The sequence below is a fragment of the Agrococcus sp. UYP10 genome (genome assembly GCF_040547205.1).
Lineage (GTDB): Bacteria > Actinomycetota > Actinomycetes > Actinomycetales > Microbacteriaceae > Agrococcus > Agrococcus jenensis.
In genome coordinates, this window is the sequence record NZ_JBEPPG010000001.1 from 673,992 (window position 1) to 728,959 (window position 54,968).

Sequence of the window (54,968 nt, forward strand, 5' to 3'; positions counted from 1 at the left end):
GAAGACGACGCGCTCGTAGGCCCAGCGCATCGGCCAGTCGACCTTCCAGACGAGCTTGCCGGAGCGGAACTCGCGCAGCAGCACCGTCTCTCGGTGCCCGCACTGGCACGCGTACGTCATCTCGGTCGAGTCGTCGTCGTACGCCTCGATCGTCGTGAGGTCGGTGCCGCACACGGTGCAGTAGGGCTTGTACGGGTAGTACTCGGCGCCCGCCGAGCCGTCGTCCTCGGCCGCGGCGCCGGACCCGGCGTCGAGCGCGGCCTGCAGCGCCTCGTCCTCGTCCTTCGCGGCGGGGAGCGTGCGGTACTGCTCGAGGATCGCGTCGATCTCGCGGCGGTGGCGCATCGCGTGCAGGATCTGCTCGGTGTAGGCGCCCGCGGCGTACTGCTCGGTCTGGCTGATGCCGCGGTAGCGCACGCCCGCCTCGGCGAACGACGCCTCGGCCTGCGCGCGGAAGTGGGCGGCCCAGGAGTCCGCCGTGCTGCCGGGAGGGGCGGGCACGCTCGTGAGCGGCTTGCCGATGTGCTCCGCCCACGACGCGTCGACGCCATCGATGCCTGCCGGCACCTTGCGAAAGCGGTCGTAGTCGTCCCACGAGATGAGGTGCTCGGCGTCGACACCGCGGCGCAGCAGCTCGTCGGCGACGAGGTGCGGGCTCATGACCTCGCGGAAGTTGCCGAGGTGGATCGGCCCAGATGGCGAGATGCCGGATGCCGCGACCGGCCGGGTGCCGCGGCGCTCAGCCTCGGCGATGACCTCGTCGGCGAGGCGGGAGACCCAGTCGGCGCGCTCGTGCTCGATGGCGGGCTCGGGCGATGGCTGCTGGGACTCGGTCACGACCATCGATCCTACCGAGCCGGGGCGGCGCCGCCGCGGTCAGCCGATCGTGCCCGCGCGGTCAGCCGATCGTGCCCGCGCGGTCAGCCGATCGTGAACGTGGCGTTGTCGATCAGCCGGACCGTGCCGACGCGCGCGGCGACGAGCACCTGCACGGGGCCGCGGTGGTGCTCGGATGCCCCGGTGAAGGTGCGCGGGTCGACCACGGCGAGGTAGTCGAGTCGCACGCCGGAGTCGTCCTGCATGACGCCCTGCGCGGCGGCGAGCATCGCCTCGACGCCGCGGTCGGATGCCGCGCCCGCCGCCTCGAGCGCGCGCGAGAGCGCGAGCGCATCCGCCCGCTCCCCCGCCTGCAGGAAGCGGTTGCGGCTCGAGAGCGCGAGGCCGTCGGGCTCGCGCACGGTCGGCACGCCGAGCACCTCGACCGGCACGTTCAGGTCGCGCACCATGCGCCGCACGAGGAAGAGCTGCTGCGCGTCCTTCTCGCCGAAGACGGCGACGTCGGGCTGCACGATGGCGAGCAGCTTCGCGACCACGGTGAGCATGCCGTCGAAGTGACCGGGCCGGCTGCGGCCCTCGAGCACCGTGCCGAGGTGGCCGGCGGTGACGACGGTGGACGAGCGGCCGCCGTCCGGGTACATCTCCTCGACGGTCGGCATGAAGACCGCGGTGACGCCGAGCTCCGCGAGCCGATCGGTGTCGGCCTCCGGGGTGCGGGGGTAGCGGGCGAGGTCCTCGTGCGGCCCGAACTGCATCGGGTTGACGAACACCGACGCGATCACGAGGTCGGCGTGCTCGCGGGCCTCGCGCATGAGCTCCACGTGCCCGTCGTGGAGCGCGCCCATCGTCGGCACGAGCGCGATGCGCCTGCCCTCGGCGCGGGCGGCGCGGACGAGCGCGCGAGCGGCGTCGATGGTCGTCAGGGTCTGGATGGCGTCGGGCACCACGCAAGCCTAGGCGCGCCCATCCCCCGTCCATCTCAACGTCGCCGGTGGTCGCGCATCCGCCATGCGGCCTTCCGCGACCACCGGCGACGTTGAGATCAGGGCTGGAGGGGCGGGTCGGGGTAGCGGGCGAGCGCCGACTCGACGGCCGAGCGGACGACGCCGCCGAGCACGCGCGCCGGCCGCTCGATGCCGATCTCATGGAGCTGCCGCATCGCCTGCGCGACCAGCCCGTCGGCGAAGCCGGCCGCGACGCCGACGGCCTCGGCGTAGGCGGGCCGGTCGGCCTCGTCGACGACGATCGGCTCGGCGCCCATCTCGACCGCGAGTGCCTGCCCGATCGGCAGCACGGGGCCGGGCGCGGTCACGGCGACGGTGGCGTCGAGCAGGCGAGAGAGGTCGAGCGACGTGCCGGTGAAGGTCATCGCAGGGTGCAGCGCGATGGGGATCGCGCCGCGGGCGACCGCGGGCTGCAGCACCGCGACCCCGTGCTCGGCCGCCGTGTGGACCACGAGCTGGCCAGGCTGCCACGCGCCGGTCGCCGCGAGCCCCGCGACGAGGCCCGGCAGCTCGGCGGTGGGCACGGCGAGCAGCACGAGCTCGGCCCGCTCGACGATCGTCGGCGCGTCGAGCAGCTCGACGCCCGGCAGCACGGCCTCCGCGCGCTCGATCGCGTCCTCGCCGGTGGCGTCGATGCCGACGATCGCGTGGCCCGCGCCCGCGAGGGCCGCGCCGAGCACGGGGCCGACGCGGCCGGCGCCGATGATGCCGACGCCGAGCCTGCCGGGCTTCACGACTCGTCCCGCGGCCGCTGCCAGCGCGGGTCGGGGTGCTGCTGCGGGGACTGGGGCGGCTGGGTCGGGGGCTGCGGCACCGAGGTCGGCGGCGCCGGCTGCTGCTGCGGCGGCTGCTGCTGCGACGGCCACGGCTGCTGCTGCGGTTGCGGCGGCTGCTGCTGCGGTTGCGGCGGCTGCGGCTGCTGCGACGACTGCGGCTGCGCGGGCCACGGCTGCGGCGGCGCCGCGTGCTGGCCCGGCGGGCGCTGCTGCGTCCACTGCTGGCCGGGCCCGGCGGGCGGCCCCGCGGGCACCCACTGCTGCGGCGCGCGCGGCGGGCTCTGCTGCGCGTGCTGCGGGTGCTGCGGGTGCTGCCATGCGGGCTGCTGCTGCGGGGGCTGCTGCTGCGACTGCTGCCACGGCTGCTGCGGCGGCGGCGACGGCCACTGCTGCTGCACCTGCTGCCACGGCGCCGCGACCGGCGGGCTCGGCGGCGACATCAGGCCGTCCTGCACCGCGGGCGCGGTCTCGAGCACGGCGTTGCGCGAGAGCGACGCGGCCCACGACTCCGACGCATCCCGGTCGATCGCGACCTTCACGGTGCGCATCGCGTGGTCGAAGAGGATGCGGGCGTCGCCCTGGTCGATCGCGCCGATGCCGGGCGAGAGCACGGTGTCGGGGACGTGGAACTGCACGCGGCCGAGACGCGCGAGGCCGTAGATCGGCCCCTGCTGCAGCGCGACCGACTGCACGCGGGCCTGCGGCACGAGCTGCAGCGAGCGCCAGATGCGACCGGTCCGCAGCAGGAACGCCGCGTCGTGGACGTGGAAGCCGTTGCGGCGCACCGAGAACCAGCGGAACGCCCGAGCCCGCGGCGGGCTCACGACGAACGCGTCGGGCGCCTGCCCGAAGAGGCCCGCGTCGACGAGCGGCGAGTGCGCGAGCTCTGGCAGCACGAGCCCGACGACCGTGCGCACGTCGCGCAGGTCGCCGACCGGCAGCAGGTAGCTCGCCATCTGGCTGCTCTGCCCGCCCTGGCCGGAGCCGTCGGGCTTCGACTTGCCGGCGCGCGTGAACGTCACCTGCCACCACCCGAACGGCCGCCACAGCAGCGGCTGCTTCACCTGCAGCGCGAAGATGCGCCCCGGCGGCAGGATCTCGGTCGTCGTCGAGGCGAGGCCGTAGGCGAGCCGGATGCCGTCGGGCGTCGCCGCGATCGAGTAGCGCAGCTTCGAGCCGAGCGAGCGCATGCCGGCGGCGAAGAAGGCGATCGCGCCGGGCAGCAGCGCGAACACGGCCCAGAACTGCTGGAAGCCGATGATGAGCACGAGCGTGCCGATCGCGTAGGCGACCGCCCAGACGATCCAGCCGTCGAGCAGCGACGAGGCGACGATGCGGCCCAGCGGGATGCGCACGAGCGAGTGGGGCGCGAGGTGCGCGATCTCGGCGTCGGGCCTCAGGAACTCGTTGACGACGCCGCCCGCGGTGCCGGCGCGCTCGGTCGCCATGCGCTGGGCGTCGGCGGCGGACCGCCCGGAGGCGCGGTCCATGACCTCGTAGCGCAGCGCATCCGCGACCGACGAGCTCAGGTAGTTGAGGTCGACGTTGGCGTCGTTGCCCGCCTGCTGCACCTCGAACTTGCACGCGCCGAGCAGCCGCGCGAACCAGGGCTTCTGGATGTTGATCGCCTGGATGCGCGCGAGCGGCGCGCGGCGGTGCCGCTTGACGAGGATGCCCTGCTGCACCTCGACCGCGTCGCCGGTGATGCGGAAGCGGTGCACGCGCCAGCTCAGCCAGAAGACGAGGATGCCGAGCAGCACGAGCCCGACGGTGCCGAGCGCGACCCACAGCAGCTGGTCGATGATGAAGTCGCCGAACGGGTCCTGCTCGAACTCGTTCCACTCCTCGGGCACGACGATGCCGATGAGCCGGTCGCGGAAGGTCGAGACGATGATGCCGAGGACGATGATGAGGGCGAGGCCGCCGCGCAGCAGCGGCGTCGCCGGGTGCAGCCGGTGCCACTCGCCATCGACGAGCTCGATCGCCTTCGCGCGCGCGTCGCCCGCGGCGGGCTGCTGCTGCTGCTGCGGAGCCGCCTCCTGCTGCGGAGCCCCCTGAGGCTGCGGCCAAGGCTGCTGCTGCGGCCACTGCTGCGTCGGCTGCTGCTGCGCCGGCCACCGCTCCCCCGGTGCCTGCGGCGGGCGGGGCGCGTCGGTCACAGACCGGCCCGTCGGGACTCGGAGACGGCCACGAGGTGGTCGCGCAGCTCCTCCGCCGTCGAGCCCGGCATGCCAGGGATCGTGATGGCGCTCGACGCGGCGGCCGTGACGAACTTGAGCGACTTGAGGCCGAACATCCGCTCGATCGGGCCCTGCGTGATGTCGACGATCTGCATGCGGCCGTAGGGGACGGCGACGAAGCGGCGGAACAGCATGCCCCGGCGCACGAGCAGGTCGTCGTCGCGCTGCAGGTAGCCGATCGTGCGGGTGCGGAGGAACGACCAGACGACGCCGACGATCGCCAGGACCGCCGCGCCGATGAGCGGCAGCCACGCCCACAGCGGCATGTCGCCGTCGTGCAGGAGCCAGAGCGGGACGGTGACGCCGACGCCGACGATGACCCAGCCGATCACGGACCCGATCGACTCGACCACCGCGTAGCGCATGCTGATGCGCTGCCAGGCGCCGGTGACGTCGAGGCGTTCTGCCACGGGGTTCCTCCACTGCTCTCCGGCGATCGCCGGCGGCCCTCGGCGGCCGGCCTCCAGGCTAGCCCGAGGGCGCTGAACGGGCCGTCTGCGATACTGCCCTCGTGACTTCGGAGACCCAGCCGCGACGACGGCATGCAGGCCGATGGATCGCCGTGTCGATCGTCGGCGTCATCGTGCTGGCGCTGCTCGCGGCCATCGGGTGGTACTTTCTGCGCATCAATCCCTCGGTGCAGCAGGTCGAGACGATCGAGACCGCGTTCCCCGAGGAGTCGCTGCGCCCGACCCAGCAGGCGACCGAGTCCGGCTCCCCCATCAACGTCCTGCTGCTCGGCAGCGATGCGCGCGCCTCGGACGGCTCGCTGCTGACGAGCCTCGGCGACCGCGCCGACACGATCATGGTCGCCCACATCCCGCCGGACCGAGAGACGGTGCAGATCATGTCGATCATGCGCGACTCGTGGGTCGAGATCCCGGGCCACGGCACCCAGAAGGTCAACGCCGCGCTCTCGCTCGGGGGTGTGCCGCTCATGGTGCAGACCGTCGAGGGCATCATCGACCAGCGCATCGACCACGTCGCGGTCATCGACTTCGAGGGCTTCAAGGGGCTCACGGAGGCGCTCGGCGGCGTGACGCTGCAGAACGACATCGCCTTCAGCGACCGCGGCTACGACTTCCCCGCGGGCGAGATCACCGTCTCCGGCGACGAGGCGCTCGCCTACGTGCGCGCCCGGTACCCCTTCTCCGACGGCGACTACCAGCGCTCGCACAACCAGCGCGCGCTGCTGCGCGGCGCGATCGAGCAGATGATGACGCGCGAGAACCTCACGAACCCGGAGCGGATGGCGAACCTGCTCGCCACCGTGACGCCGCACCTCGCGACGTCCGACACCTTCTCGCTGCCGGTCGCGCTCGGCCTCGGGCCGCAGCTCGCGCAGCTCGACTCGACGCGCATCCAGAGCTTCACGATGCCGACGCTCGGCACAGGCATGGAGGGCGACCAGTCGGTCGTCTACGTCAACTGGGAGGGCGTCGAGGAGATCCGCGAGGCCTTCGACCAGGACTCGATGTCGACGTTCGAGCCCGCCGCGGAACGCTGAGCCCGGGGTTCGACTAGGCCGGCTCCGGCGCGGAGCCCGTGACGGCGGCGTCATCCTCGTCGTCGGGCGGCAGCACGCACCAGTGCTCGGCGAGCAGGCCGGCGCCGAGCTCGATCGCAGCGCCGACGGCGATCACGGTCACCGCGAGCACCGCGTCCCCGGCGACCACCGCGCGGGTCGCGAAGAAGGCGAGCGCACCGAGCGCGGCGCCCGTGAGCAGCGCGCCGACGACGGCGTTGGCCTTCGCGAAGCCGAGCACGCTCGTGGCGTGCCGGTAGTCGACGCGCCGCTTGCCGCGCGCGGCCTGGCGCACCGGCCAGGCGAGCAGCAGCAGCACGCCACCGAGCAGCGCCAGCGCGATGCCGAGCGTCACGGTCGGCACGACCGCCGGGCGGCCGCTCATGACGAGCATCGCCTCGACCATCCACGCGAGGGCCGCCGCGACGACCGCGCTGAGGATGAGCGCGGTCGCGGAGGTGCGCCTCACGCGAGCCGCCAGACGTCGCCGTCGGCGTACTCGGCGAGCTCGGCGATCGGGCCGTGGGCGGGCAGCGCCGCGGCCGGCTCGACCTCGAGCCACGGCTGCAGCACGAACTGCCGCTCGTGCGCGCGCGGGTGCGGCAGCGTCAGCTCGTCGGTGTCGAGCTCGAGCGCGCCGATCGCGACGATGTCGATGTCGATCGTGCGGCTGCCGTAGCGCTCCTCGCGCACGCGGCCGAGCGCATCCTCGACCGCCCGGATCGCGTCGAGCAGCTCGAGCGGCTCGAGCGTCGTGCCGACGATCACGACGATGTTGGCGTAGTCGGGCGAGAGCCCCTCGCCGTCGGGGTGCCACGACGGCGACTCCCACGTGCTCGAGCGGTCGAGCACCCGGATGCCGTCGATCGCGTCGAGCGCGCGCACGGCGCGGTCGATGGTGGCCACGCGGTCACCGAGGTTGGCCCCGAGCGACAGCACGGCTCGCCGCTCGAGCGAGAGCCTCAACGGATGCCCCCGCCGCGCCGCAGCCGCGCCCGCTGCACGGTCACCGCGACGTCGCCGAACGGCACGGCGATGGGCGCGCTCGGCTTGTGCACGGTCACGACCGCGTGCCCGACGCGGCGGTCCTCGAGGCAGACGTGCGCGATGCGGTCGGCGAGCGTCTCGATGAGGTCGACCGGGTCGCGCTCGATCGCCGCCACGATCCGCTCGGCGAGCTCGCCGTAGTGCACGGTGCGCGCGACGTCGTCGGTCGCGACGGCCTCGCGCACGTCGAGGCCGAGCGACACGTCGACGACGAACTCCTGCCCGTCCCTGCGCTCCTCGGGCAGCACGCCGTGGTGCCCGGTCGCTCGGATGCCCCGGAGGTCGATCGTGCCGTGCAGCCGCTCGACGTCGTCGAGCACGACGTCCCAGTCGGGGCCGTCGGCGCGTCGGACGGCATCGAGCGACCGCACGGCGGAGACCGTCGAGGCGACGTCGTGGACGCGCACGGAGCCGGCGCCGCGCTGGGCGGCGAGCAGCGAGGTCGCGGCGGTCGCCGCATCGCGCTCCGAGGCGGGCGCGCCCTCGGGCACGAGGTCGCCGAGGAACCGCTTGCGGCTCGTGCCGACGAGCAGGGGCAGCCCGAGCTCGACGAGGTGGTGCAGCCCGGCGAGCAGTCGCCAGTTGTCGGCCGCCCCCTTCGAGAAGCCGAAGCCCGGGTCGAGGATGATGCGCTCGCGCGCGATGCCCGCGTCGACCGCCGCGTCGATCCGTCGCTCGAGGTGCTCGACGACCTCGCGCACGACGTCGTCGTAGTGGGTGTCCTGCGTCACGTCGATGCCGCGGGAGTGCATGAGCACGATGCGCGCGCCGCCCTCCGCGACCGTGCGCAGCATGTCGGGGTCGTGCTCGCCGGCCGTCACGTCGTTGATGATCTCGGCGCCTGCGGCCATCGCGGCGCGCGCGGTCGTCGCGTGGATGGTGTCGACCGAGACGCGGATGCCCTCCCGCACGAGCTCCGTCACGACCGGCAGGATGCGGCGCTGCTCCTCGTCGGGATCGATGGGCGAGGCGCCAGGACGGGTCGACTCGCCGCCGATGTCGATGACGCCGGCACCCTGCGCCCGCATGCGCCGCGCGTGGGCGATCGCCGCACCCGCGTCGATGTAGCGGCCGCCGTCGCTGAACGAGTCGGGGGTGACGTTGAGGATGCCCCAGACCTCGGTGCGCTGCGTCGCCACCGCTACCGCCGCTCCCCGATGAGCGCCATGATCTCGGCGCGCTCGATCGGCTCGGCGAGGGTGCCGCGGCTCGCGATCGTCACGGTCGACGACTTGGCCTGCCGCGCGCCGCGCGCGGCCACGCATCCGTGCGCGGCCTCGACGACGACGAGCACGCCGCGCGGCTCGAGGCCCGCGACGAGCGCATCGGCGATCTCGTCGGTGAGCCGCTCCTGGATCTGCGGTCGCGACGCGATCGTCTCGACGACGCGCGGGATGCGGCCGAGGCCGACGATGCGGTCGCTCGGCAGGTACGCCACGTGGGCGACGCCCGTGAACGGCAGCAGGTGGTGCTCGCACATCGAGCGGAACTCGATGTCGCGCAGCAGCACGAGCTCGCCCGACTCTCCCGCGAGGTCGCCGGAGTCGAGGTGCGCGGAGGCGTCGACGCCGACGCCCGCGAAGTAGTCCGCGTAGGCCTCGGCGACCCGCCGCGGCGTCTCTGCGAGCCCGGGCCGCGCGGGGTCGTCGCCGATCGCCGCGAGCAGCTCGCGGACCGCCGCGGCGATGCGCTCCCCGTCGACCGCCATCAGACCTCGGCGACGGTCTCGGTGTCGGGCTCGACGGCCTCGTCGACGTGCTGCGAGACGGGCAGCTCGATCGGCGGGCGGTCGCTCACCGGTCGATCGGGGTGCGAGAGCCACTGCGGGCGCTCGGGCAGCTTCTCGACGTCCGCGAAGATCTCTGCGAGCCGCAGGTGGTCGAGCGTCTCGCGCTCGAGCAGCTCGCCTGCGAGGCGGTCGAGCACGTCGCGGTTGCGGTTGAGCACCTGCCACGCCTCGTCGTGCGCCTGCTCGATGATCGCCCGCACCTCGCGGTCGACCGCCTCGGAGAGCGTCGGCGAGTAGTCGCGGCTGCCGCCCATGTCGCGCCCGAAGAACTGCTCGCCCTGCGCGGATCCCAGCTTGACCGCGCCGACCGCTGCCGTCATGCCGTATTCGGTGACCATCTTGCGGGCGATGCCGGTGGCCTTCTCGATGTCGTTGCTCGCGCCCGTGGTGGGATCGTGGAACACGATCTCCTCGGCCACGCGGCCGCCCATCGCGTACGTGAGCTGGTCGAGCAGCTCGTTGCGCGTGACGGAGTAGCGGTCGTTCACCGGGAGCACCATCGTGTAGCCGAGGGCGCGCCCGCGCGGCAGGATCGTGACCTTCGTGACGGGGTCGGAGTGCCGCATCGCCGCCGCCGCGAGCGCGTGGCCGCCCTCGTGGTAGGCGGTGATGAGCCGCTCCTTGTCGTTCATCACGCGCGTCCGGCGCTGCGGGCCGGCCATCACGCGGTCGACGGCCTCGTCGAGCGACTCGTCGGTGATCTGCGTCGCGTTGTTGCGGGCGGTGAGCAGCGCGGCCTCGTTCAGCACGTTGGCGAGGTCGGCGCCGGTGAAACCCGGCGTCTTGCGGGCGAGCACGCTCAGGTCGACGCCCGGCGCGATGGGCTTGCCCTTCGCGTGGACCGTCAGGATCGTCTCGCGACCCTTCATGTCGGGGGCGTCGACGCCGATCTGCCGGTCGAAGCGGCCCGGGCGCAGCAGCGCGGGGTCGAGGATGTCGGGGCGGTTCGTCGCGGCGATGAGGATGACGTTCGTCTTCACGTCGAAGCCGTCCATCTCGACGAGCAGCTGGTTGAGCGTCTGCTCGCGCTCGTCGTGACCGCCGCCGAGGCCCGCACCGCGGTGCCGGCCGACGGCGTCGATCTCGTCGACGAAGATGATCGCGGGCGCGTTCTGCTTGGCCTGCTCGAACAGGTCGCGCACGCGGCTCGCGCCGACGCCGACGAACATCTCGACGAAGTCCGAGCCCGAGATCGAGTAGAAGGGCACGCCCGCCTCGCCCGCGACCGCGCGGGCGAGCAGCGTCTTGCCGGTGCCGGGGGCGCCGTAGAGCAGCACGCCCTTCGGGATGCGCGCGCCGACCGCCTGGAACTTCGTCGGGTCCTGCAGGAACTCCTTGATCTCGCCGAGCTCCTCGACCGCCTCGTCGGCGCCCGCGACATCCGCGAACTTGACCTGCGGCATGTCCTTCGTGATCAGCTTCGCCTTCGACTTGCCGAACTGCATGACGCCCTTGTTGCCGCCGGAGAGGCGCGTCATGAAGAAGTAGAAGAGCGCGCCGAGCAGCAGCACCGGCAGCAGGATCCCGAGCAGCGACAGCAGCCAGTTGCCCTGCGGCACCTCGTCGATGTAGCCCTCGGCGGGGTCGGCGGCCGCGATGGCCTCGACGACCGCGGGACCGCGGGGCGCGACGTAGTAGAACTGCACCTGCGCGCCGAGCTCGGCGTCGGGCTCCGTGAGGATCAGGTCCACGCGCTGCTCGCCGTCGACGATGCGCGCCTGCTGCACGCGGCCGTCCTGGATCATCTGCATGCCGACATCCGTCTGCACCGGACGGAACTGCGGCGTCATGAAGAAGCTGAACGCGACTCCGACGATGAGGAGTGCGAGGACGATCCACGGGATCGGCCCACGCAGGAACTTCTTGAAGCTCATGACGTCCTTCTGGGTCGGGAGGGCACCAGGCTATCCCCGGCGGTGAGCGGCCTCGCCGCCTGTTCGCTCAGGGCGCGGACGGCTCGAGCAGCTCGAGCGACATGACGATCGCGCGGATGGTCGCGTACTCCTCGCCGCCGAGGTACTCCTCCGCGGCCGCGACGGAGTCGACCGCCCACGGGGCACCGACGCCCGTGCCGGTGACGTTGACCTCCGAGCCGAAGCTGATGAGGCCGACGGGCGTCTCGATGACGTTCACGATCGGGCAGCGCGGCGTCTGCGCGTCTGCGGCGGGGCGGAGGCCGACGCTGACCACCCACTGCTCCCCCAGCTGCAGGGCGGCCGCGCCGAAGGCGATGCCGGATGCGCCGGTGAGGGTGACCTCCTGGCGGTCGAGCACCGCGGTGCGCCAGCCGACGGGCGTGCCGGAGCCGTCGACGCAGCTGCCGTCGCCGGCCGAGACGCCCTCGGCGTAGCCGAGCTGCCGCTGGCCGTCGGCGCGCAGGATGTCGAGCCCGCCCGCGGCCTCCGCGACCGACCAGTCGGCGGGGATGCGGAACGTGGCGGCGCCGCTCGGCACCGGGACCTGCTGCCAGCCGCTCGTGTCGACGCCGGCGATCTCGGCGGGCAGGGCCGACGTGACGGTCGGCGTCGGCGTGGCCGGCACGGTGGGCGGCGGGGCGGTGATGCCCGGAGGGATGGTCGGCTGGGGGTCAGGCGACGGCGTGCCGGAGCATCCGACGAGGACCGAGGCAGCGATCGCGAGGGCGATCGGGGCGAGCAGCCGGGCGGGGGACGTCATGGCTCCATCATCCCAAACCGTGGGGGACGCTCGGCTGTGAGCGCGCCGGTGCGAGCGGCGCGGCGATCACGCCGAGGCAGCGTCATGGCGCCGCGTCCAGCAGCGGCGCGTCGGTGAGCTCGAGCGACTGCAGCACGCCGATGATGGCGTCGTGCTCGGCGCTCCCGAGCCACGCGCGAGCGGACTGCTCGTCGGGGAAGTCGATCGTGGGGTCGGGGATGCCGTCCTCGCGCTCGGCGTCGCCGACCACGTCGAGCAGCACCACGCGGCTGCCGCTCCAGAGCACGTCGGTGAGGTCGGAGCAGCCGTCCTGCGTGACGGGCAGGGTGGTGACGACACCCATCACGACCGACCACTCGCCGGGCTCCCCTGCCGCGTCGAACTGCGCAGCCTCGCCGAGCTCGGCGAGCGCGAAGGTCGGCCCGATCGGTTCGCCCTCTGCTGCACGCGCGGCGACGAGCTCCTCGGAGAACGGCGTGATCTCGGTCCGCTCTGCGTCTGCCGACACCTCGCGGCAGTCGACGGAGTCGTTGCCGGGGCGCTCGCGGTACCAGAGCATGCGGTCGCCGTCCTCGTCGAGCACGACGAGCTCGTTGAGCCAGCTGGGGCCGTTATCGTACATCTCGGACGCCTCGTGCATCGCGCTGCGGTCGTCGACCGACCAGCCCTCCGGCAGCGAGAACCGCACCGCGCCGTCCTGCGCCTCGAACACCCGCGACGCCGCCCCGGCGGCGGCGCTCGGCGTCGGGGACGCCGAGGCGGTCGGGGCCGCGGTGGCGGATGCGCTGGGCGGCGGGCCGTCGGGCGCGACCGTCGGCTCCGTCCCCGGCTGGGCGCATGACGCGAGCGTCAGCGCCGCCAGGACGGCGACGGACGCTCGGACGGCGGCGGTGGTGCTGGTCATCGTGACTCCTCGGGCTCATCGGGCGCGGCGGCCCCTCGAACCGACATGTCCGATCGTCGCCCACGCGTCACATCCGGGCGGTCACGATCCGATCACGATCGTGCCCGACGGGTCCTGCCCGGCCGTCAGTTGTAGACGTGCGGCGCGAGCACGCCGATGCCGCGGAGGTTGCGGTACTTCTCGGCGTAGTCGAGGCCGTAGCCGATGACGAACTCGTTGGGGATGTCGAAGCCGCAGTACTTCACCTCGACCTGCACCTTGAGCGCGTCGGGCTTCCGCAGCATCGTGCAGATCTCGACCGACGCGGCGCCGCGCGACTCGAGGTTGGCCTTGAGCCACGAGAGCGTCAGGCCCGAGTCGATGATGTCCTCGACGATCAGCACGTGCCGGCCGGTGAGGTCGGTGTCGAGGTCCTTGAGGATGCGGACGACGCCCGACGAGACGGTGCCGGAGCCGTACGACGAGACGGCCATCCAGTCCATCTCGATGTGGCGGCGGAGCGTGCGCGAGAGGTCGGCCATCACCATGACCGCGCCGCGCAGCACGCCGACGAGCAGCAGGTCGAGGCCCTCGTAGTCCTCCTCGATCTGGCGGGCGAGCTCCTCGAGCTTGGCGTGCAGCTCGTCCTCGGTGATGAGGGTCTTGGCGAGGTCGCCCTCGACGTGCGTGAAGTCCATCTGCGCTCCTGGCGGTCGGCGTCGGCGGTGCGACCAACCTACCGGCCGGTCGCACCGCGCTCGCGCGTCAGACCCGGGCTTCGAACGACAGCAGGATCTGCTTGAGCGTCGCGTACTCCTCCGTCTCGAGGTAGGCGCGCGCGTCCTCGATCGAGTCGACGATCCAGATGGCGGCGTCGCCCATGCCGCTCAGCTGCGACTCCGTGGCGAAGGTCATGATGCCGCCGGGCTCGCCCTCCGGTGCCGGACCGGTGGTGATGAAGTAGAACGGGCAGCCGAGCGGCTCCTGCAGCCACTCCTCGGCGGTGATGCCCATCCCGAAGATCCAGCGCCCGTCCTCGAGCTCGACCGCGACCGCCCCGAACGCGACCGCCTCGGCATCGGCCGAGCCGTCGCCGAGGGTGAGTGGAGCCGTGTCGAGCAGCTCGCTGTCCGGCAGCATCGGCGTCGAGACGCCATCGCTGCCCTCGACGGTGCAGATCCCGCCGACGTCGCCCGGCGCCTGCGAGAAGGTGAGCTGCGGCTGCCCGTCGGGTCGCCGCACGGTGACGCCGTCGATCGGCTCGCCATCCTGCTCCGCGAAGGTCACGTCGGCGCTCCAGTCGGCGGGGATGCGGAACTGTGCGCGTCCGGACTCCGGCTGGATGAGCTGCCAGTCCGCCATCGGGTCGGCGCTCGCCGTCGGCGCAGCCGTGGCGGTCGGCGTCGCGGCCGGGGCATCGGTCGCGGTGGGCGCCGCGCTCGGCTCGGTCGCGGGTGCGGCGCAGCCGGCGAGCAGCGCACCGAGCGCGAGCACGGCTGCCGCTCCTCGGAGTCGGGCGTCGTGCATGGGAGTCCTCTCGTGATGGCTGAAGCGCGCCCTCATGGGAGCGCCGGGGCAGGGATGCCGGTCAGGTCGAGCGTCGCGACGATCTCGAGCAGCGCCGTGACGTCGTCGCTCTCGAGCCACGCGACGGCCGCCGCCTCGCTCGCGAACTCGCCGCGGACGCCGAACGACACGGTGCGCTCCCCGTCGATGACGGTCGATGCCGGTGCGCTCTCGCCCGCCGGCGACGTGGCCAGCCCGGCGTGCGCGGTGAAGGTGGTGCCGTCGCCCGTCGTCCACCACGCGCTCGCGAAGTGCTCGAGGTACGTGCGGTTCGTGTCGCCCGCTGCCGCGAGCTCGTCGGCGTCGAGCGTCTCGACGGGCGTCGACCGCACGACGCCGAAGTCGGCGGCCGCACCCACGTCGTCCTACGGGCCGTCGTAGTAGCTGGCGGTCACGGTCCCGGTCTCGTTGCGCACGGCGATGGCGTTGACCCAGTGCTGCTCGCCGTCGTACGCGACCTCCTCCCCGCCGACCTCCGCCGTCCATCCGGGCGGGATGCGGAACGTCGCCGTGCCGTTGGGCGTCGCGATCTCCTGCCAGTCGGCGCTCGGATCGGTCGACGAGGGCGTCGGCGTGGGCGTCGGCGCGGGGCTCGCCGTGGGCGTCGGCTCGGCGCTTGCCGTAGGCGTGGCCGTGGCCGTGGGCGTCGCCGCGGGCGTCTCCCCCGGACCCCCGGCCGTCGGGGCGCAGCCCGCGACCAGCAGCGCGATCGTGGTCAGGGCTGCTGCGGCCGCACCGCGGCGGCTCATCGTGCGGCCTCGAGCCGGAGCGACCGGAGCACGTCGACCAGCGCGGCGTACTCCTCGGTCTCGGCGTACGCGGCTCCGGCGTCGAACGAGTCGACCTGCCAGAGCCCTCCGCCCATCGACGCCGAGGGCGTGCCGAGCGTGACCCAGGGGTACCCCTCCGGCACGGCGACGTCGTCGTAGGTGAGGCACGGCATGCGATCTCCTTCTGGCCGTTCGGTGCTGTAGCCGACGTGGAACGAGAAGTCCCCCTCGGCCGGCTGCACGGTCGCTGCGTAGAGGTACGCCGGAGGTCCGTCGTCGAGGCTCTCGCCCGTCACGTCGACCTCCTCGACCAGGTGGATCCGCGCGGGCACGAACGCGGTGCCGTCGCCGTCCCAGTCGTCGCATGCCCCGCCGCGGTCGCCTCCGTTGCCGATGGCGAGGAGCGCCATCTCGTGCTGCAGCGAGTTGCGGACCCAGATCCACTCCACGTCGCCCACGTCGCTCGCCACGGCCCCGCCCTCGACCGTCCAGGTCGGGGGGATGCTGACCGAGGCCATGCCGCTCTCCGTCGAGAAGCGGTGCCACGTCGCCTCGGGCGCAGCGGTCGGCGAGGCGGCAGCGGTCGGGGACGCGGACGCCGGCGCGGACGAAGCGGGCGGTGCGGTCGTCGCCGCCGGCGCTCCGCCGGCGCAGGCGACGAGCAGCAGCGGTGCGACGAGGAGCGGCAGGACGGCGGCCCGTCGTGCGCCGGTCACTGGTGCACCTCGAGCGAGCGCACGATCGTCCAGGCGGCGGCGAGCCGGTCCTGATCGACCAGCTCCAGCGCCCGGCCGGCCGAGGAGAAGCCGGCGAAGGATGGCGGTGACGACAGGCTGGGGCCCGGGCTGCCGGTGCCGAAGGCGACGGATGCGATGCCGTTGGCACCGCTCGTCACGTCCACCGACGAGTCGGTGCAGCCCTCTGCGTCCGGCCGGCCGTCGGTCAGCGAGATCGACATCGATCCGCTCACGCCGAGCGCGTCGAAGCGCACCTGGGTCGAGAGCTGCCCAGGCGTGTCGATCGCGAGCTCCACCGGCTCCTCGTGCAGGACGCGCGCGTCGATCCCGGGGCCGTCGCATCGGAGCGTCCACGGCTCCGCGTCGAGGTGGAGGCCGAGCAGGTGTTCCCCGTCGTCGGTGTAGACGTGCGCGTAGCCCGCCGGCTCCGCCGTGCCGGGAGCGAACGCGTGCACGCCGCGCACCTCCCAGGTGGGCGGGAGCCGGAACGACGCCTCGCCGCCGGGCATCGTGAACGTCTGCCAGTCCGTGGTGTCGACCGCCGTCGGCCCCGACCAGGCAGGAGGCTCGGGTGCCGGCGGGGCGACCGTCACGCCCGGTGCCTCGGAGGGCGCATCCCGCTCGTCGGCCGAGGAGGCGCTGGGCGTGAGGGTCGACGACGCCGCGGTGGCGCTGGGTGCCTCGGTCGTGGGCGTCCCGGTCGTGGCCGAGGGGGCCTCGGTCGGTTCCGCCGCGGGAGCGGCGCAGCCCGCCAGCAGCGCGGTGAGGGCGAGTGCGGCGGTGACCGCGCGCAGCCGTGGGGTGATCATCGTGATCCTCTCGTGACGAAGATGCAGGTGTCGTGCAACCCGACATGTCCGCCCCGACGGCGAGGTCACCCGCGCGAGGTCACGGTTCGATCACGAAGCACTCCACTGCATCGAACCGCACCGCGGCAGCCGGCAGGTGGCCGTCGGCTGGACGGCGCATCACGATCGTGCAACGACCTCGAACGACGCGAGCACATCGCGGATGGCGCGGTACTCGTCGGTCTCCGCATACGCGCGCGCCGCGTCGAAGCTGTCGAACACCGGCGCCGCGAGCCCGGCGTCGTCGACGATCTCGAAGACCAGGTAGTCGTATCCCGTGTCGTAGAGAGCGATGATCCCCGGCTCGCACGCGGCATGCGGATCGTTCTGCGAGATGCCGGCTGCGAAGATCACCCCGCTCGCGCCCTCGTAGGCGACCGCGACGCGCGCGGCGCCCGCGGAGGCCACAGCACCGCCCATCGGTGCCGCGTCGAGCACCTCGGTGGCGGGCCTCGTGCACGGCGTGTAATCGGTGGCGTACTGGCCGCCGCTCGCGACCGCCTCGAACCGGAGCATCGGGGTGCCCGCGCTGTCGCGCACCAGCCCGCGGTGGTCGGTCCACGCCGGGTTGCCCTCGACGACCTCGGTCGTGATGTCGACGGTCCAGCCCGGCGGCATGCGCCAGCTGCTCCGCCCGTCCGGCGCCTCGTAGCGCTGCCACCCGGGGCTCGCCGTCGCGACCGGGGGCGCCGGCGTCGCGGTCGCGGGAGGCGCCGGCACCGCGGTCGGTGTCGGCGTCGCGGTCGGAACGGGGGTCGGCGCTGGGGTCGGCATTGGGGCATCGCCGGTCGCCGACGGCGCGGGCGGCGCGGAGTCGGCCGGCGCGGGCCCCGGCGCGCAGCCCGCGAGCACGAGCAGCGGCAGCAGCAGCGCGGCAGCGCGGAGCGCCCGTGCGGTGCGGTCGCGAGGGGGACGCATCAGGTGGCTCCTCCGGTCAGCGGACGCGGCGCGTCCGTCGAACCTGACATGTCCGGCAGCGCGCGACGGTCACACCGCGCCACGAGGCAGCGCTCAGGCCGCGACGAAGACGAGCCGACGCCCGTCGCGCGTCACGCGGATGCCCGGCAGGTGGATCGGCCCCTGGCCGTGCCAGTCGGTCACGAGGCGCGACACCTCGAGGGTCTGCTGCCGCGAGAGCGCGACGTGGAACTCGCTCTGCACGGCGAGGCGGATGATCCGCTGGCGCAGCGCGGGCGGGTTGGCGCCCAGCCCGCCCACGTCGAGCGAGAGACCGCCCTCGGCGTGCTCGACGAGGTCGAGGATCTGCTCCTGCGCGAAGTGCGCGAGCGCCTCGGCGTCCTCGCGGAGCGTGTCGGCGGTGCGCGTCAGCGCGAGCGCGACGCCGCCGCCGAGCACCTCGTCGAGCATCGGCAGCACCCGGTGCCGCACGCGCACGCGCAGGAAGCGGTCGTCGTCGTTGTGCGGATCGCTCCACGCGTCGAGGCCCTGGTCGCGGCAGGACTGGTGCGTGGTCGCGCGCCGCACCTGCAGCAGCGGCCGACGGAGGAAGCCGATGCGCGGGTGCATGCCCCAGAGGCTCTCGGAGCCCGACCCGCGCGCGAGCCCGATGAGCACGGTCTCCGCCTGGTCGTCGAGCGTGTGGCCGAGGAGCACGGCGGCGGCGCCCTCCTCCTTGCGCGCCTGCAGCAGCGCGGCGTAGCGGGCCTGCCGGGCGGCCGCCTCGGGGCTGCCGTCGGTCGCGACCTGCACGGGCATCACGCGCACCGGGTCGAGGCCGAGCTCGCGTGCCTGGCCCGCCGCGCGCTCGGCGATGTCGGCGCTGCCGGGCTGCAGGCCGTGGTCGACGATCACGGCGCCGGCCCGGACTCCGGACCGGGCGGCCTCGAAGGCGGTGGCCGATGCGAGGGCGAGCGAATCGGGTCCGCCGGACAGGGCGACGAGCACGAGCGCGCCCTCCGGCAGGTCGGCGATCGACTCGCGCACGGCCCGGCGGACGTCGGCGACGGCAGGCGTCAGCCGCGGTCGACGGTCGCTTTCGGGCATGAAGTAACCTTATGCCGATTCCGCACCACCACGAGAAGGAGCCGCTCTTGGCCGCCTACGACGTCGTCATCGAGATCCCCAAGGGGAGCCGCAACAAGTTCGAGGTGGACCACGAGACGGGTCGCGTGTACCTCGACCGCGTGCTCTTCACGACCTTCGTCTACCCGACGGACTACGGCTTCTTCGAGGGCACCCTCGGCCTCGACGGCGACCCGGTCGACGCGCTCGTGCTGCTCGAGTACTCGGTGCCCCCGGGTGTCTTCGTGCGCGTGCGCCCCGTCGGCCAGCTCAACATGGAGGACGACGGCGGCATCGACACGAAGGTCATCTGCGTGCTCGAGAAGGACCCGCGCTGGGTGCACATCCAGGACATCACGGATGTGCCGCAGCAGACGCGCGACGAGATCGAGCACTTCTTCCTGCACTACAAGGACCTCGAGCCGAACAAGTGGGCCAAGCTCGGCGAGTGGGAGGGCGTGGAGGCCGCGGAGGCGACCGTCCAGGCCGGCTACGCCGCCTTCGACGCCGCTCACGGCGACCAGTCCGGCGAGAGCGTCGAGAAGCCCGAGGGCGGCCGCGACGTCACCGCCTGAGACGAGACGCGAAGAGGGGCGCACCGCGAGGTGCGCCCCTCTTCGCATGTCTGCGTCGCTCGGGCCGGCGGCTCAGCGCAGGTAGACGCCCCGCGCGTTGAGGAACGGCTCGGGATTGACGAGCGAGCCGTTCACGCGGATCTGGAAGTGCAGGTGGCACCCGGTCGAGTGGCCCGTCGAGCCCTCGTAGCCGACGACCTGGCCGGCGCGGACGCTCTGGCCCGGGTAGACGACCGCCGGGGCGATCATGTGGGCGAACTCGCTCTGTACGCCCCCGCCGTGGCTGATGTAGAGGATGTTCGCGCCGTAGATGTCGCGGCCGCGCAGCGCGACCGTGCCGTTCGCCGGCGCGTAGATCGGCGTGCCGCAGCCGGCGACGATGTCGACGCCCGCGTGCAGCTTGCGGCCGAGCACGCCCAGCGGGTCGTTGCGCCAGCCGTAGGCCGAGCTGAAGCGGCCGTAGTGCGGCGTCTGCCAGCCGCTGGATGCGGGCGGCGCGACCGGCACGGACCCGCCGCCACCGCTGCCGCCGCCGCTGCTGCCACCGCCGCCGTTGCCCTGGTTGGCCGCCGCCGCGGCGGCTGCCGCCGCTGCCGCTGCTGCTGCCTGGCGCTGCTGCTCGGCGATCCAGCGCTGGCGCTCCGCCTCACGCGCGGCGGCCTCGGCGGCGAGGCGGATGCGCTCCTGCTCGGCCAGGTAGGCCTGCCAGCGCTGGCCGGCCTGGTAGTCGTCCTCGGTCGCGCGCCGGTTCTCGACGAGCACGGCGAGCTGCGCCTCGAGCTCGACGCGGTGGCTCTGCTCGCGCTCGACGGCGGCCTGCGCTGCCGCGGATGCCTGCAGCGCTGCGTCGTAGGCGGCGTCGGCCTCCTGCTTGAGGCCGAGGAGCGCCTCGCGCGCGACGGCGGCCTGGTCCTGGAGCGCCTGCGCGGTGTTGGCGTCGCGCTGGGCCTGCTCGTAGAGCGAGTCGGCCGTGCCGGCGACGCGGTCCATGAGGTCGAGCCGGTAGAGCCAGGTGTCGGCAGAGCCGGGGTTGGCGAAGAGCTCGGCGCTCATGTCGCCGGTGCCGCCGGAGCGCGCGAGCTGCGCGGCGAGCTGGCCGGCGGCGCGCTCGGAGTCCGTGGCGCGGGTCGAGGCCTCGTCGGCCTGCTGCTGGAGGCGGTCGGCGACCGCGACGGCCTCGTCGTAGCGGCCCTGCGCCTCGATGGCCTCGGCGGCGCGCTGCTCGGAGAGCGCCTGGGCGGTCTGGAGGTCGGTCTGCAGCTGGGCGATGAGGCCCTGGATCTGCGCGATCTGCTCGTTCTTCGCGGACTCGTTGCCGCGCGCGGCCTCGACCTCGGCCCAGGTGGGGAAGCCCCAGTCGTCGACGGCGTCGGCGGCAGGCGTGCCCGGCACGACCATGACGAGCACCATGCCCGCGACCGCGGCGGAGGTGGCGATCGCGTGGCGCAGGCCGCGCCAGTGGGCGGTCGCCTCGCCAGCGCCGGTCCGGTCGGGCCTCGCCATGTGACTCCTCGTTCGGCAGCGCCAGGCGCTGCTCAGGTCCATCGTGCCACCGCGGTGCGCGCACACAATGGGGGCAACTCTACCAACATTCATGCTCCGGCTGAAGGTTGGATTCCTCGCGATGCGCTATGGCGTGTCGACGAACCCGTCCGAACCCGAAACGCCCGCGCCACGGGGCTCGCGGGCCGCGCAGACACGCGGCATCCGCGTCCGGTTTGCACCGAGCCTCCGGCGTGCTGTAGCGTCTACCCTCGGTAGTCGAGCGCTCCGGCGCCCGGCCCCATCGTTTAGAGGCCTAGGACACCGCCCTTTCACGGCGGCAGCACGGGTTCGAATCCCGTTGGGGTCACTCAGGGCAGATTCGTTCTGTACGATGGGTCTACCAGCATGGCCCTGTAGCGCAGTTTGGTTAGCGCGCCGCCCTGTCACGGCGGAGGTCGCGGGTTCAAGTCCCGTCAGGGTCGCCATTGCCCTTGGCCCCTCTCGAGAGAGAGGGCCTCGTGCAAGGGCGGACGATGTTCCGCCTGGCTCTGTAGCTCAGTTGGTAGAGCGCACGACTGAAAATCGTGAGGTCACGGGATCGACGCCCGTCGGAGCCACACCGGAAGCCCCCGCCGTGCGGGGGCTTCGTCGTTCCCGGAGCGATCGCCCGAAGCACGTGCTCACCTCGCCTTGAGCGAATCCTGCCCTGGACCCGCCGCCTCGTTCTGTAACGTCGTTCGCGACGCGAGGGGGCGCACATGCGGGCAGTCGAGGTGCTGAGGTCGATGGTGCTGGATCGGCCGCCGACGCGCCGCCGCGAGGCGATCACGGCACCCGCGCGCTGCAGCGAGACCGACCCGGATGGGCGCCGCTGCGCCAAGGACGGCGGACACCTCCTGCCGCACCTCAGCCTCGCGGTCTCCGGAGCGGAGGCGCACGTGTGGCCGGAGCGCGGACCCGACCAGGCGCTCGTCTACATCGAGGAGGACGGCCGGCTCTCGCTGCTCGACGGCGCGCGCGTGACGCATCGGCTCGACCAGGTGCGCATCGACTACCCGCTCGGCTCGCCCTGGAGCGGCAGCTTCATCGCCCGCAGCGACTCCACGCACTCGTGCCCGGCGTTCGGCACGCGCTCGACCTACGACGAGCTCCTGCTCGCCGCCGACCGGCAGGGCATCGAGGTCTTCTGACCCGAGCGCTCAGCCGATGAGCGCGCGGAGCGTCGCGGCGTCCTCGTTCGCGCCGAACGCCGGGTAGCCCGGCTGCAGCCGCAGGCCCGCCTCGAGCGAGTCGAGCACCACGGGGTCGAAGCCGAACTCGTCGACGAGCCGCGCGACCAGGTCGACGTCGGCGCCGGCATCGCCCGCGACCGCGATCGCGCGGCGCTGCGGGTTGCCCGCGGGCCGCGGCCAGTCCGCGAGGTCGTGGTAGCCCATGTGGTTGAAGGCCTTGACGACCCGCGAGCCTGGCAGGAACTCCTGCACGATGACGCTCGTCGGCCGGGACGGGTCGGTGAACTCGTCGCGGATGCCGTCGGTCTCCCACCAGTAGTTCATGGCGTCGATGACGAGCTTGCCGCCCAGCGCCTCGACCGGCAGCGCGGTGTGCTGGCCGAGCGGCAGCGCGAGGATCACGACGTCGGCGGCTGCGGCGACCTCCGCCGCCGTCATCGCCTCTGCGCCCGGCGCGAGGTACTCCGTGATGAGGCGGATGCGCTCGGGGATGCCCGAGCCGGCGATGAGCGTGCGGTGCCCGGCCGCGAGCGCGCGCCGCGCGAGCGCCGTGCCGACCTTGCCGGCGCCGAGGATGCCGAGGGTCAGCGTCGCGCCGTCCGGGCGCTCGATCGATCGATCGGCGTCGAGCGTGCTCGTGCTGGACTCGGCCGGCTGCGTCATGCGGATGCTCCCCTGCTGCGGGCGCGCTCGTCCGCGACCCGTCACCATCATCCAACGCGAGGGCCCCGGCACGGCATTCCCGCGGCCGCTGCCGGGCCGTCAGTCGGTGGCGCTGGCCGCCGGCTCGCTCTCGGGCGCCGGCGCTGCCTGGCGGTGGAAGCGCCGGCCGGAGAGGCGATCGAGATCGATGCGCACGAACTCGCGGGTGACCGTGGGGATGAGCGGGTGGATCGGCAGCCGCTCGGCCGCCGCGATCTCGTCGCTCGACTCGAGGTGGCGCGCCTGCCCGTGGCCGATGACGCTCCAGGCCTCGCGCACGCCGATGTGGTCGATCTCGAACACGACGTCGTCGGCGAGCAGCACCCCGGCGAGCTTCGTGCCGGGCGACGTGCGGAACGTGATGGCGCTGCCGTCGGCGTGGTAGTTCACCGGGAACACCTCGAGCACGTCGCCGACCCGGAACGCGATGCGCCCGAACTCGAAGGCCGCGAGCAGCTTGCGGCACTCCGCCTCGCTGATCTCGTGCACGGGGCTCTCGTCCATGGCCTCATGCTCGCACCGGCGGGGCCGGCGCACCAGGGGCTCACCGGCGCCGCTGCGGTCAGCGCCGGCCGCGCTCCTCGGCGAGCCGCGCGGCGAGGCCGGCCTCGTCGGCCAGTCGCGGCTCGGTGGTGCGCTCGGGGTTGATGCCCACCTTGCCCGCGTAGAAGGCGCGGATGCGGTCCATGTCGGCCGGCACATCCCCGGTCATCGTCATGGTCGGGCCGAGCCCCGTCGTGCCGGTCGCGCTGTCGACCCAGCCGAGCGTGACGCCGATGCCCGTCTCGAGCGCGATGCGGTAGAAGCCGCTCTTCCACAGCGTCGAGCTGCGGGTGCCGTCGGGCGTGACGACGATCGCCGCGTGCGGGTCGTCGCGCACGAGCTGCACGATGCGGTCGACGAGGCCCGCCGGGTCGTCGCGGTCGACGGGGATGCCGCCGAGCCAGTGCATGACGCGGCCGAACGGGCCCTGGAAGAGCTCCCGCTTGCCGAGCCAGCGCACCGGCAGCCGCGCATCCCACGAGATGGCGAGCATCAGCACGAAGTCGCGGTTCGAGGTGTGCGGGGCGCCGATGAGCAGCCGCGGGCCGTCGTAGGGCGGCTGCTCGCGCACGAGCCGCCACGGGCTCAGCCGCCAGTGCAGGGCGGCGAGCGCGTGACGGACGGGGAGCCGCGGCCGGGTGGGGCCTCCGGTCACCGGCGTGCGTCGAGCATCGGGCAGTCGAACGGGTCGCGGGCGGCGAGGCCCACGCGGTTCAGGTACCGGATGACGGAACCGTACGCGCCGACGAGGTTCGTCTCGGTGTACGGGATGCCGTGCTGGGCGCAGTGCGCGCGCACGATCTCGCTCGCCGCCTTGAGGTGCGGGCGGGCCATGTTCGGGAAGAGGTGGTGCTCGACCTGGTAGTTCAGGCCGCCCATGAGCGTGCTCATGCCCCAGCCGCGGATGTTGCGGGAGGTGCGCACCTGCTTCGTGAAGAAGTCGAGCTTCACGTCGCGACCGACGGTGGGCATGCCCTTGTGGTTCGGCGCGAACGAGGCGCCCATGCCGATGCCGAAGACGGCGAGCTGCACGCCGAGGAACGCCAGCGCCATGAGCGGCGGCATGACGAGCAGCAGGAAGGTGATGAACAGCGTGAAGCGGGTGGCGATGAGGCCGAGCTCGAGCCAGCGGCCGACGACCGGGCGGCGCTCGAGCAGCGTCATGATCGAGCGCACGTGGAGGTTGGCGCCCTCGAAGGTGAGCAGCGGGAAGAACAGCCAGCCCTGGCGCTGCGTGACCCAGCGCTGGATGCCGCGGGCCTTCTTCGCATCGCTCGGGAGGAACGAGATCGTGTCGATGTCGATGTCCGGGTCGCGGCCGATCTGGTTCGGGTTCGCGTGGTGGCGGGAGTGCTTCGTCATCCACCACTGGTGGCTGATGCCGACGACGCCGGCGGCGAGGATGCGGCCCAGGCGGTCGTTCGCGGGGCCGTTCTTCAGCACCTGGCGGTGCGAGGCCTCGTGGGCGATGAAGGCGATCTGCGTGAAGAGGATGCCCAGGGCGCCGGCGATGAGCAGCTGGAACCAGCTGTCGCCGAGCAGGAAGGAGCCGACCAGCAGGCCGACGAGGGCGACGCCCAGGACGGCCATCACGCCGACGTAGAAGCCGACGCGGCGCTCGAGCAGGCCCGCATCGCGGACGGCCTTCGCGACGACGCGGAAGTCCGCGCGCTCGGCGCGCTCGGCGCGCTCGCTCGCGGGGATCGTGGAGCGGAGGGCTCCAGTGGTCATCGTGGTGGTCATTGTGCCCCTCTCGGGCTCTGCAGCGACTTCCCAGTCCATACGGGTCGGGAGCATCCATGCTCCGAACCCCGGATGCTTTCAGCGTATGCCGTACGCAATGCCGCCAGCCGCATGCGACCTATGACTCGCAGATGGATGCGCTGTACCCCACCATGCGCGACCCCACCGTCCCGGGACGGCGAAGGACCCGAGCGCCGGGTGGGCGCTCGGGTCCTGCGTCGTGCGTCAGCGGGCTGCGACCTCGGTCGCCGCCTCCGCATCCGCTGCCTCGATCGCATCGGCGTCCCGCTCGTCGCCGAGCTCGTGGTCGATCGCGACGACCTCCTCCGGGGGCAGCGGTGCGGCGCCGGCGCCGGCGAGCCGCTCCTCCCCCGCCGCCTCGCGCGCCTGCTTCTCGGGCACGGGCATCGCGCCCGACGCGCGCAGCGCCTCGTAGTGGGCGATCGCCTCCGCCTGGCGCTCGCCCTCGGCGCCGGTCGCGATCGTCGCGCGCAGGTGCGCGTCGGTGAGCCCGAACGCCGAGACGAGGTCGAGCGCGTGCGGGCGCAGCTTCTGCAGCAGCCGCTCGATCGTCGAGGTGACGGCCTTCGAGCGGGCGCCCGACAGGCGGCCGTTCTCGAGGTGCCAGGCGGCGTGCTCCTCGATGATCGTGAGTGCGAAGAGGTCGCGCACGTGCGTCATGACCTTCTTCGTGGCCTCGGGCATCCGCTCGACGGCCGCGTCGAGCGCGTCGTACTGCTGCAGCTCGACCCACGCGCGCCCGGCCTCGATGAGCTCGTGCTGCTCGGCGTTGAAGGCCGCAGCGGCCTTCGCCTGGTCGCGCGGCGCGTGGCGCAGGCGGCCAGCGATCTCGGCGACCATCGTCTCGACGCGGTCCTCGAGCATGTCGCGCTGGAAGTCGCGGTCGCGGATGGCGACGGATGCGTTCTGCACGCGGCGCAGGTCGCGCACGTCCTGCCCGAGCGTCCGCAGGCCGACGAGCGCGGTCGCGCGGTCGAACAGCTGGTCGGCGGCGAAGCGCGCGATGTCGGCCTTCGACGCGCCCTTGAACTGCTTGGCGAAGTCGCCGAGCAGGCGCTTGCCCACGAGCTGCAGGAGCACCGTGTTGTCGCCCTCGAAGGTCGCGTAGACGTCGAGGTCGGCGCGCAGCTGCACGAGCCGGTTCTCGCCCAGGAAGCCGGCACCGCCGCAGGCCTCGCGCGCCTCCTGCAGCGTGTCGAGCGCCTGCCACGTGGAGAGCGACTTGAGGCCCGCCGCGAGCGTCTCGAGGTCCTCGCGCTCCTCGGGCGTGTCGGTGCGGCCGGAGAACACGCCGTCGAACTGCGTCAGCAGGATCGCGTGCGCGTAGGTCTGCGCGTAGGCCTTCGCCAGGCGCGTGAAGAGGCGGCGCTGGTGCCGGCGGTAGTCGAGCAGCACCTCCTCCTGCACGTCGCTCGACGCGTTGAACTGCCGCCGCTCTGCGCCGTAGCGGATCGCGATCGCGAGCGCCGCCTGCTGGGCGATGACCGCCGCGCCGTCGAGCGAGACGCGCCCCTGCACGAGGGTGCCGAGCATCGTGAAGAAGCGGCGGCCCGGGCTCTGGATGGGGCTCGAGTAGGTGCCGTCGGCCGCGACGTCGCCGTAGCGGTTGAGCAGGTTGGTGCGGGGCACGCGGACGTGCGTGAAGTGGAGCCGCCCGTTGTCGATGCCGTTGAGGCCGCCCTTGTAGCCGTCGTCCTCGCCGCCGATGCCGGGCAGGAAGGCGCCGGTCTCGTCGCGGAGCGGCACGTAGAAGGCGTGCACGCCGTGGTCGACGCCGCGGGTGACGAGCTTGGCGAACACGACGGCGTCGCGGCCGTGCAGCGCGGCGTTGCCGAGGTAGTCCTTCCACGCGCCGCGGAACGGCGTGTGGATCTCGAACTCCTCGGTCTCCGGGTCGTAGGTGGCGGTCGTGCCGATCGACGCGACGTCGGAGCCGTGACCGGTCTCGGTCATCGCGAACGCCCCGGGGATCTCGAGGCTCATGATCGCGGGCAGGAAGGCGTCGTGGTGGCGCTGCGTGCCGAGGTGCAGCACCGCGGCGCCGAAGAGGCCGAACTGCACGCCCGACTTGATCTGCAGGCTGGGGTCGGCGAGCACGAGCTCCTCGAAGCCCGCGATGTTGCCGCCGTGGTCGTCCTGGCCGCCGAGGCGCGTGGGGAACGCGGCGAGCACGGCGCCGTCGTCGACGAGCTGGCGCATCTGGTCCATCACGCGCTCGCGGTGCGCGGCGACGGTCAGGTCGTCGAGGCGCTGGTAGCGCGGGTCGGCGGCCTTCGCGCGGGCGGCGAGACGGCGCTCGGGCCACGCGCCGAGCAGGTCGCGGCCGAGCCAGTCGACGTCCACCTGCGCGTGCTGTCGCGGCTCCGCGCTGCGCGAGCGCTGGCGACGGTCGAGGCGTGCGGATGCGGTGCGGTCGGCCATGGATCCCCCTTACGGATCGGATGCGCCCCCACGGTAGGCGCGCCCGCGGGGTCTGTCGCGGGCGTTGGCCACCCCCGCAGAACGGCCAGGGACCCGGCCGATGGCACTTGTGTCGCATCCACAACCGCCCGACGCATCCGCTGTCGGAACAGGCACCCCTCGACGGCGGCTCAGTCGCGCCGCGGCACCGGCAGCGGCGGCAGCTGCGCGCGCTCGCCGATGATCTCGCGGACCTGCGCATCGGCGACGCGGTCGGCCTCCGAGCGCAGCACGAGCGGCGCCATCGCCATCGCGTCGCCGTCGGCGCCGCGCACCACGTAGACCGACATGCACTGGGTCGCGAGCTCGAGCTCGTCGGTGCGCGGGTCGCCCGTGCGCGTGCGGGCGAGGATGTGCATCGAGCGCGGGCCGGTGTGCAGCAGTCGCGTCTCGATCTCGACGATGTGGCCGATGTGGATGGGCCGGTAGAAGTGGATGCCGCCGGTGTAGACGGCCACCGGGTCGGCGCCGGCGTAGCCCGCGGCGCACGCGGTCGAGGTCTCGTCGATCCAGCGCATGACGAGGCCGCCGTGCGCGTTGCCGCCCCAGTTGACGTCGGTGGGGTTCGCGAGGAAGCGGAAGGTCTCGGACGGGCCGGTCATCGCCGGCGAGAACTGGATCGCGGTGTGCAGGTCGTGGATGCGCTTCCGCGCCTCGATGCGCTCCTCGCTGCCGCGCGCGAGTAGCTCGTCGTCGCTCGTGCGGGGCCGCCACGGCGGCACGGCCTTCGCCTTCCCCTGCTCGTCGACCGCCACGAACACGAGCAGGCAGTCGAGCGCCACCTCGAACTCGCCGGTGCGCGGGTCAGCGGCCTCGACCGTGACGAACACGTGCATGCTCGAGCGACCGGTGTGGGTGATGCGGGCGCTCGCCTCGATGAGGCTGCCCGGCCGGATGGGCGCCGTGTAGTGCACGTTGCCGACGTAGGCCGTCACGCAGTACGACCCGGAGTAGCCGGCGGCGCACGCGAAGCCGGCCTTGTCGATCCACTCGAGCACGCGGCCGGCCTGGACGGTGCCGCCGCCATGCGCGGCATCCGTGGGTGCGGCCATGAACCGCAGCGTGATCCGATCGCGCATGAGGAGCTCCTTCGCCGGGACCGATCCTGCCAGTTCGGCCGGGCGGAGGGCAGGGTCAGGCGCGGATCGGGTGGCGTCAGCCCTCGAACACCGTCTCGCCCTCGATCATCGTGAGCGCGACGGGCATGGCGCGCAGCGCCGCGGCGACCGCGTGCGGGTCGTCGCCCTCCGGCAGCGGCGCGCCGAGCACCGCGAGGTCGGCGGGCTCCCCCGCCGCGAGCCGGGAGCGCGCGGAGATGCCGACGGCCTGCTCGAGCGTGACCGCCTCCTCCGGCTGCCACGGCGACTCGTCGCCGCGCGTGCGGGTGACCGCGGTCGCGATGGCGAGCCACGGGTCGAGCGGCGTGACGGGCGCGTCGGAGCCGAGCACGACGGGCACGCCGGCGTCGAGCAGGCTGCGGATGCGGAACGCGTCGCGGCTGCGGTCGGCCCACAGCGCGGCGGTCAGCTCGCGGTCGTCGAGCGCGTGCTCCGGCTGGATCGAGGCGACGATGCCGAGCCTCGCCATCCGCGGGATGTCGACGCCCGCGACGAGCTGGGCGTGCTCGATCCGTCCGCCCGTCATGCCCGCGCGCTCGAAGGCGTCGATGGCGGCGGTGACGGCGGCATCGCCGATCGCGTGGACCGTCGCGTCGAGGCCGATCTCGCCCGCCCGCGCGAGCAGCCGGTCGAGCTCTGCCTCGTCGACGTTGCGCACGCCCGTGGTCGCCGGCGACCCTCCCCAGCCGTACGGATGCGCCGTCCAGGCGGTTCGCGTGCCGAGCGATCCGTCGAAGATCACCTTGAGCCGGCCGACGCGCGCGCGACCGGCGATCGGGTCGCCGGAGCGGATGCCCCGCTCCGCGGCGAGCTCGAGGTCGTGGCGGTAGACGCCCGCCTCGACGCGCGTGGGCGTCGAGCGACCCGGCCGCGCCCAGGCGCCGACGGCATCCTCGAACTCGAGGTCGACGACGCCGACGACGCCGCGCGCGGCGGCAGCGGCGAGCGCGTCGACGACGTGGCGGTCGAGGGCTGCCGGGTCGAGCATCCCCTCGATCGCGGTGAGCGCGGCGAAGGCCGCGTCCTCGCGCAGCAGCGGTCCCTCGAGCTCGATGCCGAGCCGGCGGAGCATGGCGGTGTTGGGCCATGAGCAGTGCACGTCGCTCGACACCACGAGCGTGGGCACGGAGCCGGTCGCCGCGTCGAGCAGCGCGCGCGTCGGCGGTGCGGGCCACAGGCCGTCGCGCATGCCGACGAGCACGAGCGGGTCGGTGCCGACGTGCGCCGCCGAGGCCTGCCTGGCGATCGCGGCGGCCTCGTCAGCGCTCTCGGCGGCGAGCACGCTCTGCCGCGTGCGGTGCCGGGCCCACTGGCCCATGTGCGTGTGCTCGTCCCACAGGCCGGGGATGACCACGGCACCCTCGAGGTCACGGCGCTCGCCCACGGCCGCCGTCGAGCCGGCGAGGCTCACGCGCTCGATCTCGCCGTCGAGCAGGTCGATGTCCGAGAGGGTGCCGTCGAGCAGGCGGGCGTTCGCGAGGCGCATGCCTCCATTGTGGGGCGAGCGCGCGGTCGCGCCCGCCATGCGCGCGAGCCGCTGCAGCGGGTCAGCGTGCCGGTGAGCCGCTGCGCGCGACGCGAGCCAGGTCGATGCGGGTGCGGGGCGTGCGCTGCCGCAGCAGCGAGACGATCGTGCCCACCGCGCCGAGGGCGCCGATCGTCGTGAGGAGCAGGATCCACGTGCCGTCCAGCGGGACGTGGCTGAGCCAGGTGCCGTCCATGCCCCGATCCTCCGCCTGTCGCGGCTGGCGCGCCAGTGCCCGGATGCGGTCAGGGCGCCGGGACGGTGTCGAGCTCGACCTCCGGCGTGCGATCCCGGCGCACGGAGAGCGATACGAGCGCGGCGACGACGCACAGGCCCGCGGCGGCGAACCACGCGACCGTGTAGTGGCCCATCGCGTCGCGCACGACGCCGACGAGCACGCTCGCGATCGCGGCGCCGATCTGGTGCGACGCGAAGACCCAGCCGAAGATGACCGGCGCCCGCTCGCCGAAGTGCTCGCGGCACAGCGCCATCGTCGGCGGCACGGTCGCGACCCAGTCGAGGCCGTAGAAGACGATGAAGACCACCATCGGCGGCTGCACCTCTGCCGAGAGCAGGAACGGGAGCGCCATGAGGCTGAGACCGCGCCCGACGTAGTAGATGACGAGCAGCAGGCGCGGGTTCCAGCGGTCGGTCAGCCAGCCCGAGAGCACCGTGCCCGCGATGTCGAAGATGCTGACGAGCGCGAGCAGGCCCGCCGCGGCCGTCTGCGGCATGCCGTGGTCGTGCGCGGCGGGGATGAAGTGGGTGCCGATGAGCCCGTTCGTCGTCGCACCGCAGATGGCGAAGCCGGCGGCGAGCGCCCAGAACGTGCGGTGGCGCACCGCCTCCCGCAGCCCGTCGATCGCCGCGCGGGCGGGATTCGTGCGCGGCGATCGCCGCGGCTCGACCCCCGGCGCCGCCACCGCGCGCGCGCCGGGCTCTGCGTCATCGCCGGCCGCCGCATCCGGAGCACCGAAGGGCGTGACCCCGCGCGCGGCCGGGCTGTCGTGCAGGAAGAGCAGCACGAGCGGCACGACCGCGAGCGCGCCGAGGGCGACGAGCAGGCTGGCCTCGCGCCAGCCCCACTCGGTCGCGAGCCAGGCCGTCGGAGGGAGGAAGACGAGCTGACCGGTCGCGCTGCCCGCGGTCAGCACGCCGGAGACCGTGCCGCGGTGCCGCACGAACCAGCGCTGCGTGACGACGGCAGCGAAGACGAGCGCCATCGACCCGGTGCCGAGGCCGATCATGACGCCCCAGGTCAGCAGCAGCACCCACGGATGCTGCGCGAGCGTGCCGAGCGCGGCGCCGCCCGCGATGACGACGAGCGCGGCGGCGGTGACGCGCTTGAGGCCGAAGCGCTCCATGAGCGCGGCGGCGAACGGTGCCATGAGTCCGTACAGCAGGATGTTGAGCCCGACGGCGGTGGAGAGCTCGGTGCGCGAGAAGCCCAGCTCGGTCTCGATCGGCACCATGAGCACGCTCGGCGCGGCCCGGAAGCCGGCGGCCCCCACGAGGGCGAGGAACGCGACCGCCGCGACGATCCACGCGGGGTGCAGGCGGCGAGTGGTCACCGGGACATTCTGATGGAGAGCGCCGTCGGCAGGCAGCACGCCCGCGCGCTCGGCGCGGGCGTGTGCCCTGACGGGATGCGCTCCGCCGAGCAGCTCACAGCCCACCCGCCCAGAGCCGCTCGGTGCTGACGCGGTCGGTGCGGAGGCGGCGCTGCGGCGCGGCGGTGCGGGCATCGCGCTCCTGCGCGAGCCGCTCGTCCGCCTGCCCGATGCGCTGCCGCGCCCGGTCGTCGGCGGTGCGGTCGCGCAGCAGCGCGAGCCGCTCGGGGTCAGCAGGTGTCCTGGGCGCGCGCTCGGCGATGAGGGCGCGGATCGTGCTCGCTGCAGCCACGATCGCGATGGCGGAGATGACGATGATCCAGATGATGTCCATGGCAGGAAGTCTGCGCTTGCCAAGATCCCGCCACCAGTGGCAGGATGGCCAATGCTCGGCAAGATCCTGCCAGACTTGGCAGGGCCGGTCCCGACCTCCTCGTCGGGTCCAGCGCACCGTCGAAGGAGCCCCATGCTGAAGATCGCCTGCATCGTGGATGACGACGTGAGCGTGTTCGAGCTCGCGGTCGCGGCCGAGGTCTTCGGCACCGACCGATCGGACCGGGGCGTGCCGCGCAACGACTTCCGCGTCGTCACGCCCACACCCGGCCCGATCCGCCTCGCCGGCGGCCTGAGCCTGCCGGTGATGGTCGGCGAGGGGCTCGACTTCGCCGACGAGGCCGACGTGGTCATCGTCACCCCCTACGACGAGTGCAGCATCGACGGCGAGTGCTCGCTCAGCGTCGCCCGGGTGCTGCAGCGCGCCGTCGCACGCGGCGCACGCGTGCTGACGATGTGCACCGGCGCCTTCATCGCCGCGCGGTCCGGCGTGCTCGAGGGCCGCCGGGTCGCGACGCACTGGCGGCACGCCGACCAGCTGGCCGCGCAGTTCCCCGAGCTGGTGGTCGAGCGGGATGCGCTGTGGGTCGACGACGGCCCGGTCACGTCGAGCGCCGGCACGGCGGCGGCGATCGACGCGTCGCTGCACATCGTCCGCGAGCTGCAGGGCGCGCAGGTCGCCGGCATCATCGCCCGCTCGATGGTCGTGCCGCCCCTGCGCGATGGCGGCCAGTCGCAGTTCGCGGTCGGACCGGTCGCCGAGCAGCGGGCCGAGACGCTCGCCCCGCTCATCGACTGGATGGTGGAGCACATCGACGAGGACCACTCGGTCGCCTCCCTCGCGCGCAGGGCACGCCTGTCGGAGCGCACCTTCGCCCGCCGCTTCCGGGAGGAGCTCGGCACCACCCCGGCAGCATGGCTCGCCTCGCAGCGGGTGCAGCGCGCGCAGCAGCTGCTCGAGGCGACCGACCTCGGGCTCGATGCCGTCGCCCAGCAGTCGGGGTTCGGCACCGCCGCCCTGCTGCGCCATCACTTCACCCGGCAGCTCGGCGTCGCGCCGTCGGCCTACCGCCGCCGCTTCGCGTGCGTGGAGCCGGAGGACGCGGCCGGGTCGGCCGCGCCCGTCGCGATGGCGGAGCCGGCCGAGCGTTAGCCCTGCCGGGTCAGGGCCGCAGCACGACCCGCGGGCGGTGCAGATCGACCGCGGGCAGCGGCGCTCGCCGGCGATGACGCCCGGCGAGGGCTCGCCGTGCGCGGTGCTCGATGCTCTGCGGCTCGTCGCCCAGCAGTCGGGCGCTGAGCGGCACAGTCCCTCTCGGCTCGATGCGCTGCGGCTCGACGCGCAGCGGCTCGATGTCGGCGCTCGGCCCGACTCCATCCGGCAGGCGGATGGCCAGCGGCGCCACGGCAACCGCGGCCAGCGAGCCCGCCGAGCTCGGCTCCGCGGTCGCCGACGAGCGCGCCGCGCGCCGGACCGGCTGGAGCCGCGAGACGACGCGCCACTGCCCTGGCCGTGGCCCCGCTCGTTCGACGACCAGTCGCCCGGCGTGCACCTCGTGGTGGTGGTAGGTGCAGAGCAGGATGCCGTTGTCGACGTCGGTGGGACCGCCGAGCAGCCAGGGCAGCACGTGGTGCGCCTCGCACCAGGAGGCCGGCATCCGGCAGCCCGGCGCCTGGCAGCCGTGGTCGCGGGCGGCGAGCGCACGCCGCTGCGCGCGGTTGAAGAGGCGCTTCGCGCGCCCCAGTTCGAGCACGTGACCACAGGCGTCGGTGACGGCGATCTGCACGAAGGCGTCGCAGAGCATCCGCGCGGCGACGTCGATGGGCACGACGTCGCCGGTGTGCTCGACGCGCACGAAGCGCTCGCGGTGCTCGGCGCCGTCGATGGCCGCGGTGAGCGCCTCGATCGTGCCGGTGACGAGGAGCGTCGGCGCCTCGCCGCCCACGGTCGGCGCGTCGCCCGAGGCGGCGTGCTCGCGCACGATGCCGACGAGCACGTCGTGGCGCAGCTGCGCGGGGCTCCGGCCGTCGGGGACGTCGTCGCCCGCGTCCTCCCCCGCCGGCACGTCCGGGTCGCGGAAGCGCACTGCGACGCGCGGCCCCTCGTAGGCGTCGAGCACGGCCTTGAGCGCCGAGCCCTCCTCGGGCGGCGAGATCATCGTGATCACCCACATGCCGTCGGCACGGCGGCCCACGGTGAGCGATCGCATCGCCCGCTGCCGCTCGGCTCCCGGCAGCACGCCGTCCGGGTCGAGCACCGCGGCGTACATGCGCCCCTGCACGGCGAGGAGCTCGGGCACGAGCGGCGCGGTGGGCGTGGTCGCCGCGTCGACGAGCGCCCGCTCGGCCCACGCCAGCTCGCGCTCGTCGGCGCGCGGCACCGCGGGGCCGAGCGACTGCAGGATCGCGTCGGCCTGGGCGAGCGACAGCCCGCCCTCGGCGAGCGCGCCGGCGACGTGCGGGAAGCGCGCCGGCAGCATGCCGCCGGACAGTGCCGGCCGGGCGGAGGTCGCGGCGGCGAGCGCGAGGAGGTCGGAAGCCTGCCGCCCGCGCAGCCCGAAGACCGAGCCGACGCACTCCTTCGCGCTGCGGTGGCCGAGCTGGCGGCATAGCGCCTCGTCGATCGAGCCGCGCGAGCGCTCCGCCACCTCGGCCGCCAGCCGCACCCGCTGGGCGTCGACGACGCGCGAGAGCTCAGCGGCGCGAGCGAGCAGCGCGGCGACCTCGGCGTCGGGGGCGAGCGACAGGCCGTCGAGGCCGGCGAGCATCGTGCGGGCCGCGTCGATCGCTGCCGCTGCCTGCTCGATCCGGGACATCATCGCCTCCTCTTGCCCGAAGGGTAGATCTGGCCACCCACATGGACCGCTGCAGCCGCATCCGTGCCCGCGAGGCCGCCCGCGACCGCGGGCTGGGAGCGAGCGCCAGCCGTCGGGCGTACCGTGGCCCGCACCGCGGTGCGCACCCGAGCGTGCCCACCGCGCAGTGGTCATCCCACAGTGGTCATCGCACAGTGGTCATCGCACGTGCATCGCACGTGGTCACCCGCACGGGTCATGGAGGTTCGCATGCGCATCGTCGTCATCGGAGCGACCGGCAACGTCGGCACGGCGCTGCTGCGCCGGCTGCACGCCGCTGAGGAGGTGTCGGCGATCGCGGGCGTCTCGCGACGCGGCCCCGAGCGCGGCGGGGAGCCCTACGACGGCGTCGAGTGGCACCGGATCGACGTCTCGGACCCGGAGTCCGGTCCCGCGCTCGAGCGCGTGCTGTCGTGCGCCGACGCGGTCGTCCACCTCGCCTGGATCATCCGCCCCAACCGCGACGAGCAGCTGCTCGAGCGCACGAACCTGGAGGGCTCGCGGCGGGTGTTCGAGGCCGCGGCCGCGGCCGGCGTGCCGCACCTCGTCGTCGCGTCGAGCATCGGCGCCTACGGGCGCCCCGACGCGAGCCCGCCGGGCTCCGAGCGCGCCGACGAGTCCTTCCCGCGCCACGGCGCCCCCACCTCGCACTACGGGCGGCAGAAGAGCGCGGTCGAGCGCATCCTCGACGACATCGCCGCCGCGCATCCCGAGATGGTCGTCTCCCGGCTCCGCCCGGGCCTGATCTTCCAGGCGGAGGCCGCGCCCGAGATCCGCGACTACTTCCTCGGGGCCCTCGTGCCCCGCACGCTGCTGCGTGCGCTGCCGCTCCTGCGCCTGCCCGTGCTGCCGTGGCCCGCCGGCATCGTGACGCAGGCGGTGCACGCCGACGACATCGCGGATGCGTACTGGCGCGTGCTGCGCGACCGCGCCGCCGGCGCCTTCAACGTCGCCGCCGAGCCGCCGCTCAGCCCGCAGTCGGTCGGCCGGCTCGTCGGCGCGCGGCGGTGGCTGCCCATCCCGGTGCCGGTGGTGCGCGCGCTCGTCGCCGTCACCTACCGGCTGCGGCTGCAGCCGACGGATCCCGGCTGGGTCGACATGGCGGCGGTGACGCCCGTGATGGCGACCGACCGCATCCGGGCGCTCGGCTGGTCGCCGCAGCACAGCTCGATCGACACGCTGCGTGAGCTCGTCGCACGGCTCGGCGCGCGCGGCGGCCTCGGCAACGCCCTGCACCGCTCCCGCAGCCCGTTGGAGTGAGGCGCGCGGTCGGATGCGCCGCCCGCCGGGCGGTCGTCGTCAGCCCAGCAGGCTCCAGCGCTCCGGCATGTAGCCCTCGGGCTGCAGCACGAAGCGCCCGATCGGCGTCGCCGGTCGCTTCCGCACCTTGGCGACCGAGGAGCGAAGCTCCTTGAACGGCTTGCCGTAGACCGTCACCTCGCGGCTGCCCTCGAACGCCTGGTCGGGGCGCTCGCGCGGGATCGTCAGCAGCCGGCCCGCTGCCCACTCGGGCTCCGTCGGCATGACCGGCTGCAGCTCGATCTCGCGCTTCTCGGGGAAGAGGAAGCCTCCGAACGCCACCGGTGCACCGCCGTCCACCGGGGTGAGCCAGCGCATCCACTGCCCCGGGTCGAACTCGGGCAGCGGCGATGCGGCGCGTGCCTCGAGCGCGCGACGCGTGCCGACGAGCCACCGCTCGTACTCGCGGTCGTCGTCGCCATCGGCGACGTAGAGCTGCAGGTCGAGCAGCGCATCGTCGCCCTCGAGCGCATGCTCCTCGATCTCGAGCGTGTCGGCGCGGACCGCGCCGTACGCCCACGGGTGGAGCGCCTTGCCGAAGCGGGTGGCCGCTTCGATGAGGAGCCCGCGCGATTCCTCGTCGCGCTCGACCTCGACCCGGAAGGCGCTGCCGCTCTCGTCGAGCGCCCACAGCCCGTAGGGGTTGACGGGCTGGTCGCCCTCGCGCTCCGCAGGCGGCTCCTGCGGCTGGAAGCGCTCGGCGTGCGAGGCGATGAGCAGGTCCCGCTCGTCCGACTCCCACTCGTCGTCGAGCGTCGTGTCCATGCGCACCTCGGCGCCCCGCGGCTCGGGCTCGAGATCGACCTCGACCATCCACCCACCGCGCTCGTCGAGGTCGACGACCTGCTTGAGCATCGTCGAGTAGATGCCCGGCGGCAGCTCGCCCGCGCCCTCGGGCACGAGCACGTAGGTGCGCGCGAGCCCGCCGGGCGAGTTCGAGAGCGCGATCTCGACGATCGGCCCGCGCCGGGTCTCGAGGAAGCCGTGGAAGGGGAAGTCGAGCTCGCCGACGGTCTGCGTCACGGCTCCACGCTAGCCGTTCATCTCAACGGAGCAGCTGGTCGCAGGAGGGGATAGTGCCCTCGCGGCGCCAGCTGCTCCGTTGAGGATCAGGCGAGGAGGGCGCCGCTGCCGGGCGGCAGGGTGAGGGCGTCGGCGAGCGCGACGTCGGGATGCGCCCGGAAACGCAGGTCGCGGCGCGAGACGGGCACCGTCTGCGGTTCGGTGCCGAGGTTGAGCACGATCTCGACCGCGTCCGCCATGCCGGCGCGGCGGGTGAGGCGCAGCACGCGCGTCTGCTCGTCCGCCTCCACGAGGTTCCGCGCGTAGTGCGGATCGGTGAGCGCCTCGAGCTCGGCGCGCAGCGCCGCGAGCTGCCGGTAGCCCTCGAGCACGCGCGCGTGGCGCTCGGCGCGCAGCTCCGCCCAGTCGAGCTTCGAGCGCTCGAACGTCTGCGGGTCCTGCGGGTCGGGCACGACGGCCGGGTCCCAGCCCATCTGCTCGAACTCCTCGAGCCTGCCCTCGGCCGTCGCCTTGCCGAGCTCGGGCTCCGGGTGCGACGTGAAGAACTGGAACGGCGTCGACGCCGCCCACTCCTCGCCCTGGAAGAGCATCGGCGTGAACGGGCCGCCGTAGAGCAGCAGCGCCGCGCACAGCAGCTGCGACTCGTCGAGCACCTCGGTGGTGCGGTCGCCGCGCGCCCGGTTGCCGATCTGGTCGTGGTTCTGCGCGCTCACCACGAGGCGCCACGAGAGCGAGCGCTCGGTGTCGATCGGATGCCCGTGGTCGCGACCGCGGAACGACGAGTAGGTGCCGTCGTGGAAGAAGCCGCGCTCGAGCGCCTTCGCGAGCGCCGCGATCGGCTCGAAGTCGGCGTAGTAGCCCTCGGTCTCGCGCGTGAGGGCGACGTGCACGCCGTGGTGGAAGTCATCAGACCACTGCCCGTCGAGCCCGTAGCCGCCCGCCTCGCGCGGCGTGATGAGCTTCGGGTCGTTGAGGTCGCTCTCGGCGATGAGCTCGAGCGGCCGGCCGAGGTGCGCCGACAGCGCCTTCGTCTCGATCGCCATCTCCTCGAGGATGTGCAGGTCGCTCGTGTCGACGAGCGCGTGCACGGCGTCGAGCCGAAGCGCGTCGACGTGCATCGCCTCGAACCAGTAGCTGACGTTGTCGAGGATGTAGCGGCGCACCGCAGGCTCGGCGAGGTTCACGTGGTCGCCCCACGTCGAGCGCCCCTCGCTCGAGAGGTAGGGGCCGTAGAGGGGCAGGTAGTTGCCGGACGGTCCGAGGTGGTTGTAGACGACGTCCTGCACCACCGCGAGGCCCGCGGCGTGCGCGGCATCGACGAAGCGCTGGTAGGCGTCCGGGCCGCCGTAGCCCTCGTGCACCGCGAACCACGCGACGCCGTCGTAGCCCCAGTTATGGGTGCCGTTGAAGCCGTTGACGGGCAGCAGCTCGACGTGCGTGACGCCGATGCCGCGCAGGTGGTCGAGCCGCTCGGCCGCCGCGTCGAGCGTGCCCTCGCTCGTGAAGGTGCCGAGGTGCAGCTCGTAGAGCACGCCGCCGGCGATCGGGCGACCGGTCCATGCCGCGTCCTGCCAGTCGTGCGCGGATGCGTCCCACGTGCGCGATCGCTCGTGCACGCCGTCCGGCTGGCGGAGGCTCCGCGGATCCGGGCGGATGGCGTCGTCGTCGTCGATCTGGAAGCCGTAGTCGCCGGCGCTCGCGAGCGCATGCCACCAGCCGCCCTCGCCCTGCGACATCTCGACGGTCTCGTCGCCCGCCACCACGCGCATCCGCGCAGCGGTCGGTGCCCACACCCGGTACTCGTGCAGCTCGCTCATGTCCCCCATGCTCGCATCACGCTGCTCGGAGCCCGGTGTGGGTGCCGTGCGCGGATGCCCTCGGCGCGGTCAGGCGTCGGTGGCGCCCGCCCCGCGGGGCGCGCCCCGGTACCAGCGGCCGGACGCCGGGAGGGCGAGGAGCACGCCGCCGACAAGTGCCGCGAGCGCGATCCCGACCGTCTCGGGCGCGGGCGATCGCGTCGCCGCCATCGCGAGCAGCGCGAGCAGCCCGGCGCCGATGCCCGCGACGAGCGCGAACCACCGCGCCCACTCGCGGCGACGGCTCGCGAAGATCAGGACGACCAGCAGCAGCACGAGCGGCACGACCGCGCCGACCACGCCGAGCGTCAGCTCGGCGCCCGTCGGCTGCGCACCGGGCTGGTCGATCGTCGCGACGTAGAAGACGGTCAGGAGCGCCATGAGCCCAGCGAGGCACAGGAACGCGACCCACAGCAGCACGAGCCCGATGCGCACCGACCACGGCGGATCCGCGGCAGCAGGCCGTCCCGGGTCCGCACCTCCGGCGCCCGGGGCCCGCCCCTGCCGCGCCACGTCAGTCGCCCCGGGTGAGCAGCGCGACCGGGAGCGTCCCGAGGAGGTCGCGCAGCCGGACCTCGCCGCCGCGGAGCTCCTTCGACGTCAGGAGGTCGCGCCAGTGCCCCTCGGGCAGCTGGATCGCCGTGTCGCCCCAGCCGCCGCGCTCCGCGAGGCCGATCGGCAGCCGTGTGGCGATGGCGATCGCGCCGCCGCGGTCGAACGCCACGACGTGCTCGGCCGCCTCGCCGCTCGCGAGCAGCGGCGTGTAGGCCTCGAAGCGCTCCGGGTGCTCGCGGCGGAGCCGCAGCGCCTCGCGCACGAGCCGCGTCTTGGCGACCTCGAGGTCCCAGTCGCCCGACAACGGGGCGCGCGCGGCCTGCCGCAGCGCATCCATCCGGTCCCAGTCGATCGGTCGGCGGTTGTCGGGGTCGACGAGCGACTGCTCGAGCGCCTCGGAGCCCTGGTAGACGTCCGGGAAGCCCGGGATGGTGAGGTTGAGCAGCTTCGCGGCGAGCACGTTCGCGCGGAAACCCTGCTCGGTCTCGGCGAGGAACGCCTCGATGTCGCGCGACGCGGGCTCGGCCATGACGCTGCGGACGAGCTCGGCGAGGTCGCGCTCGAAGGCCTCGTCGGGCGCCGTCCAGTGCGTGATCGCATCGGCCTCGCGGGACGCCTTCTCCATGTAGGCGAGCAGCCGGTCCTCGCTCGCGGGCCATGCGCCGACGACGGCCTGGAGCAGGAGGTTCACGAAGTCGCGCCCGCGGTTCGGTGCGAAGACGAGAAGCCGGTCGAGCAGCGCCTCCCAGCTCGAGGGGACCTCGGCGATCGTCGTGATGCGCGCGCGCACGTCCTCGCCGCGCTTCGTGTCGTGCGTCGACATCGCGTTCATGGCGAGCGACCACTCGGCCTGCCGCCGGCCCATGAAGGCGTGGAAGTCGGGCACCGGGATCGCGAAGACGGCAGGATCGCCGCCCACCTCGTTGAGGCTCGTGAGCCGCGAGTAGCGGTAGAACGCGGTGTCCTCGACGCCCTTGGCCATCACCATGCCGCTCGTCTGCTGGAAGCGCAGGGCCGCGGGCTGGCGAGCGTTGCCGAGCACCGGCAGCAGCGCGTCGATGGTGTCGGCCAGGTCGGGGCGGTGCTCCTTGGCGCGCTCCGCCGCCTCGCCCAGGTGCTCGAGGCCTTCGGGGAGGTACGAGCGGTAGACGGGGAAGCACGCGAGCAGCTCGGCGATCGCGTCGGCGGCGTCGGCCGGCGCGCCCTGCGAGCCCCAGGCATCCGAGGCCTGCACCTCGCGCTCGAGCCGCAGCACCTCCGCGCGGAGGATCCCGTCGGCGATGCCCCGCTTCGTGCCGTGCGTGAGCTCGGCCCAGTCTACGGCCTCGCCGCCGCGGAGGCGCGCGTCGATCTGGTGCAGCGCGTCGGCAGCGGATGCGTCGGTGAGCACCCGGTCGATGACGCCGAGCGTGTCGTAGCCGGTGGTGCCGGCGGTCGCCCAGCGCGGCAGCTCCTCGCCGGGCTCGAGGATCTTCTCGACGAGCACGAAGGCGCCGCCGGTGAGGCGGTCGAGGTCCTCGAGGTAGCCGGCCGGGTCGCGCAGCCCATCGGGGTGGTCGACGCGGAGGCCCTGCACGAGCCGCTCGTCGAACCAGCGGGCGATCTCGGCGTGCGTCGCCTCGAACACCTCCGGCACCTCGACGCGCACGGCGGCGAGCGTCGTCACCGCGAAGAAGCGCCGGTAGTTGAGCTGGTCGTTCCCCTGCTTCCAGTGGCCGAGCCGGTAGTGCTGGCGGGCGAGCACCTCCTGCGCGGTCCCGTCGCCGGTGCCGGGCGCGACGGGCAGCCGCGTGTCCCAGTAGCGGAGCGCCTGCGAGCCGTCCGCGGCTGCGGGCTCGAGCTCGAGGTGCGCGACGGTGCCGTCCTCCGACCAGTCGTCGTCGCCGACGATCGGCAGCAGCAGCTTCCCGCCGCCCGCCTCCCAGTCGACGTCGAACGCATCCGCGATCGGGCTCTCGCGCCCCTCGCGCAGCAGCTGCCACCACCAGTCGTTGTGCTCGGGCACGGCGACGCCCATGTGGTTGGGCACGATGTCGACGAGCACGCCCATGCCGAGCCTGCGCGCCTCGGCCGCGAGCGCCTCGAGGCCCGCCTCGCCGCCGCGCGACGGATCGACCCGCGCGTGCGAGACGACGTCGTAGCCGTGGTTCGAGCCGTGCTCGGCCTCGAGGATCGGCGAGAGGTAGACCCAGTCGACCCCGAGGTCGGCGAGGGCCTCGAGCCTGCCCGCGGCGTCGGCGAGGGTGAAGTCCTCGCTGATCTGCAGGCGGTAGGTGCTCTGGGGCGCGTGCACGGGACTCCTCCGGTGGTTCAGGGCTGGGTGTTCAGGACGCTGCGCGCTCAGGACGCTGCGTGCTCAGGATTCGGTGTCGGCGTCGGGGTCGATCGGCGGCACGATGCCGTCGACGCCCGGCTCGACCGGCTGGCCGGGCTCGGCAACCGGGGTGGACGCGTGCAGCGGCCGTCCGTCGTGCTGCGTCTGCTCGAGCGTCGTCACCGGCCCGGGCGCCGAGGTGCCCGTCGCCGCGGCGACGGAGGCGGCGACCGAGAAGTCCTGGTCGACCGGCGCGATGTGCTCGCGGAGCACCGCGATCGAGCGCGGTGCGAGGCGTCCGACCTCGCCGGCGCGCACCGCACCCTCGACGGCCTCCAGCGCACCCGTGTCGATCAGCACATCCCACGACTCCGCGTACTCCGCGGGCGGGATCGTGATCTCCCGCTCCTCCTCGGAGGCGTTGCAGTAGATGAGGAAGTGGTTGTCGATGATGCGCTCGCCGCGCTCGCTGCGACCCGCGATCCCGTTGCCGTTGAGGTACATGCCGACGGTCTTCTCGTGGGCGGCCTCGTCCCAGTCGCCGTCCTCCATCGGGGTGCCGGCGCTGCGCAGCCAGACGATGTCGTTGAGGCGCTCGCCGTTGCCGGTGCGCACCGTGTTGCCGGTGAAGAAGCGCTTGCGGCGGAACGTCGGGTGGTCGTGGCGCAGCTTGGCGACCGCGGCGGTGAACTCGATGAGCGGCTGGTCGATGTTCGACCAGTCGATCCAGCTCAGCTCGGAGTCCTGCGCGTAGGTGTTGTTGTTGCCCTGCTGCGTACGGCCGAGCTCGTCGCCGTGCAGGAGCATCGGCACGCCCTGGCTCAGGAGCAGCGTCGCGAGGAAGTTGCGCTGCTGGCGAGCGCGGACGGCCTGGATCTCGGGGTCGTCGGTCGGGCCCTCGACGCCGTAGTTGTAGGAGCGGTTGTGGCTCTCGCCGTCGTTGCCGTCCTCGCCGTTGGCGTCGTTGTGCTTCTCGTTGTAGCTCACGAGGTCGCGGAGCGTGAACCCGTCGTGCGCGGTGACGAAGTTGATGGAGGCGACCGGGCGGCGACCCGAGTGCTCGTAGAGGTCGGCGGAGCCGGCCATGCGGCTGGCGAACTCGCCGAGCGCCGAGGGCTCGCCGCGCCAGAAGTCACGCACCTCGTCGCGGTACTTGCCGTTCCACTCGGTCCACTGGGGCGGGAAGTTGCCCACCTGGTAGCCGCCGGGGCCGACGTCCCAGGGCTCGGCGATGAGCTTCACCTGGCTGATCACCGGGTCCTGCTGCACGAGCTCGAAGAAGGTCGACAGCTTGTCGACGTCATAGAACTCACGGGCGAGCGCCGACGCGAGGTCGAAGCGGAAGCCGTCGACGTGCATCTCGGTGACCCAGTAGCGCAGCGAGTCCATGATCAGCTGCAGCGAGTGCGGGTGGCCGACGTTGAGGCTGTTGCCCGTGCCGGTGTAGTCCATGTAGAACTGCTCGTCGCCCTCGACGACGCGGTAGTACGCGCGGTTGTCGATGCCGCGCATGCTGAGCGTCGGGCCCATGTGGTTGCCCTCGGCGGTGTGGTTGTAGACCACGTCGAGGATGACCTCGATGCCGGCGGCGTGCATGGCCTTGACCATGCCCTTGAACTCCTGCACCTGCTGGCCGCGCTCGCCGGTGCCGGCGTAGCCGGCGTGCGGCGCGAAGAAGCTGAGGGTGTTGTAGCCCCAGTAGTTGCGCAGCCCCTTCTCCATGAGCGTCGCGTCGTGCACGAACTGGTGCACCGGCATGAGCTCGATCGCTGTGATGCCGATCTTCTGCAGGTGGGCGATGACCGACGGATGCGCGAGGCCCGCATACGTGCCGCGCAGCTCCTCGGGGACGTCGGGGTGCGTCTGGGTGAGGCCCTTGACGTGCGCCTCGTAGATGATCGTCTCGTTGTAGGGCGTGCGCGGGTAGCGGTCGCCGGTCCAGTCGAAGAACGGGTTGATGACGACGCCCTTGGCCATGAAGGGGGCCGAGTCGTCCTCGTTGAAGCTCAGCGGGTCGCCGAAGTTGTAGCTGTGGAGCGGCTGACCCCACTCGATGCTGCCGCTCGTGGCCTTCGCGTACGGGTCGAGCAGCAGCTTCGCGGGGTTGTGCCGCAGGCCCTGCTCGGGCTCGTAGGGGCCGTGCACCCGATAGCCGTAGCGCTGGCCGGGCTGCACGGACGGCAGGTAGCCGTGCCAGACGTAGCCGTCGACCTCCGTGAGCTCGACCCTCGTCTCGACGTCGTCCTCGTCGAAGAGGCAGAGCTCGACGCGCTCGGCCGACTCGGTGAAGAGTGCGAAGTTGGTGCCGGTGCCATCGAACGTGGCTCCGAGCGGATAGGCCTGGCCGGGCCAGACCTGCAGGGCGGATGCGGTGTCAGTCACTCTCCGGAGTGTATGGGTTACAGGAGACCCCGACCTGAGAGCCGTGTGACGGTCGCGTGAACGATGACGGACGGATCGGCGTCGCCGTCAGTCGCCCACGACGCGCGGCTCGCCGCCCGTGATCCGCAGCAGCTCGTCGTAGGTGAGCATGAAGACGGTGTCGGCGGTGCCGGCCGCCGCCGAGAGCTGCGCGTAGTCCGCGAGCGCCACGTCGACGATCGTCCGGATGGGCGCCGGGTGGCCGAGCGGGGCGACGCCGCCGATCACCTGACCGGTGGCCGCGCGCACCTGCTCGGGCGTCGCGCGCTCGATGCGCCCCTCGCCCAGCTGCTCGGCGAGCGCGGCCGTGTCGACGCGGTGGCGACCCGAGGTCATGACGAGCAGCGGCGCATCCGCCATCCAGAAGATGAGCGAGTTCGCGATCGCGCCCACCTCGATGCCGAGCGCCGCCGCTGCCGCCTTCGCGGTGTGCGTGCCCTCCGGGAAGCGGATCACCTCGCGGTCGATGCCCATGTCGTGCAGCTGCTGCTGGATGCTCGCGGCCCTGGTCGGTAGCGTCATGGCCCCATCCTGCCGCCCGCGCAGCCCCGCTCGACGAGGCCGCGCGGGGTCAGGCGATGCGGCTGCCGGCGGCGAGCGTCTTCGCCGGTGCCCGCACCGCGGCGATCGCACCCCAGACGGCGGCACCCGCGAGCAGCACGTGGATGCCGAGGCCGACGAACCAGCTCGGCGCGGTGCGCTCGTAGATGCCCTCGACCGGGTCCTGCCACGAGCCGTCGTCCCCGTAGTCGGCGCACGACTCCGCGCGCGGCGGCTCCTGCACCATGCGCACGCCGAGGCCGATCTGGCCGAAGATGTCGTCGGGATAGCCGTTCGCGTCGAGCTGCGGCGGGATCGCGTCGGCCATGATCACGTACGGGTTCGCGGCCAGCATCAGCCACACGCGATCCGGGCGCGGCACCGTGGTCTCGTAGGTGTTGCCGGTCGCGATGCACGTCGAGTTCCCGGTGCGGTCGTCGAAGTCCCAAGTGATCTCGTCGCGCGTCTCCTCCTGCTGGAACGCGAGCGTCCCGACGCCGAACCCGATGAGCGTGCCGACGCTGAAGAACGCGACGACGAGGTACGTGACGACCGTCGACAGCACCGGCTTGCGGATCATGCCGGAGAGCCCGACGCCGATCGCCGAGACGAACCCGATCTCGAGCACCAGGATGGGCAGCGCGACGAGCACCGCCTCGAGTCGCAGGCCGCCGAGCATGGCGGAGCCGAGCATGAACGGCGCGCACACGGCCAGGAAGCCGAGCGAGGCGATCCACGAGCCGACCACCTTGCCGAGCACGAGCTGCGTGCCCGTCACCTGCGTGACCTGCGTGGAGGCCAGCGTGCCGGCATCGCGGTCGCCGTTGATGGCGCTGCCGCTCAGCGCGGGCGTGACGAGAGAGGTCACGAGCATCACGAGGAAGATCGTCATCGCGAAGATCGCGCCGCCGAGGTCGCGCTGGAAGCCCTGCAGCGACAGGAAGAGCACGACGATCACGCCGCCGACCACGATCGCGACGATCACGAGCAGCACGTACCAGGCGACGCTCCGCACGCGCTGCGCGAGCTCGAGGCGGATCACGACGCCGAGCATCTGCAGCCAGCGGCTCATCGGGCACCTCCCGAGAGGCCGAGGTAGGTGCGCTCCATGTCGCCGACGGCGGGCGCGAAGTGGGTGATGGGCACGCCCGCCCCGACGAGCCGGGCGAGCACCTCGGCGGCGTGCTCGTCGCGGTCGAGCGCGACGTAGGCGAGCTCGCCCTCGAGGCGCACGCGATCGAACGCGACCCCGATGTTCGCGAGCTGGTAGCTGAGCGCCCTCGGATCGAGGGCCCGGATGCGCCACTCGCGCGACGCCTGCTGGGCGAGCACGAGGCGCTCGCCGCGGACGACCTCGCCGCGGTCGACGAACACGGCGTCGTCGGCCATCTCGTCGAGCTCGCTGAGATCGTGGCTCGAGATGAGCACCGTGCCGCCGTCGGCCGCGAAGCCGCGGAGCATGCCGCGCAGCTCGACGCGCGAGGTCGGGTCGAGGCCCGCGGCCGGCTCGTCGAGCAGCAGCACGCGGGGCCGGTGCACGAGCGCCCGCACGAGGCCGAGCCGCTGCTGCTGGCCGCGGGAGAGCACGCGGCTCGGGCGGTTCGCGAGCTCCTCGAGGCGCGCCTCGACGATGAGCTCTTCGGCGCGCTCGCGCGCCGCCGCGCGGGCGAGCCCGTGGAGGCGGCCGACGGTCGTGAGGATCTGCAGCGGCGTGAGCGTGCGCCACGTGCCCAGCACATCCGGCATCCAGCCCATCGCCCGCCGGACGGCGCGCGGGTCGTGCATCGGGTCGGCGCCATCGATGCGGATCGCGCCGGAGTCGGGCGCGAGCAGCGAGGCGAGCATGAGCAGCAGCGTCGTCTTACCGGCGCCGTTCGGGCCGATGAGCGCGGTCACGCGCCCCGGCTTCGCGTGGAACGTCATCTCCCGCACCGCGTGCACCGATCCGAAGCTGCGGTGCACGTGCAGGGCGACGATGCCGCCCTCGTCGAGCCCCGGCGCCGGCTCGCCGGCCGCGAGCGGATCGACGAAGGCGGGGGGCGTGGACGGGACCGGCTCCGGGCGTCCGTCGCTGAGCGGCGTCATGGCCGCTGCCTCGTGGGCTGCATGGCTCGATCCTGCTGGGTGCGCGGCGTGGAGGCCAGCCGCCGCGCGCGGGATCATCCGAGCGGATGAGGGCCGCTCAGGATCCCGACCGGGACGACGCCGTGGGCGCCGCGGCGACCGGCCGCCAATACGCTGACCTGATGCGCGTGCCCCGAGCCTCCTCCAGCGGCATGCTCGGCGGTGTGCTGCTCGTGCTCTGCGCGATCGCCTCGGTGCAGTTCGGCGCCTCGATCGCGAAGACCGTGTTCGACCGCATCGACCCGGCAGGGCTGACGCTGCTGCGGCTCGCGTTCGCGGCGGTCATCGTGCTGCTCGTCGCGCGCCCGCGCATCCGCTCGTGGGACCGGGCCGCGTGGCGGGCGATCGCCTTCCTCGGCATCACGCTCGCCGCGATGAACCTGCTCTTCTACCTCGCGCTGCCGCGCATCCCGATCGCGGTCGCGGTCACGCTCGAGCTGCTCGGGCCGCTCGTGCTCGCGCTCGTGCAGTCGCGGCGCGCGGTCGACGTCGCGTGGGTCGCGCTCGCCGCGGTCGGCGTCGGCGTGATCGGCGCGCAGTCGATCGGCGGCGACCTCGACCCGGTGGGCGTCGTGCTCGCGCTCGCGGCGGGCGGCTGCTGGGCGGCGTACATCCTCGCCTCGGCGTCGGTCGGGCAGCGCGTGCCGGGCATCGGCGGGCTCGCGGGTGCACTCGTGATCGCCACGATCGCGGTCGCGCCGTTCGGGATCGTCGGCGCCGTCGGCGCGGTCGCGGCCGATCCGAGCGTGCTCGTGCCGGCGTTCATGATCGCGATGCTCTCGAGCGCGATCGCCTACGGGCTCGAGCTGCTGGCGCTGCGCCGCGTGCCGACCCGGGTCTTCGGCATCCTGATGTCGCTGGAGCCGGCCGCCGCGGCCATCTTCGGCTTCCTCGTCGTGCGTGAGCTGCTGACCGGCTGGGACCTGCTCGCGCTCGCGCTCGTCATCGTCGCGTCCGCGGGCGTCGCCCTCACGGCGGCGCGCGCACGCCGACCGGCGCCGCCGAGCACGGGCCCCATCACCGGTCTCGTGCCGCCGCTCCCCTGACCCGCCCCGCAGCCTGCCACGATGGATGCGTGGACGGGCACGACGACGACGCACGGCGCTGGGCTCGGCCCGCGGCCGACGACGCGCGCCCGGCGTCGGGCGGCGGCGTGGCCCGGCCCGAGCAGGCACCGCACTCGGCGGCGTCGCACTGGACGCGCGGGACGCGACCGACCCGCGAGCCGGTGGACGCACCCGGCGTGCCCGTGCCCGCGCTGCCGTGGGAGCAGCCGCCCGCCGCGGCGGACGAGCGCGCGCGGGAGCCGCGGATGTGGCCGATCGCGGCCGGCGTCGCCGGGCTCGCGGTGCTCGCGTGCACGCCGCACTGGGTCGCGCCCACGATCGCGCTCATGGTCTCGCTCGTCGGCATCCCGATCGCGTGGGGGTTCCGCCGCATCTCGCACGGGCGCCGGCGCGTGCAGTACGTCGTGGTCGTGCTGACGCTGCTGCTCACGGCGACCCTGTCGATCGTCGCGCCGATGCTGTGGCTGCAGCTCGGCGTGCTGCAGCCGCTCACCGTGCCGACCTAGTCCGACCGGCCGGGCCGGGGCTCGTGCGCGAGGTCAGCGGCGGTCGCCGCGGTGCAGCCATCCGGCCGCGAGCCGGGTGATGAACGGCAGGATGATCCCGACCATCACCGGCGTGAGGATCACCGTCGAGATGACGAGCCGCAGCGGCAGCAGCAGCTCGTTGAAGCCCGGGATGAGCCCGAGCAGGAACGTGACGAGCACGTTCATGGGGAAGAACGCGAGCCAGACGACGATCATCTGCTTCCACACCGGCGGGGCGGATGCGGAGGGCCGGATCTCGACCCGGTCGCCGTCGACGACGACGCCCTGCGGTGCGTCGAACCATCCCTCGATGCCCGTGCGGCGCTCGACACGCGCCTCGCTCGCGAAGCCCGCGCCCGAGGCGATCCACTGCTGCCGCTCGGGGCTGCGCTCCCACGCCTCGAGCGTCTCGGCGTCCTCGAAGCGGTAGAGCATGTGCCAGCGCTTGCTGCCGCGCGACTCCCGCACCCAGCCGGCGCCGAGGAAGCCCGGGAAGTACGTCGCGAGGTCGACGCCGTGCCGCACCCACGCCTGGGCGTAGCGGTCGAGGGTGGAGTCGACGGTGCGCTCGATGGCGACGGTGATGGGGCGGGGCTCCTGCATGCATCCACGGTGGCAGATCCGGGGTTTCGTCCGCATGTCGAGCGCCCTAGCGTGGCGGCATGACCAAGTACCTGATCTCCTTCCCGAGCGGCGAGATGCAGTTCGCCGAGGAGGACTTCCAGACCGTCGTCGACGAGTCGCACGCCGTGATCCAGGAGGCGAAGGACGCCGGCGTCTACGTCTTCGGCGGCGGCATCGACGAGTCGGTGCCGCCGGTGATGGTGGCCCACGACGGCACCGTCACCGAGGGCACCTACCCGCAGACGCGGCAGATCGAGGGCGGCTACACCGTGCTCGAGATCCCGACGCGGGAGGAGGCGGTCACGTGGGCGGCGAAGATCGCGAAGGCGTGCCGCTGCCCGCAGGAGCTGCGCCAGTTCGGGTACGACCCGATGAGCTGAGCCACCGATGCCCGGAGAGCTGTTCGAGGAGCTGCTGTCGGTCGCGTGCGTGCGCGACCGGGCAGCGGGACTGCGCTGGTACGAGGGGTTCTTCGGGCGCCCCGCCGACGAGGTGATCGGCGAGGAGTCGCTGTGGCGCATCGGGTCGGACGCCTACCTCGTGGTCGATCAGCGGCCGGAGCGCGCGGGCGCATGCACGATCACGTTCGCGGTGCGCGGCCTCGACGCGATGCTCGAGCGGATGGCCGAGGCCGGCATCCGGCCGGAGCACGCCGAGCGCTACGCCAACGGCGTGCACCACGTGACGATCGTCGATCCGGACGGCAACAGCCTGTCGCTCGCCGAGGCGCCGCCGGGCTTCGCGCCCTGAGCGCGAGCCCCGCGATCAGCAGGTGCCGTTCGCCTGCAGCGCCGGGTCGTGGATGATGCCGCCGTCGATGTCGAAGCCGGTGACGAGCTCGTCGTCGACCACCTCGATCGACTGCAGCGTCAGCGCTGCCGGCAGCGACGACGCGATGCAGACGCTGCGATCCTGCAGCAGCGGCTCGAGCAGGCCGCCGAACTGCCCCCGCAGCTGGTCGGCCGTCACGGTCGCCTCCGCGACGGTGCCCTCGACGGGCGAGAGCACGAGGTCGCCATCCGCGGCGCCCGGTGCGAGCACGAGGCCGAGCGGGATGGTGGCGCCGAGCAACTGGATCTCCGTCGAGGCCGTCACGTTCGGCGCCGCGAGCTCGATGCTCTCGGCCGGGAAGCCGTCGATCGTCGAGAGCAGCGAGCGCAGCTGCTCGGTGCTCATCCGCACCTCGGCCGTGCCGCCGGCCGCGGCCCGATCGGCGCGGATCGGGACGCCCTGGAGCTGCGCGGTGACGTCGCCGCTGAACTCGCCGACCGTCACGTCGTCGGAGGCGATGCGCACGTCGGCGAGCGTGCCCGCGATGAGCTGCGGCACGAGCATGCCGTCGACCTCCACGTCGACCGGGTGCTCCGCCGGCAGCTGCAGCTGCTCGACGACGGTCGAGCGGACGGTCGCGGGCACCACCTGCCGGGCGACGAGCTCCGCGACGACCGCGAGCACCGCCACGACGATCAGGACGACGAGGAGCACGACGAGGCCTCTGCCTCGGCGGCGCGGCTGCGCGACGTCGCTCACGAGCGATCCCGCTCGTCGGATCGGGGGTCGGCGCCGCGCGTCATCATCACCCGACGAGCGTAGATGCGCGGAGGTCCGGTGGACCTGCACGTGGACCGCCGGACACGCAGGGGGCCAGAACGAGGAACGGCCCGATCCGGAGGATCGGGCCGTGACGAGCGGATGACGGGAATCGAACCCGCGCTATCAGCTTGGGAAGCTGAAGTTCTGCCATTGAACTACATCCGCGTGGCCGCCGAAGCGGCGAGCCCATCCTACGCCACGACGGTCGGGCCGTGCCCCGGGACGTGCCCCGCGCGCTCGTGACGGGTCAGGGCGCCCGCCAGAACCGGACCGCGAGCAGGGGCCGAGCCGCCTCGCCGCGTGCGGCCGCCACCCACCCGCGGATGACGTTGATGAGGGTCATGATGGCGCCGCCGATGTACGCGATGCCGAGCAGGCTCCCGGTGATGGCGAGCACCACCCCCTGCGGCGACGAGCCCGACACGCTGCCACCGCTCGTGAGCGCGAAGAGCAGCCCGACGTGCAGCACGACCGTCACCACCACCGCGGTCATCCACGTGAGCGACCAGTTGAGCGCCGCTCGCGAGTTCGCCTCGTCGACGCCGCCGTTGCGCACGGCGCCGCCGCGCAGCCCCAGCAGCACGGCCGGCACGACGAGCAGCGGCACGAGCGGGACCGGCACCCAGTAGAGCAGCTGCCACGCCCAGTGGCGCACGCCCGTCGTCGGCCGGGGCGCGAACGGCCCGCCCGCGTAGCCCTGCTGCGGCGCGAATCCCTGCTGCGACTGCGGGGCGAAGCCCTGCTGCGGCACGGTGCCCGGCTGCGGGATGGAGCCCGGTTGCGCCGTGTAGCCGTGCGGCGCGAAAGCCTGAGGAGGGGCCTCGTCGGGCATGCGCGCGGGTGGCTGCGAGTGCGGATCGGTCACGAGCCGACGCTATCGGCGCCAGGGCGCCGACGGCTGAGCGGGCCGCGGCGGGCACCGCCGCGGCCCGCCGTGGCCGCGCTACGCCGACTGCTCGGTCGTGACCTCGCGCCGCGGCAGCACCCAGCCGGGGCGGGCGAAGTGGCAGGTGTAGCCGTTGGGGATGCGCTCGAGGTAGTCCTGGTGCTCAGGCTCTGCTTCCCAGAACGGCCCGGCTGCTTCGATCGTCGTCACGACAGGACCGGGCCACAGGCCGGACGCGTCGACGTCGGCGATCGTGTCGAGCGCGACGCGCTCCTGCTCGGCCGACAGCGGGAAGATCGCGGAGCGGTAGCTCGTGCCGACGTCATTGCCCTGGCGGTTCAGCGTCGAGGGGTCGTGGATCTGGAAGAAGAGCTCGAGGATCTCGCGGTAGCTCGTGCGCGCGGGGTCGAAGACGATCTCGATCGCCTCGGCGTGCCCGGGGTGGTTGCGATAGGTCGCGTGCGCATTGCTGCCGCCGGTGTAGCCGACGCGCGTGGCGACGACGCCGGCGCGCGCGCGGATCAGGTCCTCCATGCCCCAGAAGCATCCGCCCGCGAGCACGGCGGTCTCGGTGCCCGGGTTCTGCGTGATCGTGCCTGTGTCGGTCATCTGCTGCTCCTTCGTGGTGATTGCGGGCGCTCCGGCGTGGTGATCGCCGACCCCACTGGTCTGCAACGTGTTCGGGACCGGATCTGGTCCCGGATGGGGCGATCGATGTGCAGGTCGACCCGGGGGCGTCAGGGGCGGTACTCGTGCGCGACGAGGTCGTGGTGCTCGGGATGCTTCACGAGCCAGCCCTGCACGAACGTGCACTGCGGCACGATCGTGTGCGGGGCATCCCGCGCGCGCTGCATCGCGAACGACGCGAGCGCGCTGCCGACCCCGTGCCCGCCGAACGCCTCGCCGACGACCGTGTGCCGGAGCGTGCGCTCACCGGTCTCCTCGTCGTCCGAGTAGGCGAGCACGCCCGCGAGGTGATCGCCGATGTGCGCCTCGTAGCGCGAGCGGTCGGTGTCGTCGCCGACGACCACGTGCGTGGACTGCTCCGTCATGGCTCCCATCCAAGCCGTTCGGCTCCGATGGGACAAGGCTCAGGAGCGGTCGCCGCGGGGCTCGCCGGGAGCGATCGGGCCCGCGTCGACCGCACCGGGCTGCCCCGTCGCCGCACCGGCGATCGCGGACTCGGGGCTCATCGTGTCGTGCAGGTGCACCGGCTCGACCGCCGTGCCTGCGCGCTTCCGACGACGCGAGGCCGCGAGGAGGTTGAGCCCCTCGACGAGCACCGCGAAGGCCATCGGACCGTAGATGAGGGCCTTGTCGATGTGGATGCCGAAGCCGTCGGCGATGAGGAAGACGCCGATGAGCAGCAGGAACGACAGCGCAAGCATCTTCACCGTCGGGTGACGGTTCACGAACTCGAAGATGAACTTGGCGGAGAACAGCAGGATGCCGAACGAGAGCAGCACGGCGGTGATGATCACGATCATGTTGCTCGTCATGCCGACCGCGGTGATGACGGAGTCGAGCGAGAAGACCAGGTCCATGAGCAGGATCTGCGCGAGCACGGCGCTGAAGGTCGCCTTCACGACGGAGGCGGCATGCTCCTCCGCCCCCTCGAGCTTCAGGTGGATCTCGTGCACGGCCTTGTAGAGCAGGAATCCGCCGCCCGCGATGAGGATCAGCTCGCGGCCCGAGAAGCCCATGCCCCAGAGCGTGAAGAGGTCGTCGTTGAGGGTGATGATCCAGCCGGCGAGCAGCACCAGCAGGATGCGCATGAGCATCGCCAGCGTCAGGCCGAGGTTGCGAGCCTTCGCCTGCTGCTCCGGCGGCAGCTTCGAGGCGAGGATCGAGATGAAGATGACGTTGTCGACGCCGAGCACGATCTCGAGCACGAAGAGCGTCAGGAAGACGGCGATGAGATCGGGCGTGAATTCCAGGGAGAAGTCCATGTCACCGACAAGGATAAATACGCGAAGGTGACGGGATGCTCGGAAGGATGCCCGGCGTGCCTCACGGCACGCGGTGCAGCCACTCCTTCGTGCTGAACTTCGTGCGGATGCGCTCGTCGGCCTCGGCGAGCTCGGCCGCCGAGAGCTCGCCGTCGGTGCCGCCGTAGAGCCTGCGGAACGTCGCCTTCAGCGCGTCCTGCACCTCGGCCTTCTCCATGCCGGTCTGCGAGCGCAGCGGGTCGACGCGCTTCTTCGCGCTCGTCGTGCCCTTGTCGGAGAGCTTCTCCTTGCCGATCCGCAGCACCTCGGTCATCTTGTCGGCGTCGATGTCGTACGACATCGTCGCGTGGTGCAGCACGGCGCCGCCCGCGAGCCGCTTCTGCGCGGCCCCGCCGATCTTGCCCTTCGCCGAGGTGATGTCGTTGAGCGGCGCGTAGAAGGCGTCGATGCCGAGCCCCTTGAGCGCCTCGATGACCCACGCGTCGAGGAATGCGTAGGAGTCCTGGAAGCTCATGCCCTGCACGAGGTCGCCGGGCACGTAGAGCGAGTAGGTGATGGCGTTGTCGGGCTCCGAGAACATCGCGCCACCGCCGGTGATGCGCCGGAGCACCGGGATGCCGTGCCGCTCGGCCGCCTCGGGCTCGACCTCGTTCTTGTACGACTGGAACGAGCCGAGGTAGACCGCGGGGCCGGAGAGGTTCCAGAAGCGCAGGGTCGGGCCGCGCGTGCCCTTGGCGACCGCCTCGGTGAGCACCTCGTCGAGCGCGGTGTGCACGATCGGCAGCCGCGGCTCGTCGTCGATGATCGTCCACTCGTAGTCGCTGAACGAGCTCGCGTGCTGCAGCGCGCGGCGGATCGCGACGCCGACCGACTCGGGCGTGAAGCCGAGCAGCACCGCGTCGGCGGGCAGGCCCGCCTTGATCGCCTCGCCGATCTCGGCGGCGGACGCGGTGACGGCGAGGCCGTTCACCGACGCGTCGATCGCGCCGAGCGCCTCGTCCGGCTCGAGGAAGAAGTCGCCCGCGAGCCGGAAGCCGGCGATGCGGCCGTCCTGCTCCTCGAGGTCGACCACCACGAGCTTGCCGCCGGGGACCTTGTACTCGCCGTGCATGCCTCCAGCCTAGGCGGCGTGCCTGCCGGACCCGATCGCGGATCCTGGACCCGAGATCTCGGGTCCAGCATCCGGAAGCGGGTCCACGCCGCCGGCCCCCGGGCCGGCGCTACTCGGGTCGTCCGCTCGGCGCGAGCTTCGCGTCGAGCCAGGCGAC

Annotated in this window: 57 protein-coding genes and 4 tRNA genes (2 of these 61 cut by a window edge); 12 read left to right on the plus strand and 49 right to left on the minus strand. The window is 73.1% G+C overall.

Going from position 1 to position 54,968, the window contains the following annotated elements:
- The 5 genes from ABIB37_RS03290 to ABIB37_RS03310 all read right to left on the minus strand — a co-directional run.
- Window positions 1-837, minus strand: partial view of a lysine--tRNA ligase gene (locus tag ABIB37_RS03290; RefSeq protein ID WP_354256649.1) — the start only. Its footprint begins 915 nt before the window's first position; only the first 837 of its 1,752 coding nucleotides appear in the window; the start codon lies at window positions 835-837; its stop codon lies off the left edge, out of view.
- 83 nt (window positions 838-920) lie between these two features.
- Window positions 921-1,784 carry a pantoate--beta-alanine ligase gene (panC, locus tag ABIB37_RS03295; protein WP_123696987.1) on the minus strand — a complete coding sequence of 288 codons (864 nt, stop codon included), beginning with the start codon at window positions 1,782-1,784 and terminating at the stop codon, window positions 921-923.
- A gap of 95 nt (window positions 1,785-1,879) precedes the next feature.
- A complete protein-coding gene (locus tag ABIB37_RS03300; RefSeq protein WP_354256652.1) occupies window positions 1,880-2,575 on the minus strand; it encodes a DUF2520 domain-containing protein in 696 nt (231 codons plus the stop codon).
- Window positions 2,572-4,776, minus strand: coding sequence for a PH domain-containing protein (locus ABIB37_RS03305; RefSeq protein ID WP_354256655.1), 2,205 nt, complete (start codon window positions 4,774-4,776; stop codon window positions 2,572-2,574). Before ABIB37_RS03305 ends, ABIB37_RS03300 begins: the two co-directional genes overlap by 4 nt.
- Window positions 4,773-5,267: a PH domain-containing protein gene (locus tag ABIB37_RS03310; protein WP_354256658.1), complete on the minus strand. Its 495-nt coding sequence runs from the start codon at window positions 5,265-5,267 to the stop codon at window positions 4,773-4,775. Before ABIB37_RS03310 ends, ABIB37_RS03305 begins: the two co-directional genes overlap by 4 nt.
- A 152-nt stretch (window positions 5,268-5,419) precedes the next feature.
- Between ABIB37_RS03310 and ABIB37_RS03315 the strand changes: the two genes are divergently transcribed.
- A complete protein-coding gene (locus ABIB37_RS03315; RefSeq protein ID WP_354256661.1) occupies window positions 5,420-6,364 on the plus strand; it encodes an LCP family protein in 945 nt (314 codons plus the stop codon).
- 13 nt (window positions 6,365-6,377) lie between these two features.
- On the opposite strand, the gene ABIB37_RS03320 is transcribed toward ABIB37_RS03315, so the two are convergent.
- The 15 genes from ABIB37_RS03320 to tilS all read right to left on the minus strand — a co-directional run bounded on the left by ABIB37_RS03320 (window position 6,378) and on the right by tilS (window position 18,702).
- A complete protein-coding gene (locus ABIB37_RS03320; protein WP_354256664.1) occupies window positions 6,378-6,851 on the minus strand; it encodes a DUF3180 family protein in 474 nt (157 codons plus the stop codon).
- The gene (gene folK / locus ABIB37_RS03325) at window positions 6,848-7,288 is read right to left on the minus strand and encodes a 2-amino-4-hydroxy-6-hydroxymethyldihydropteridine diphosphokinase (protein ID WP_502914025.1); all 441 of its coding nucleotides are present in this window, start codon (window positions 7,286-7,288) and stop codon (window positions 6,848-6,850) included. The genes ABIB37_RS03320 and folK overlap by 4 nt, the downstream gene beginning before the upstream one ends.
- A gap of 56 nt (window positions 7,289-7,344) precedes the next feature.
- Entirely contained in the window at window positions 7,345-8,568 is a 1,224-nt protein-coding gene (gene folP, locus ABIB37_RS03330) for a dihydropteroate synthase (protein WP_354256669.1), read from the minus strand.
- 2 nt (window positions 8,569-8,570) lie between these two features.
- Window positions 8,571-9,137, minus strand: a complete 567-nt coding sequence (gene folE, locus ABIB37_RS03335; RefSeq protein WP_354256672.1) for a GTP cyclohydrolase I FolE — start codon at window positions 9,135-9,137, stop codon at window positions 8,571-8,573.
- Window positions 9,137-11,092, minus strand: a complete 1,956-nt coding sequence (gene ftsH / locus ABIB37_RS03340) for an ATP-dependent zinc metalloprotease FtsH (RefSeq protein ID WP_123696980.1) — start codon at window positions 11,090-11,092, stop codon at window positions 9,137-9,139. The genes folE and ftsH overlap by 1 nt, the downstream gene beginning before the upstream one ends.
- A 67-nt stretch (window positions 11,093-11,159) precedes the next feature.
- Window positions 11,160-11,894, minus strand: a complete 735-nt coding sequence (locus ABIB37_RS03345; protein ID WP_354256675.1) for a hypothetical protein — start codon at window positions 11,892-11,894, stop codon at window positions 11,160-11,162.
- Between the two features lie 82 nt (window positions 11,895-11,976).
- Window positions 11,977-12,798: a hypothetical protein gene (locus tag ABIB37_RS03350; RefSeq protein ID WP_354256678.1), complete on the minus strand. Its 822-nt coding sequence runs from the start codon at window positions 12,796-12,798 to the stop codon at window positions 11,977-11,979.
- Window positions 12,799-12,923: 125 nt separating this feature from the next.
- A complete protein-coding gene (hpt, locus tag ABIB37_RS03355; protein ID WP_354256681.1) occupies window positions 12,924-13,475 on the minus strand; it encodes a hypoxanthine phosphoribosyltransferase in 552 nt (183 codons plus the stop codon).
- 67 nt (window positions 13,476-13,542) lie between these two features.
- Window positions 13,543-14,304 carry a hypothetical protein gene (locus ABIB37_RS03360; RefSeq protein WP_354256684.1) on the minus strand — a complete coding sequence of 254 codons (762 nt, stop codon included), beginning with the start codon at window positions 14,302-14,304 and terminating at the stop codon, window positions 13,543-13,545.
- Window positions 14,305-14,336: 32 nt separating this feature from the next.
- Window positions 14,337-14,702, minus strand: coding sequence for a hypothetical protein (locus ABIB37_RS03365; protein WP_354256687.1), 366 nt, complete (start codon window positions 14,700-14,702; stop codon window positions 14,337-14,339).
- Between the two features lie 6 nt (window positions 14,703-14,708).
- On the minus strand, window positions 14,709-15,092 hold the full coding sequence (locus ABIB37_RS03370; RefSeq protein ID WP_354256690.1) for a hypothetical protein: 384 nt from the start codon (window positions 15,090-15,092) through the stop codon (window positions 14,709-14,711).
- Window positions 15,089-15,829, minus strand: coding sequence for a hypothetical protein (locus ABIB37_RS03375; RefSeq protein ID WP_354256693.1), 741 nt, complete (start codon window positions 15,827-15,829; stop codon window positions 15,089-15,091). The genes ABIB37_RS03370 and ABIB37_RS03375 overlap by 4 nt, the downstream gene beginning before the upstream one ends.
- Window positions 15,826-16,659 (minus strand): hypothetical protein, encoded by an 834-nt coding sequence (locus tag ABIB37_RS03380; protein WP_354256696.1) that lies wholly within the window; start codon window positions 16,657-16,659, stop codon window positions 15,826-15,828. Before ABIB37_RS03380 ends, ABIB37_RS03375 begins: the two co-directional genes overlap by 4 nt.
- Window positions 16,660-16,818: 159 nt before the next feature.
- A complete protein-coding gene (locus tag ABIB37_RS03385; RefSeq protein ID WP_354256699.1) occupies window positions 16,819-17,616 on the minus strand; it encodes a hypothetical protein in 798 nt (265 codons plus the stop codon).
- 93 nt (window positions 17,617-17,709) lie between these two features.
- Window positions 17,710-18,702, minus strand: coding sequence for a tRNA lysidine(34) synthetase TilS (gene tilS, locus ABIB37_RS03390; RefSeq protein ID WP_354256702.1), 993 nt, complete (start codon window positions 18,700-18,702; stop codon window positions 17,710-17,712).
- A 47-nt stretch (window positions 18,703-18,749) separates the two neighbouring features.
- On the opposite strand from tilS, the gene ABIB37_RS03395 reads away from it, so the two are divergent.
- Window positions 18,750-19,295: an inorganic diphosphatase gene (locus tag ABIB37_RS03395; RefSeq protein ID WP_354256705.1), complete on the plus strand. Its 546-nt coding sequence runs from the start codon at window positions 18,750-18,752 to the stop codon at window positions 19,293-19,295.
- 72 nt (window positions 19,296-19,367) lie between these two features.
- On the opposite strand, the gene ABIB37_RS03400 is transcribed toward ABIB37_RS03395, so the two are convergent.
- Entirely contained in the window at window positions 19,368-20,798 is a 1,431-nt protein-coding gene (locus ABIB37_RS03400) for a peptidoglycan DD-metalloendopeptidase family protein (RefSeq protein WP_354256708.1), read from the minus strand.
- 276 nt (window positions 20,799-21,074) lie between these two features.
- Between ABIB37_RS03400 and ABIB37_RS03405 the strand changes: the two genes are divergently transcribed.
- From ABIB37_RS03405 to ABIB37_RS03420, 4 genes are all read left to right on the plus strand, one after another.
- Window positions 21,075-21,147, plus strand: a tRNA-Glu gene (locus tag ABIB37_RS03405).
- A 40-nt stretch (window positions 21,148-21,187) separates the two neighbouring features.
- Window positions 21,188-21,265: transfer RNA gene (locus ABIB37_RS03410), tRNA-Asp, on the plus strand.
- A gap of 59 nt (window positions 21,266-21,324) precedes the next feature.
- Window positions 21,325-21,397 (plus strand) — tRNA-Phe (locus tag ABIB37_RS03415).
- A 141-nt stretch (window positions 21,398-21,538) separates the two neighbouring features.
- A complete protein-coding gene (locus tag ABIB37_RS03420; protein WP_354256711.1) occupies window positions 21,539-21,970 on the plus strand; it encodes a hypothetical protein in 432 nt (143 codons plus the stop codon).
- 9 nt (window positions 21,971-21,979) lie between these two features.
- Here the strand turns inward: ABIB37_RS03420 and ABIB37_RS03425 are convergent, their stop codons facing one another.
- The 10 genes from ABIB37_RS03425 to ABIB37_RS03470 all read right to left on the minus strand — a co-directional run bounded on the left by ABIB37_RS03425 (window position 21,980) and on the right by ABIB37_RS03470 (window position 32,068).
- Window positions 21,980-22,675 carry an NADPH-dependent F420 reductase gene (locus ABIB37_RS03425; protein WP_354256713.1) on the minus strand — a complete coding sequence of 232 codons (696 nt, stop codon included), beginning with the start codon at window positions 22,673-22,675 and terminating at the stop codon, window positions 21,980-21,982.
- A gap of 99 nt (window positions 22,676-22,774) precedes the next feature.
- Window positions 22,775-23,218, minus strand: coding sequence for a pyridoxamine 5'-phosphate oxidase family protein (locus tag ABIB37_RS03430; protein ID WP_354256716.1), 444 nt, complete (start codon window positions 23,216-23,218; stop codon window positions 22,775-22,777).
- 58 nt (window positions 23,219-23,276) lie between these two features.
- Entirely contained in the window at window positions 23,277-23,912 is a 636-nt protein-coding gene (locus tag ABIB37_RS03435) for a 1-acyl-sn-glycerol-3-phosphate acyltransferase (RefSeq protein WP_354256719.1), read from the minus strand.
- Complete coding sequence (locus tag ABIB37_RS03440) at window positions 23,909-25,000, minus strand: fatty acid desaturase family protein (RefSeq protein WP_354256722.1); 1,092 nt, start codon at window positions 24,998-25,000, stop codon at window positions 23,909-23,911. The genes ABIB37_RS03435 and ABIB37_RS03440 overlap by 4 nt, the downstream gene beginning before the upstream one ends.
- A 225-nt stretch (window positions 25,001-25,225) precedes the next feature.
- Window positions 25,226-27,442 carry an acyl-CoA dehydrogenase family protein gene (locus ABIB37_RS03445; protein ID WP_354256725.1) on the minus strand — a complete coding sequence of 739 codons (2,217 nt, stop codon included), beginning with the start codon at window positions 27,440-27,442 and terminating at the stop codon, window positions 25,226-25,228.
- A gap of 170 nt (window positions 27,443-27,612) precedes the next feature.
- Window positions 27,613-28,560 carry an acyl-CoA thioesterase gene (locus tag ABIB37_RS03450; RefSeq protein WP_354256728.1) on the minus strand — a complete coding sequence of 316 codons (948 nt, stop codon included), beginning with the start codon at window positions 28,558-28,560 and terminating at the stop codon, window positions 27,613-27,615.
- Between the two features lie 76 nt (window positions 28,561-28,636).
- Window positions 28,637-30,085, minus strand: coding sequence for an amidohydrolase (locus ABIB37_RS03455; RefSeq protein ID WP_354256731.1), 1,449 nt, complete (start codon window positions 30,083-30,085; stop codon window positions 28,637-28,639).
- 61 nt (window positions 30,086-30,146) lie between these two features.
- Window positions 30,147-30,320 carry a hypothetical protein gene (locus ABIB37_RS03460; protein ID WP_170165556.1) on the minus strand — a complete coding sequence of 58 codons (174 nt, stop codon included), beginning with the start codon at window positions 30,318-30,320 and terminating at the stop codon, window positions 30,147-30,149.
- 49 nt (window positions 30,321-30,369) lie between these two features.
- Window positions 30,370-31,695 (minus strand): MFS transporter, encoded by a 1,326-nt coding sequence (locus tag ABIB37_RS03465; protein ID WP_354256734.1) that lies wholly within the window; start codon window positions 31,693-31,695, stop codon window positions 30,370-30,372.
- 94 nt (window positions 31,696-31,789) lie between these two features.
- Window positions 31,790-32,068 carry a hypothetical protein gene (locus ABIB37_RS03470; protein ID WP_354256737.1) on the minus strand — a complete coding sequence of 93 codons (279 nt, stop codon included), beginning with the start codon at window positions 32,066-32,068 and terminating at the stop codon, window positions 31,790-31,792.
- Window positions 32,069-32,200: 132 nt separating this feature from the next.
- Here ABIB37_RS03470 and ABIB37_RS03475 point away from each other — a divergent pair, with 132 nt between their 5' ends.
- Complete coding sequence (locus tag ABIB37_RS03475; RefSeq protein ID WP_354256740.1) at window positions 32,201-33,220, plus strand: GlxA family transcriptional regulator; 1,020 nt, start codon at window positions 32,201-32,203, stop codon at window positions 33,218-33,220.
- 10 nt (window positions 33,221-33,230) lie between these two features.
- Here ABIB37_RS03475 and ABIB37_RS03480 read toward each other — a convergent pair whose 3' ends face one another.
- Entirely contained in the window at window positions 33,231-34,883 is a 1,653-nt protein-coding gene (locus tag ABIB37_RS03480; RefSeq protein ID WP_354256742.1) for an HNH endonuclease signature motif containing protein, read from the minus strand.
- 249 nt (window positions 34,884-35,132) lie between these two features.
- On the opposite strand from ABIB37_RS03480, the gene ABIB37_RS03485 reads away from it, so the two are divergent.
- A complete protein-coding gene (locus tag ABIB37_RS03485; RefSeq protein WP_354256744.1) occupies window positions 35,133-36,182 on the plus strand; it encodes an NAD-dependent epimerase/dehydratase family protein in 1,050 nt (349 codons plus the stop codon).
- A gap of 39 nt (window positions 36,183-36,221) precedes the next feature.
- Here ABIB37_RS03485 and ABIB37_RS03490 read toward each other — a convergent pair whose 3' ends face one another.
- The 8 genes from ABIB37_RS03490 to ABIB37_RS03525 all read right to left on the minus strand — a co-directional run bounded on the left by ABIB37_RS03490 (window position 36,222) and on the right by ABIB37_RS03525 (window position 47,015).
- Window positions 36,222-37,244 carry a hypothetical protein gene (locus ABIB37_RS03490; protein ID WP_354256747.1) on the minus strand — a complete coding sequence of 341 codons (1,023 nt, stop codon included), beginning with the start codon at window positions 37,242-37,244 and terminating at the stop codon, window positions 36,222-36,224.
- Between the two features lie 86 nt (window positions 37,245-37,330).
- The gene (gene treZ / locus ABIB37_RS03495; protein ID WP_354256750.1) at window positions 37,331-39,061 is read right to left on the minus strand and encodes a malto-oligosyltrehalose trehalohydrolase; all 1,731 of its coding nucleotides are present in this window, start codon (window positions 39,059-39,061) and stop codon (window positions 37,331-37,333) included.
- A 69-nt stretch (window positions 39,062-39,130) separates the two neighbouring features.
- Window positions 39,131-39,535 (minus strand): hypothetical protein, encoded by a 405-nt coding sequence (locus tag ABIB37_RS03500; RefSeq protein WP_354256752.1) that lies wholly within the window; start codon window positions 39,533-39,535, stop codon window positions 39,131-39,133.
- Between the two features lie 79 nt (window positions 39,536-39,614).
- Window positions 39,615-41,948: a malto-oligosyltrehalose synthase gene (treY, locus tag ABIB37_RS03505; RefSeq protein WP_354256755.1), complete on the minus strand. Its 2,334-nt coding sequence runs from the start codon at window positions 41,946-41,948 to the stop codon at window positions 39,615-39,617.
- A gap of 63 nt (window positions 41,949-42,011) precedes the next feature.
- On the minus strand, window positions 42,012-44,330 hold the full coding sequence (gene glgX / locus ABIB37_RS03510) for a glycogen debranching protein GlgX (protein WP_354261516.1): 2,319 nt from the start codon (window positions 44,328-44,330) through the stop codon (window positions 42,012-42,014).
- A gap of 108 nt (window positions 44,331-44,438) precedes the next feature.
- Window positions 44,439-44,912 (minus strand): YbaK/EbsC family protein, encoded by a 474-nt coding sequence (locus ABIB37_RS03515; RefSeq protein ID WP_354256758.1) that lies wholly within the window; start codon window positions 44,910-44,912, stop codon window positions 44,439-44,441.
- A 49-nt stretch (window positions 44,913-44,961) separates the two neighbouring features.
- The gene (locus ABIB37_RS03520) at window positions 44,962-46,002 is read right to left on the minus strand and encodes an ABC transporter permease (RefSeq protein WP_354256761.1); all 1,041 of its coding nucleotides are present in this window, start codon (window positions 46,000-46,002) and stop codon (window positions 44,962-44,964) included.
- A complete protein-coding gene (locus ABIB37_RS03525; RefSeq protein WP_354256764.1) occupies window positions 45,999-47,015 on the minus strand; it encodes an ABC transporter ATP-binding protein in 1,017 nt (338 codons plus the stop codon). The genes ABIB37_RS03520 and ABIB37_RS03525 overlap by 4 nt, the downstream gene beginning before the upstream one ends.
- A gap of 161 nt (window positions 47,016-47,176) precedes the next feature.
- On the opposite strand from ABIB37_RS03525, the gene ABIB37_RS03530 reads away from it, so the two are divergent.
- A complete protein-coding gene (locus tag ABIB37_RS03530) occupies window positions 47,177-48,100 on the plus strand; it encodes an EamA family transporter (protein WP_354256767.1) in 924 nt (307 codons plus the stop codon).
- 29 nt (window positions 48,101-48,129) lie between these two features.
- The gene (locus tag ABIB37_RS03535) at window positions 48,130-48,627 is read left to right on the plus strand and encodes a hypothetical protein (RefSeq protein WP_354256770.1); all 498 of its coding nucleotides are present in this window, start codon (window positions 48,130-48,132) and stop codon (window positions 48,625-48,627) included.
- A gap of 33 nt (window positions 48,628-48,660) precedes the next feature.
- On the opposite strand, the gene ABIB37_RS03540 is transcribed toward ABIB37_RS03535, so the two are convergent.
- Window positions 48,661-49,251, minus strand: a complete 591-nt coding sequence (locus ABIB37_RS03540) for an antibiotic biosynthesis monooxygenase (protein WP_354256772.1) — start codon at window positions 49,249-49,251, stop codon at window positions 48,661-48,663.
- Window positions 49,252-49,310: 59 nt separating this feature from the next.
- Here ABIB37_RS03540 and ABIB37_RS03545 point away from each other — a divergent pair, with 59 nt between their 5' ends.
- Both ABIB37_RS03545 and ABIB37_RS03550 read left to right on the plus strand, forming a co-directional pair.
- A complete protein-coding gene (locus ABIB37_RS03545) occupies window positions 49,311-49,652 on the plus strand; it encodes a YciI family protein (RefSeq protein WP_354256775.1) in 342 nt (113 codons plus the stop codon).
- Window positions 49,653-49,659: 7 nt separating this feature from the next.
- Entirely contained in the window at window positions 49,660-50,022 is a 363-nt protein-coding gene (locus ABIB37_RS03550; RefSeq protein WP_354256778.1) for a VOC family protein, read from the plus strand.
- A gap of 15 nt (window positions 50,023-50,037) precedes the next feature.
- Here ABIB37_RS03550 and ABIB37_RS03555 read toward each other — a convergent pair whose 3' ends face one another.
- The 8 genes from ABIB37_RS03555 to ABIB37_RS03590 all read right to left on the minus strand — a co-directional run.
- Entirely contained in the window at window positions 50,038-50,757 is a 720-nt protein-coding gene (locus tag ABIB37_RS03555; RefSeq protein ID WP_354256781.1) for an LmeA family phospholipid-binding protein, read from the minus strand.
- 202 nt (window positions 50,758-50,959) lie between these two features.
- Window positions 50,960-51,030 (minus strand) — tRNA-Gly (locus tag ABIB37_RS03560).
- An 82-nt stretch (window positions 51,031-51,112) separates the two neighbouring features.
- The gene (locus tag ABIB37_RS03565; protein WP_354256784.1) at window positions 51,113-51,730 is read right to left on the minus strand and encodes a hypothetical protein; all 618 of its coding nucleotides are present in this window, start codon (window positions 51,728-51,730) and stop codon (window positions 51,113-51,115) included.
- Between the two features lie 78 nt (window positions 51,731-51,808).
- Window positions 51,809-52,360, minus strand: coding sequence for a peptide-methionine (S)-S-oxide reductase MsrA (msrA, locus tag ABIB37_RS03570; RefSeq protein ID WP_354256787.1), 552 nt, complete (start codon window positions 52,358-52,360; stop codon window positions 51,809-51,811).
- A 128-nt stretch (window positions 52,361-52,488) separates the two neighbouring features.
- Window positions 52,489-52,803 carry a GNAT family N-acetyltransferase gene (locus ABIB37_RS03575; RefSeq protein WP_354256789.1) on the minus strand — a complete coding sequence of 105 codons (315 nt, stop codon included), beginning with the start codon at window positions 52,801-52,803 and terminating at the stop codon, window positions 52,489-52,491.
- 39 nt (window positions 52,804-52,842) lie between these two features.
- Window positions 52,843-53,700, minus strand: coding sequence for a TerC family protein (locus tag ABIB37_RS03580; protein WP_354256792.1), 858 nt, complete (start codon window positions 53,698-53,700; stop codon window positions 52,843-52,845).
- Between the two features lie 61 nt (window positions 53,701-53,761).
- A complete protein-coding gene (gene lplAB, locus ABIB37_RS03585) occupies window positions 53,762-54,811 on the minus strand; it encodes a lipoate-protein ligase LplAB (protein WP_354256795.1) in 1,050 nt (349 codons plus the stop codon).
- A gap of 109 nt (window positions 54,812-54,920) precedes the next feature.
- Window positions 54,921-54,968, minus strand: partial view of an alpha/beta fold hydrolase gene (locus tag ABIB37_RS03590; protein WP_354256798.1) — the 3' end only. The gene runs 834 nt beyond the window's last position; the window shows 48 of its 882 coding nt (coding positions 835-882); its start codon lies beyond the right edge, outside the window; the stop codon is at window positions 54,921-54,923.

What these genes read in the sequence shown, in the direction of transcription:
- ABIB37_RS03420 (WP_354256711.1), top strand. Translation starts at nt 21,539, where the DNA reads ATGCGGGCAGTCGAGGTGCTGAGGTCGATGGTGCTGGATCGGCCGCCG.
- ABIB37_RS03430 (WP_354256716.1), bottom strand. Translation starts at nt 23,218, where the DNA reads ATGGACGAGAGCCCCGTGCACGAGATCAGCGAGGCGGAGTGCCGCAAG.
- ABIB37_RS03530 (WP_354256767.1), top strand. Translation starts at nt 47,177, where the DNA reads ATGCGCGTGCCCCGAGCCTCCTCCAGCGGCATGCTCGGCGGTGTGCTG.
- ABIB37_RS03470 (WP_354256737.1), bottom strand. Translation starts at nt 32,068, where the DNA reads ATGGACATCATCTGGATCATCGTCATCTCCGCCATCGCGATCGTGGCT.
- ABIB37_RS03450 (WP_354256728.1), bottom strand. Translation starts at nt 28,560, where the DNA reads ATGCGCGATCGGATCACGCTGCGGTTCATGGCCGCACCCACGGATGCC.
- ABIB37_RS03475 (WP_354256740.1), top strand. Translation starts at nt 32,201, where the DNA reads ATGCTGAAGATCGCCTGCATCGTGGATGACGACGTGAGCGTGTTCGAG.
- ABIB37_RS03460 (WP_170165556.1), bottom strand. Translation starts at nt 30,320, where the DNA reads ATGGACGGCACCTGGCTCAGCCACGTCCCGCTGGACGGCACGTGGATC.
- ABIB37_RS03370 (WP_354256690.1), bottom strand. Translation starts at nt 15,092, where the DNA reads ATGAGCCGCCGCGGTGCGGCCGCAGCAGCCCTGACCACGATCGCGCTG.
- ABIB37_RS03550 (WP_354256778.1), top strand. Translation starts at nt 49,660, where the DNA reads ATGCCCGGAGAGCTGTTCGAGGAGCTGCTGTCGGTCGCGTGCGTGCGC.
- ABIB37_RS03350 (WP_354256678.1), bottom strand. Translation starts at nt 12,798, where the DNA reads ATGACCAGCACCACCGCCGCCGTCCGAGCGTCCGTCGCCGTCCTGGCG.
- ABIB37_RS03545 (WP_354256775.1), top strand. Translation starts at nt 49,311, where the DNA reads ATGACCAAGTACCTGATCTCCTTCCCGAGCGGCGAGATGCAGTTCGCC.
- ABIB37_RS03515 (WP_354256758.1), bottom strand. Translation starts at nt 44,912, where the DNA reads ATGACGCTACCGACCAGGGCCGCGAGCATCCAGCAGCAGCTGCACGAC.
- ABIB37_RS03575 (WP_354256789.1), bottom strand. Translation starts at nt 52,803, where the DNA reads ATGACGGAGCAGTCCACGCACGTGGTCGTCGGCGACGACACCGACCGC.
- tilS (WP_354256702.1), bottom strand. Translation starts at nt 18,702, where the DNA reads ATGCCCGAAAGCGACCGTCGACCGCGGCTGACGCCTGCCGTCGCCGAC.
- ABIB37_RS03520 (WP_354256761.1), bottom strand. Translation starts at nt 46,002, where the DNA reads ATGAGCCGCTGGCTGCAGATGCTCGGCGTCGTGATCCGCCTCGAGCTC.
- ABIB37_RS03380 (WP_354256696.1), bottom strand. Translation starts at nt 16,659, where the DNA reads ATGATCACCCCACGGCTGCGCGCGGTCACCGCCGCACTCGCCCTCACC.
- ABIB37_RS03445 (WP_354256725.1), bottom strand. Translation starts at nt 27,442, where the DNA reads ATGGCCGACCGCACCGCATCCGCACGCCTCGACCGTCGCCAGCGCTCG.
- ABIB37_RS03425 (WP_354256713.1), bottom strand. Translation starts at nt 22,675, where the DNA reads ATGACGCAGCCGGCCGAGTCCAGCACGAGCACGCTCGACGCCGATCGA.
- ABIB37_RS03385 (WP_354256699.1), bottom strand. Translation starts at nt 17,616, where the DNA reads ATGCGTCCCCCTCGCGACCGCACCGCACGGGCGCTCCGCGCTGCCGCG.
- ABIB37_RS03360 (WP_354256684.1), bottom strand. Translation starts at nt 14,304, where the DNA reads ATGCACGACGCCCGACTCCGAGGAGCGGCAGCCGTGCTCGCGCTCGGT.
- ABIB37_RS03485 (WP_354256744.1), top strand. Translation starts at nt 35,133, where the DNA reads ATGCGCATCGTCGTCATCGGAGCGACCGGCAACGTCGGCACGGCGCTG.
- ABIB37_RS03400 (WP_354256708.1), bottom strand. Translation starts at nt 20,798, where the DNA reads ATGGCGAGGCCCGACCGGACCGGCGCTGGCGAGGCGACCGCCCACTGG.
- hpt (WP_354256681.1), bottom strand. Translation starts at nt 13,475, where the DNA reads ATGGACTTCACGCACGTCGAGGGCGACCTCGCCAAGACCCTCATCACC.
- ABIB37_RS03525 (WP_354256764.1), bottom strand. Translation starts at nt 47,015, where the DNA reads ATGACGCCGCTCAGCGACGGACGCCCGGAGCCGGTCCCGTCCACGCCC.
- lplAB (WP_354256795.1), bottom strand. Translation starts at nt 54,811, where the DNA reads ATGCACGGCGAGTACAAGGTCCCCGGCGGCAAGCTCGTGGTGGTCGAC.
- msrA (WP_354256787.1), bottom strand. Translation starts at nt 52,360, where the DNA reads ATGACCGACACAGGCACGATCACGCAGAACCCGGGCACCGAGACCGCC.
- ABIB37_RS03480 (WP_354256742.1), bottom strand. Translation starts at nt 34,883, where the DNA reads ATGTCCCGGATCGAGCAGGCAGCGGCAGCGATCGACGCGGCCCGCACG.
- ftsH (WP_123696980.1), bottom strand. Translation starts at nt 11,092, where the DNA reads ATGAGCTTCAAGAAGTTCCTGCGTGGGCCGATCCCGTGGATCGTCCTC.
- ABIB37_RS03345 (WP_354256675.1), bottom strand. Translation starts at nt 11,894, where the DNA reads ATGACGTCCCCCGCCCGGCTGCTCGCCCCGATCGCCCTCGCGATCGCT.
- treZ (WP_354256750.1), bottom strand. Translation starts at nt 39,061, where the DNA reads ATGAGCGAGCTGCACGAGTACCGGGTGTGGGCACCGACCGCTGCGCGG.
- ABIB37_RS03455 (WP_354256731.1), bottom strand. Translation starts at nt 30,085, where the DNA reads ATGCGCCTCGCGAACGCCCGCCTGCTCGACGGCACCCTCTCGGACATC.
- ABIB37_RS03580 (WP_354256792.1), bottom strand. Translation starts at nt 53,700, where the DNA reads ATGGACTTCTCCCTGGAATTCACGCCCGATCTCATCGCCGTCTTCCTG.
- ABIB37_RS03440 (WP_354256722.1), bottom strand. Translation starts at nt 25,000, where the DNA reads ATGACCACCACGATGACCACTGGAGCCCTCCGCTCCACGATCCCCGCG.
- folE (WP_354256672.1), bottom strand. Translation starts at nt 9,137, where the DNA reads ATGGCGGTCGACGGGGAGCGCATCGCCGCGGCGGTCCGCGAGCTGCTC.
- ABIB37_RS03540 (WP_354256772.1), bottom strand. Translation starts at nt 49,251, where the DNA reads ATGCAGGAGCCCCGCCCCATCACCGTCGCCATCGAGCGCACCGTCGAC.